Genomic DNA, 57,671 nt, shown 5'->3' on the forward strand with positions numbered 1-57,671 from the left:
CTTTAATGAGCAAATTTATTTTTGGGTTTATCTCCAAAATATAGGTATGACATTTAACTGGAATCTTTCCGGACCTAATCACTACTGGTCATTAGCTGTAGAAGAACATTTCTACATGATTTGGCCTTTATTGGTTTACTATTTAAGTAAAAAGGGTATTAAAATTGCCATTTTTGGCATTATTATCATGGCTCTAATTACCCGTATATTACTGATAAACAACGGATATGGCGTGTTTTATTTTACCTTTGCACGTGTAGATGAATTAGCGTTAGGTGCTCTTTTAGCCATTTGGGAAATAAATGAAAGGTTGAAGTCAGAAAACTCAAAAAAATTTCTTTTATTAGCATTAACAGCATTAGTACCAACTATATTACTCTGGACTGTAACGGGCGGTAAAGGCCTTGATATAATTCAGATAACCAAATTTATACTTCTCGCGTTGTGCTATTTAGGCCTTATTGGGTGGTTAATCACAGTGAACGAAACCAACATAATAAAGAAATCATTAAAACATAAATGGTTATCCTACACAGGAAAAATCAGCTATGGCTTATATGTTTACCATCCATTGTGTTTTATGTTAATAAAAAGGCATTTACAGCCTGACAATATTTTACTATATTTTGTTTTATGCTTTGTTAGTGCTTTTATTTTAGCATCAATGAGTTATTATCTATTTGAATCTAAATTTTTGCATTTTAAAAAGTATTTCGAGTACAACACGTCTAAACAAACTGTTTAGCCATTAACTAAAAACCTCCTTAAGTACATCGAGCGATTTTGGTTTTCTAAAACCATCAAGGTGTAAAGTGTAGTAGTTTAAAAGAATCTTTAAAAGAGCCTGCCTTTCAGAGATATGAAAAGCTTTGCCGCTATTATCAAGCTTTAAAAGCATAAGCCTGCGAAGCAATTGCGTCTCTTCGGCGGAGAGGCAACTAACCGACTGGTAGGCAACAAATGTGCCTCCGGTCATTTCGAAAAAAGAATATTCCTGCTCTGAACTATCGGGATAAAACCCTAAAAATTTAGAAATTTCTATTAACAGTATAAGATGAAAATTTGCTGCCTCATCATGGCTATCCAGCCAGAGTAATGCAGTTTCTAAAAAATCGTAAAGCGGCTGATTTTTTTCTTCTTCTTTTATGCAGTGATGCAATATTTCTGAAACAAAAAGGGCTATTGTGGTTTTTACAATATCGTTATTAATTGTGTAATAAGGATGCGCCATCCGCACCTCTTTAAAATACTCAAGCGTGCCTTTATTTTTGTGGATAGCCTCAATTTCAATTATATTAAGCGGCCGGAAATAACTGTTTTTCTGGCTGCTTTTTTTTGTAGAAAAGGCATCGCGTACATAATATGATTTTACACCATCGCTCTCGGTATAGCACTTTACTATCAGGCTTTTTTCCTGGTAACGCAGGGCACTTAATACTATGGCTTTTGTTTTTACCTGCACCTTTTTTTAATTATGAATAAAAATTACGAATTGATTAAACGTAATTTAGATGTTTATTAAAGGTAATTCGTAATTCGTAATTCGTAATTCGTAATTCGTAATTCTAGTTAATTCCCCCTTATTATCATCACTTTTTTTACCTTAGTTTCTACCGCATCTTCAGCTGCAATAAAAATCATGTATACGCCAGATGCCACCTTGTATTTACCAAAAGCACGGGTATCCCATAAAACAGTTCCACCTTCAGATGTTGTCTCGTAAACCAGGTTACCCTCAATATCCGTAATTTTTATATTGGCATTGTCAACCAGGCCGCTAATCTTTACGTCACCATCAAACCCGGGGCGCACAGGGTTAGGGTAAACATATACTTTGCTAAGATCATCTGCCGCAGCTGTAGATGTACCTTTGTAAGACACCATACCCCTATCGGTTGCAAAAAACACCTCTCCTGTAGCAGGATCAATCTCCATATCATTAATAGTATTGCTTGGCAACGGCGAATTTTCTTTTGTAAAATGAAAAAGCGTTTTTTGTCCATCTGGCGATACTAAAAAAGCTCCGGCACCCGTGGCAAACCATTTATTATTAGCTCCGTCAACCTCTATATCAAGTATCGTTTGCTCATACATAAGTTCGCTTGCATTTCCCTCTTCATCCACAAAAATTACAGGTGCAGGAGTAAGATCTTCATCAGACACAAACCTCTCAATGCTGGATATAACGCTAAGGCCACGTGCTGTACCTATCCACAGCCTGTTATTATTATCTATAGCAATACTCTTTACATAGTTAGATGCTAATCCAGCTTCTTCTCCAACCACTACGCGCTTATCAAGTTTTTCATTATAGGCTATCAATCCTATCTGGTAACCAGTTATCCATTTAGTGTCATTTTTATCTATAACTAACTGTCCATAGTTTTCCCGAATCAGCTTTGCAGTAGGTATAAAGTCTTCAAAGCTATACGATGTCCAACTTGTGCCGTTTGTTGATAATTTTTTTAAGGGTTTTTTAGTCATAGAGTTCATTACCCATAAATTGCCTTCACTATCATAAGCGGTACCATCTACACGTACACTTGTGGTATTATCAACTTGCTCATGCTCAAACGGGCTGTTACCTTCCCTGTATAAAATTTCGGGTACATCATCTACAACTTTAAGAAGTCCCGAACCATGAGAACTAAAATACGCCTGTTTTTCGTTGGTAGGGTTTACAATAACATCGGTAATAGCAAGCACATCAGCTCCTACCGCTGTTGTAATTTCAGGATAAGAAATAGACTCCCACCCTTCTGCTGTATATTTACTAATTCCGTGCTTTGAGAGATATTCGGGTGTATAATAATAATTATAATATCCAAATACGGCCCATAGGTTATTAGCCGATTTCGCTAACGAAAAAATAGCATTGCGCAATGGCCCGTTTGGTGTAATATTATTAGCGGTAAGTATAGACATATCCATTGCAAATACCCCTTTAGTAGTGGTACCAATATATAAAATACCCCCCACAATACTGGCGCAGGTAAAAGTTTCGGGGGTGTTTTCGGCATCCAGTATATCAGTAATTTGTAACACTTGGTTCAGTTCGCTATACACCACCACTTTTGTAGGGCATGTGGCAACCATATATCCGTTAGAAATTTTAAGGTCGGTAGCGCCCGACGGTAAAAAAGTGAACGGAAAAGGGCTGGTGTTAATCAGCCTAAAAAACCCTCCCTGCGCATCTATTCCAAAAAGATGATCTGCATAGGCTAATATCCCGGTCCAGGAACCGCCAAATTCTTGTGTCCATTGATTGTAGTCGTTAAGGTTTGGGTTGCCAAAGGCTGCTTTCCTTATCCCGAAACCGTCGGTACAGGCATAAATAAAGCCATTATAAACAGCCGTTTGTATAACCGGTATCTCGGCACCGTTAGGCCCTAAATAATAAGTATCTCCAAATTCAAGCGTTGCAAGGTTAAGTAGTGCTACACCAAAATCGCAGGATATATAAGCTATGCCATTATACTCATCAATATGGTTTATCTTCTTTTTGTTAGATGCCACAGTAGCTTCCTGAACGATATCTATCTTAGACACTATTTTGTTATCAGGGTTAATAACCAGTAATAATCCGTTACTGTTTCCTATAAGTGTACGGTTAAAATCTGTACTATGGTATATCGTAGTAATATTTTCAGCCTTAAGCCCATCTACAGATGTTATAGTTTTAAGCTCGCCGTTAATGGTATTTTGCGAAAAAATAGCATTCTCTGATGCGGCAAAAACCTTACTGCTGCTCTGCGCAATATCAACCGTATTATAATAGGAAAAATAACTCCCCCAGGTTTGATCTCCCTGGGCAAAGCATGTAATAGAAAGTAATAAAAAATATAAGGGAAGAAATTGTTTCATTAAGCCAGCTTGTTTGCGCAAATATAGCTAAAACGCAATTATTACTGTTTTTGTATAAAGCACACAAAAATAACTAAATCAGGGATGCAGTTACAATAATTTAGGGATGCAAAATCAAAAAATACGGTTACGATATCATAGAGCCATTTTCAGGAAAACTCTTTAATTTTTTATTCTGTAAGATTATTGTTATTTAGCCTCCCTAACTTAACATAGTTAACAACATTACAATTAAAAATTCATGTAACAAAAACAAAGCCTGACATTTATGCAATTTTAGCCCTCATATCCATACATATAAAAAAAAGCTATATTTGTAAAATATAACAACAAACTACGAAAAAGTTACAAAATGGCAACATTAACCGATACCTTCGGCATACAGGAGGCCCTTACTAAACTGGGCATACAAGATATAAACAACGGCACATCTACCGGTACAGTAAGCTTTGCAAATGGAGAACTTATCGAATCGTACTCTCCAGTAGACGGAACCCTTATAGGCAAAGTAAAAACATCTACCCCAGATGATTACCAGGCCGTAATGGCTAAAGCCGAAGAGGCTTTTAAAACATGGAGGCTGGTACCGGCGCCTAAACGTGGCGAAATCGTTCGCCAAATGGGTAACGAACTTAGAAAGTTTAAAGAGCCGCTTGGTCAGCTTGTATCTTACGAAATGGGCAAAAGCCTACAGGAAGGCCTTGGCGAGGTTCAGGAAATGATAGATATTTGCGACTTTGCCGTGGGTTTATCGCGCCAGCTGTATGGCCTTACCATGCACAGCGAGCGCCCGTTGCACCGCATGTACGAGCAATGGCATCCAATGGGTATTGTCGGCATCATATCGGCGTTTAACTTTCCGGTAGCCGTATGGAGCTGGAATGCTATGCTTGCCTTGGTTTGCGGCGATGTTTTTGTTTGGAAACCAAGCTCTAAAACACCGCTTTGCGCTGTGGCCTGCCAAAATATAATTAAAGACGTGTTAGAGCGCAACAAAATACCCGAGGGTGTTTGCACCCTTGTTACCGGCGAAGCCTGTAACGAACTTATTAATAACGACAAACGCATTCCGCTAATATCATTTACAGGTTCTACCCGCGTAGGCCGCCATGTATCTAAAACTGTGGCAGAGCGTTTTGGTAAAACCATATTAGAACTGGGTGGCAATAATGCCATTATAGTATCTGAGCATGCCGATTTAAGCATGGTGCTTGTAGGTGCCGTTTTTGGTGCCGTAGGTACTGCCGGACAGCGTTGTACAACAACACGCCGACTTATTATTCATGAAAGTATGTACGATAAAACGGTTGCCGTACTTAAAAGCGCTTATGCGCAGCTAAAAATCGGTAACCCGTTAGATAGTAATAACCACGTGGGCCCGCTTATAGATAAAACAGCCGTACAAAGCTTTTTAAACGCCATAGAGAAGGCTAAAGCCGAAGGCGGTACCGTTATTTATGGCGGTGGCGTTACAGAGGGCGAAGGCTACGAAAGTGGCTGCTATGTTAACCCTTGCATTATTGAGGCCAAAAATGATTTTGCAGTGGTGCAGGAAGAAACGTTTGCCCCTATACTTTACCTTATAAAATACAGCACCATAGAAGAGGCTATAGAATTGCAGAATAGTGTGCCGCAAGGCTTATCGTCTTCAATTTTTACAAACAGCATGAGGGAGATGGAACTGTTTTTATCGCAACAGGGATCAGACTGTGGTATTGCCAATGTTAACATTGGTACATCGGGTGCAGAGATTGGTGGGGCTTTTGGTGGCGAAAAAGAAACCGGCGGTGGCCGCGAAAGCGGATCGGATGCATGGAGGGCTTATATGCGCAGGCAAACCAACACTATTAACTACGGCAGCCAGTTACCTTTAGCACAGGGCATCCGTTTCGATTTGTAATTATATCTTACTTGTAAAGTGTTTTTATATAGAGCGGCTTCCAATTGGAAGCCGCTTTTTTTTGTCTTCGCATCAACAAAAAACCGCCAATGTTGCACTGATATACCCATTTTGCCATCTGACAAAAAATCTGCACCTTTATCAAAAATTTCATCTTAAAAATGAAAAAATCATTGCTAATAGCGTTTTCGCTGCTTTCTGCCTGTGCATTTTCGCAAAAGGCAAATCGTGCACAACAGGTAAACCCATTTATTGGTACCGGTGGGCACGGACACACATTTCCGGGCGCTACAGTACCCTTTGGCATGGTTCAGCTAAGCCCAGATACCCGTATAGACGGCAGTTGGGACGGGTGCAGTGGCTACCATTACAGCGACAGCGTTATTTATGGCTTTTCGCACACGCACCTTAACGGTACAGGCGTATCAGATTATGGCGATATTATGCTGATGCCTACAATGGGTGAGCCAAGTCTTAATAATCAGGAGTATTCATCGCCCTTTAAGCACAGTAACGAAAAAGCGTCGGCAGGGTATTACTCGGTACTGTTAGATGATGATGCCATTGCTGTAGATCTTACCGCATCGCCACGCGTGGGGCTGCATCAATACACTTTCTCTAAAAAAGGACAGGCCAATATAATACTCGACCTTAACCACCGCGACCAGCTTATAATGGGCGAGGTTAGAATTATTAATGACAAGGTTGTTGAGGTTATGAGGCGGTCATCTGCCTGGGCAACCGACCAATATGTGTATGCGCGTATTGAGTTTAGTGCCCCAATGAAGATCACTAAAATAAATAATAATGCCTTTGCTCCTGCTAAAGTTACCGATACCTTTTTTGCGGGCTCTATACTGGCACTAAGTTTTAGTAAAGACGTTGAAAAGGGAGAAAAGCTGTTGGTTAAGGTAGCCCTTAGCCCTACGGGAACTGCGGGCGCTGCTAAAAACATGGCCTCCGAAATGCCCAAGTGGAATTTTAAAAAGGCAGTAGCTTCTGCGGAAGCGCTATGGAATAAAGAACTTAGGAAAATAGAAATTACTGAAGCCGACCCAAACAAGAATACCATTTTTTACACCGCTCTGTACCACACCATGATGCAGCCCAACATTGCTATGGATGTAGATGGGCAATACCGCGGTAGGGATAACCAAATCCATAATGCAGAGGGTTTTGATTACTATTCGGTTTTCTCACTTTGGGATACTTTTAGGGCCGCGAACCCGCTTTACACGTTGATCGAAAAAAAGCGCACGGCCGACTTTATAAACACTTTTATTACTCAGTACGAACAGGGAGGCCGCCTGCCCGTGTGGGAACTGGCCAGCAACGAGACCGATTGTATGATTGGGTATCATTCGGTAAGTGTTATGGCCGATGCCATGGCTAAGGGCATTAAAGGCTTTGATTATAATAAGGCTTTTGAAGCCGCAAAGCACAGCGCCATGTTAGACCATTTAGGGTTGGATGCCTACAAACGCAATGGCTTTATAAGTATTGATGACGAACACGAAAGCGTGTCTAAAACCCTTGAATATGCTTATGACGACTGGTGCATTGCCCAAATGGCGAACATTTTACATAAGGATGCCGACTACCAGTATTTTATGAAGCGCAGCCAAAACTGGAAGAACCTGTTTGACCCGCAAACCAAACACATGCGCCCTAAAAAGAATGGCGGTTGGGATACCCCTTTTGATGCCCGCGAAGTTAATAACAATTATACCGAGGGCAACAGCTGGCAGTACAGCTTTTTTGTACTTCAGGATATACATGGTATGATTGAAGCGTATGGTGGCAAGGACAAGTTTGAGGCTAAGCTCGATGAAATGTTCAGCCTGCCAAGCGCCACCACAGGCCGTGAGCAGGCAGATATTACGGGGCTTATAGGCCAGTACGCACACGGTAACGAGCCAAGCCACCACATGGCTTATCTTTACAACTGGGTAGATAAGCCGGAAAAAGCTAATGAGAAAGTCCACTATATATTAGATAACTTTTATAAGAACTCGCCTGATGGGCTTATAGGTAATGAAGACTGCGGACAAATGAGCGCATGGTATGTTTTAAGCAGTATGGGTATTTATCAGGTAACACCCGGCGAAGCAGGATGGGATACCGTAATTCCGCATTTTAATACAATTAAACTTCATTTAGAAAACGGCACAAATCCTGTTATTACACGTAACACCCCACAACGCTGGCTGTTAGATGTAACTTCGGAAGAATATGATGAACCTCTTGTAGACGATATAGTGCCGGTACCGGTAATTGAGGCACCTTCACAGTCTTTTAAAGATTCTTTGCCTATAAGCTTTAAAGGGTTTAGCCCTACCGATAAAGTATACTTTACTATTACACAGGCAAGGAGCTCGCAATGGGACGGGTACAAGCCTTACAACAATCCGGTGGTTACTACATTAAGTAGACCGGTAGTGTCGTTTTATGCAGAACGTGATGGTGTAGCGAGTGACACCATAACAGCATTTTTCTACAAAAAGCCTAACAACTACACTATCAGCATCAAATCTAAATACAACCCACAATACCATGCGGGTGGCCCCGATGGTTTGCTGGATGGTATTATGGGTACTGAGAATTGGCGTAAAGGCGATTGGCAGGGTTACCAAGGGCAGGATTTTGAAGCGGTTATCGATTTGCAGAAGCAAATGAAGGTTAATAGTATTGCCGCCAACTTTTTACAGGACAGCCGCGCGTGGATCGTTTTTCCAACAAAAGTTGAATTCTACACCAGTGCAGATAATGTAAATTTTACGCTTGCTAAAACCATAAACAATACAGTTGCCGCACAAGATTATAAAGCCCAGGTTCAGAAGTTAAACGCATCTTTGCCGGGAACAACTGCACGTTATATTAAAATAAAGGCTTATAATTTTGGTAAACTCCCGGCATGGCATCAGGGTGCCGGTGGCGATGCCTTTATTTTTATTGATGAGGTTGAGGTGAAATAGTCTGGATATACAATACTAGTGACGCAAAGCATTGCGTCTCTACGTTAAACGAAAACCCCAAAACACAATGTATTTTGGGGTTTTGTAAAATCTGTGAAAATCCCCGCCTGTACCATTCGGGCAGGCGCGATTGCGCAGCATCCGCGTCATCCGCGTTCCATCTTATTTACCTAAAAACGCCTTTAATAAAAACGTAGTAGAGCTGTCATGCTGTTTAACATCACCGCTGTTAATTTCGCCAAGGATAGAGTTAGCCAATTGCTTGCCCAGCTCTACGCCCCACTGGTCGTAGCTAAAAATGTTCCAGATAACACCCTGAACAAATATTTTGTGTTCGTAAAGTGCTACAAGTGATCCTAAAGTTTCTGGTGTAAGCTTTTTGATAAGCAATGTATTGGTAGGCTTGTTACCTGTAAATATTTTGAATGGTGTAAGGTAATCGGCTTTTTCTCCGGTAACACCGGCTTTATCAAACTCAGCGCGAACTACCGCTTCGGCCTTACCGTTAAGCAGGGCTTCGGTTTGGGCGAAGAAGTTAGACATTAATTTATCATGGTGGTCTTTATTACCATAAAGCGGCTCAATGAAACCAATAAAGTCGGTTGGGATCAATTTAGTACCCTGGTGAATTAACTGGAAGAAAGCATGCTGGCTGTTAGTGCCCGGCTCTCCCCAAATAATGGTACCCGTTTGGTAGTTAACCGGTTTGCCATCGCGGCCCACGCTCTTACCGTTACTCTCCATAATACCCTGTTGCAGGTATGGGGCAAGTTTTTGAAGGTACTGCGTGTACGGGATAAGCGCTTCGCTTTCGGCACCAAAAAAGTTGTTGTACCAAACGCTAAGCAGTGCCAATACCACCGGGATGTTCTCCTCAAAAGCAGCGGTACGGAAATGCTCATCCATATCGTGCGCACCATTAAGCAACCCGTCAAAATTATCAAAGCCTACCGCAAGAGCAATAGACAAACCTACGGCGCTCCATAACGAGAAACGGCCGCCAACCCAGTCCCACATCGGGAAAACGTTGTTAGGGTCTATACCAAACTCGGTAACTTTTTGTATGTTGGTAGATACTGCCACAAAATGCTTGGCAACATCGGCCTGGGATGCGGTTTTAAGGAACCAGTCCCTGGCAGTTTCAGCATTGGTAAGGGTTTCCTGTGTTGTAAAGGTTTTAGATGCAATTACAAACAGGGTAGTTTCAGGGTTTAGGCCTTTAAGGCTTTCCATTACGTGGTCGCCATCTACGTTAGATATAAAACGCACGTTAAGCGGTGTCTTGTAATATTTAAGGGCCTCTACCACCATGTTAGGGCCAAGGTCAGACCCGCCGATACCCACGTTAACCACATCGGTAAACGGTTTGCCGGTATAACCCGTCTGGCTACCGCTGATGATAGCCTCTGTAAAGGCTTTTATCTTGTTTTTAACGGCATATACCTCCGGCAATACATTCTCGCCATCCACAAGCACGTTAGCGCTTTCAGGGGCACGTAACGCAGTGTGAAGCACCGCACGGCCTTCGGTACGGTTTATGGCATCGCCACCAAAATAGCTTTCTATCGCACCACTAAGGTCTACCTGCTTAGCAAGATCCTGTAGTAGCTCTAAAGTTTTTGGGTTGATGATGTTTTTAGAATAATCTACTAAAAAGTCGTTCCATTTAATGTGGAATTTTTCTGCTCTTTGTGTATCGGCAGCAAACATATCCTGCATAGAGGCATTTTGCATTTCGGCAAAATGATCTTTAAGCGATTGCCAGGCAGCGGTACTTGTTGGGTTAATGTTTTGTAGTGCCATTGTGCTTGTGTGTTTTTATTGAGTGTTGAATTTTTTATCTGCTATACTGTCCAGCTCTTTTTTAAGGGGCGTGCTGTAGGCCAAAAAGCGGGGCTTGTCTTTAGCGTTCATAGGTTCAGAGCTTGGCAGGCGTTGCTTAAGGGCATCTACCTGTACGCCATTCTTCCAGAAGCGGTAACAAACGTGAGGGCCCGTTGCAAGTCCGGTACTGCCCACGCGGCCTATGGTTTCGCCCTGCGATACATGCTGTCCTTTGCGCACCAGTATTTTGCTCATGTGCAGGTACTGGGTGGTATACTGGCCATTGTGCTTAACCTTTACATAATTACCGTTACCCGATGTATAGCCCGCCTGTATAACCACGCCATTGGCAGTACTCATAATGGGCGTGCCGGTTGGGGCTGCATAATCGGTGCCGTTGTGGGCTTTCCAGCGCATTTGCACGGGGTGGAAACGCTTTGGCGAAAACCTTGAGGTTATATGGCTGAATTTTAGCGGTGCTTTTAAGAACATACTCTTAAGTACCTTGCCTTCTTCGTCATAATAATCTGCCTTGCGCGAATTTTCGTCTTTTTTAAAGGGGAAAGCGTATATTTTTTTGCCTTTGTATTCAAAGAACGAAGCCTCTATACTTTCTACACCCGCATAAATGGTATCGCTTATGTAGCGCTCGTTTACAATAACGGCAAATTTATCGTTTTTCTGAATTTTAAAGAAGTCGATACTCCAGGCATAAATATCGGCCAGTTCCTGCACCATGGCGGGACTTGCGCCTGCTTTGCCCAGGGTTTCGGCCAGCGAGCCTTCTATTGCAGCCGCTATAACGCGCCTTTTAATGGTAATGGGCTTAATGGTCTTTTTTACGTGGGCTATGGTATCGCTCAGGTCAATCGTATAGTAGCTAAGATTGTCTGGCTCATAAATAAAGGCCTTAAGGGCATTAGGAGCTTTTTTGTCTTTTAGCATTGTAAAAGGCCTGCCCACGCGAATATCCCTCAAATCAAAGGTATCCTTAATTTGCTCTGTAATTTTATGAATTTGCCCTGCATCATAGCCTTCTTCGCCTAAAAGGGCTCCAAAAGTGTCGCCTTTTTGTATGGTATCATTAACCACCTTAAAATCGTTTAGCGTGTAGCCGAACTTTTTTACAATGGCTTCCTTTTTTACTGCGGCGGGCTTTGCTTGTGGGGTTTCTTTATCTTTATTACAGGCGGTTAGGGTTAAAAGTATAAATAATATGAATGCAGAATATTTCAAGTTTGTGTGTTTATTGTGTGTTATACATTTTCGCCCCAGGTGCGCAATTCTTCCTCGCTCCATAATTCAGGGAAGAATATCCTTCTTTGGTACTTGGGGTGCATGTACTTTTTCCAGTCGCTGCCGCCGGTAGCTTCCTGCGGGCCGCTGCTGCTCTCTATATATTTGCGCGCTGCGTTAAGGTGGCCCATAACCCAGGTTACATTTACGGTATAATCATAATGGCGCATGGCCTCAACCAGTTTTGCATCGCTTTGTGTATCAGCCGGCAACTCCTTAAACTTTCTCCAGATGTTTATGGTGTTATACTCCTCCATATGCCTTAAGAATTCGCCTTTGTATTTGCGTTCAAACTCCTTTAGCAGGTAGCTTTTTTCGCCGGTGCGGTAGTCTTTGCCCGCAGCCTGCCAGTACAAATGCTCCAGGGCATGCTCGTAAGGCGTATCACGGTCTATAGTGGCACGAAAACGGTAATCTATAAGGTTAATAAGATCGGTGCTTGCAAACTCTATAAGGCGGTATTGCGCACTCTGGAAACCGCTTGCAGGGGTAAGGGTGTTCCTAAACTTCATGTACTGGTCTATGCTCATGCCATCGCCCATAATATCGAACGATGTGGTAAGCATATCAAAGTAGCGGCTAATGCGCCTTAGCTTCTCGGTAAAAAAGTCGGTAGCGGGGGCATCGGTATGGCACAGCTGCTCTATCTCCCAAAGTATCATTTTAAATAACAGCTCGTTAACCTGATGGTACATAATAAACACCATCTCATCGGGTAATGTTGTACGCTGTATTTGCAGGTTAAGCAGTGCATCGGTATTTATGTAGTCCCAGTAAGTAATGGGCTTGGCCCAAAGCAGCCCTTCCAGGTGCGTTTCGGTCTTTTGGTTTATGGCACGAAATTTATCATCGAGCGCATCAAGTTTTTCAATTATCGGGGACGTAATCTCCATCTTATCTATTTAGATTTTACCGTAAACGTATGGGCAAGCCCGCTGTAACCTTCCAGGTCGGCCTTAAGAGAACCCACGGCCAGACTGGCTTTTATACGTAACGGTATTTTATTTGCATCGTCTGAAATCCAGACAGTTAAACTCTCTTCTTCCTTAAATACACGGCCCGCCTGTACATAGGGCCTGAATATCATTGTAGAAACCGTGCCAAATTTAGTTTTTATATCTTCCCTGCCAATGAATTTGAGCTTAAATTTTGTTACCTCTTCATCAAAAAACATATCAACGGTTATGGCCTCGCCCACTTTTAATTTATCTACCGAAGGGTGGTTTCTTAAGTAGTAAAAGGTAGACATAATGTCCTGCACATTCTCTGTAACCGATATGGTTTTCTGGCTTTTGTGCTTATAGTCCTTAACCAGCACGGTATTGTTGGCCTGGTTAAAGAACCCTTCCTGGTTTTTTGTATACCCGCCTTCGTCTATCTTTCTAACATACTGGTAGGGCTTGCCAGTATTTTTATCAAAATAGGTTTCGTAAACGTCGTTAACCTTAAAAAAGAATTTTGTCATGCCCGTGGTAACGCCATTGCCAACCACATGAAAAACCTTTTTATTATCGCGTGTAGCCTCTTTAACTTCAAGTGTGGCATTACCGGCATTTACTACGCCATAATGTATCCTGAATTTAAGGGTTTCGCCTACTTTAAATGCATCCTGCGAGAAAACATCGCCGGCCGTAAAAAACATAATAAGTGCTATTAATTTTTTCATAGTAACTTTTTCTTCTTGGGTGTTTACAGCCTAAAATACAATTTCTGTTCCAAATTTACTAAAACAAAAAAACCCAGTCAAAAAATGACCGGGTTTTTATGCTATTAACCAACCAAAAACTATAAATTATGAAAAATTTACCTGCAAAAAGGTTTATTTACCTACCTCCCTTTTTGCGAGTGCAAATGTACTCACATTATTGACAAATTATTTGCTAAAATTCAACTTTAACACATAATCATCAAAAAAGTTAACGCTGAATGGTCTTGTATTATATTATCTTTAAAAAATGATTAGTTTTATAATGTACCTCTTAATTCCTGTTCGCGTTCTATGCTCTGAAACAAGGCTTTAAAGTTACCGGCACCAAAGCCACGGGCACCCATTCTCTGGATTATTTCGTAAAACAGGGTTGGGCGGTCTTCAACCGGCTTGGTAAATATTTGTAGCAGGTATCCTTCTTCATCGGCATCTACCATGATACCCAGTTTTTGAATCTCTAATATATCTTCTTTAAAAGCATCGCGGTGCGCACCCAGCCTTGACGGTACATCATCATAATAGGCCTGTGGCGGCGCCGAAAGGAATTCTACACCACGTGATTTAAGGTCGGACACGGTTTTGATGATATCATCGGTAGCAATGGCAATGTGCTGTACGCCCGGGCCGCCGTAAAAATCAAGGTATTCCTCTATCTGTGATTTTTTAACACCTTCTGCCGGCTCGTTAATAGGGAACTTGATCCTGCCGTTACCGTTGCTCATTACTTTACTCATAAGCGCAGAGTATTCGGTATTAATTTGCTTGTCGTCAAACGAAAGGAAGTTAACAAAGCCCATGACCTCTTCATACCATTTAACCCAGATGTTCATCTCGTTCCAACCCACGTTGCCCACCATGTGGTCTACATATTTAAGGCCTGCCGGTGCAGGGTTGTAATCGCTTTTCCACTCCTTATAGCCGGGAAGGAATGCACCGTTGTAGTTTTTGCGCTCTACAAACATGTGTACGGTTTCGCCGTAGGTATAAATGCCGGCACGTACCACTTCGCCAAACTCATCAGTCTCTACCGTAGGCTCCATAAACGGCTTAGCGCCACGGGCTGTGGTTTCTTCAAACGATTTGCGCGCATCATCTACCCAAAGAGCTACGATTTTAACGGCATCGCCATGTTTTACAAGGTGGTCGTTTAAAGGCGAATCGGCTTTAAGCGGGGTAGTAAACACAAAACGTATCTTGTCCTGCTTTACTACATAGCTGGCGCGGTCCTTAAGGCCGGTTTCTAAACCTGCATAAGCTACGGACTGAAATCCGAACGCTGTTTTATAGTAATGGGCGGCCTGCTTGGCGTTACCCACGATAAATTCTACATAATCGGTCCCTAATAACGGAAGGAAATCCTGTGCGCCTTCAAATATTTTTTCAAGGCCGTATTCTACGCTTTTAATTTCGTTACTCATAATCTTATGCTTTTTAATCACGTGTGCGTGATCAGTTAGTTTTTGTTTATACTCTGTTCTTTTGTCTTGAAACAAAAGAACCAAAAATTCAAGGCTTGCACCCTTTTACGCTACAAAGTATTGCGTTCGGCTAAATCATTTGAACTCGCTGCGCTCAAACAGCAAATGATTTTAACGCCTTACTTCATACTTTGCTTAACGCTTAAAGGCTGATGCCTTAGCTTCACTCATAACCGACATACTTTATGGATTGAGTGAAGTTGCTCCCCTCTCCAAAGGAGAGGGGTTGGGGGTGAGGCCTCTTGAGCAATCTTATTTCTTTTGTTTCAAGATAAAAGAAAATCAAATAAACCACCCCACCCTACGGGCACCCCTCCAAAGGAGGGGAATCGACGATTGCTTTTATATCCAGGTCATCTAGCTACTCTACCCAGCTTTTGTAATACTGGCCGTCGTCTAATCCCATAGCTTCGGCAGTTACCATTAGCGGGCGGAACGTATCTACCATTACCGCAAGCTCCTCGGTTACTGTTTTGCCAATGCTGCGCTCCATAGCACCGGGCGCAGGGCCGTGTGGTATGCCTTTAGGGTGCAGCGTTATATGGCCCTGCTCTATATTGTTACGGCTCATAAAATCGCCATCAACATAGTACAGTACCTCATCGCTATCTATATTGCTGTGGTTGTAAGGTGCCGGGATGCTTTTAGGGTGGTAATCGTACAGCCTTGGGCAAAACGAGCACACTACAAAACCGGTGGTTTCAAACGTTTGGTGTACCGGTGGCGGCTGGTGCACGCGCCCGGTAATAGGCTCAAAGTTATGAATGCTAAAGGCGTACGGAAAGTTATACCCATCATACCCTACAACATCAAATGGGTGCGTGGCATACACCACCTCGTGCATCATGCCTTCTTTTTTTATCTTGATAAGAAAATCGCCCTTTTCGTCGTGCGTTTCCAACTCTACAGGCAGTTTAAAGTCGCGTTCGCAAAACGGCGAATGCTCCAGGTGCTGCCCGCTTTGGTTTTTGTAGCGTTTAGGCGTATAGATAGGCGCCGTGCTCTCTACGTAAAACAGGCGGTTATCTGTCGTATCGAAATCGATCTGGTAGATCATGCCGCGCGGAATAATAAGGTAATCGCCGTACTCAAACGGAATGTTACCCATAAACGTGCGCAGCGTACCCGTACCTTTATGGATGAAGATCATCTCATCGCTATCGGCATTCTTATAAAAATAACTGCGGAGTGACTGCTGCGGTGCGGCAAGGCCGATAATACAGTCGCGGTTAACCAGCATGGCTTTACGGCTGTCTAAAAAATCGGCTTCGGGCTTTAGCTCAAAACCTTTAAGTAGCAAAGATTTTATATTTTTATCGATGGCTATCTTGGGCTCAACCGAATAGGATTTGATGATTTCCTTAACCTGCGTAGGCCTGTGCACATGGTACAGCAGGGCCGAGTGGCCGTGGAACCCCTCGGTACCAAAAAGCTGCTCGTAGTAGAGTCCGCCGTTGGGCTTCTCAAACTGAGTGTGGCGCTTTTGCGGAATATTCCCTAATTTATGGTATATAGGCATGTTTTAATGTATTAGTTATGAAATAGTAACGGCACAAAAATCCCTGCTCATTCCGGATTTCGTTTAATGAGGAATTTTAGGTAAGACAACAAACCCTGCCATTGTGTATTCATAACAACAAATATCGTAAAAATTTAATTTTTGGCGATTTTTTTTGAGGAAAATTGAAAATTTAACTTGATAACCAAAACTGCATAACCTATTATTGGGTTCGTAAACTTTACTTTGGCAGCAAGGATAAAAAATTATGGTACTCATTTTTAAAAATCTTATTTTTATAAAAAATATCGCACAATGAAAATCTCTCTGATACAAACCTCCCTTGCCTGGGAAGACGCTGCTGCCAACAGGGCAAACTTTGCTACTCTGGCTAATGCAATTAAGGAAACCGACCTTATTGTGCTACCCGAAATGTTTGCCACCGGCTTTAGCATGAACCCTGAAAAGGTAGCTGAAAAAATGGATGGGCTTAGCGTACAATGGATGCAGGACCTCGCTACACAAAAAAACTGCGCCGTTGCGGGAAGCCTTGTAATTGAAGAAGATGGTAGTTATTACAACCGCATGTTCTTTGTTTTTCCTGATAAGCAGTATAAAACCTATGATAAGCGCCACCTTTTTACCCTTGCAGGAGAAGATAAAGTGTATACCCGTGGCAATCAGAAATTAATAGTTGATTACAAGGGCTGGAAAATTTGCCCGTTTGTTTGTTACGACCTTCGTTTCCCGGTTTTTTCACGAAATACGGAGGGGTATGACCTGCTAATTTATTCGGCGAACTGGCCGGAAGTTCGCACCCTGGCATGGGATACCTTACTAAGGGCGCGTGCTATAGAAAATCAGGCCTACACTGTAGGACTTAACCGCATTGGACAGGATGGCAATGGGCATAACTACATAGGGCATTCTCAGGTAGTAGATGCACTTGGAACTTATATATTAGAACCGCAGGAAGATGAAGTTATAGTTACTGTTGAGATAAACAAAGCCTCCCAGGACGAAATTAGGAGTAAGCTTGCCTTTTTAAACGATAAGGATATTTTTGCATTAATTCCCTAACGGAACGATCTCTTCCCAATCCCAGTTTTCGCGGATATCAATAGATTTATCCAGTTGTTTGGGGTGGTAAAGTATCTCTTCAGGCTGAATTTTTTGCATATAGTCGCCCGTGTCCCACTCCTTGTTCTTATTATCATCATAGATGATTCGCAATATGTACTTATTAGGCTCTATAGCATCAAAATTTATTTGGGTTTCCCCTTCAGAGTATGCTGTTGCATACGTTTTGCCTTTAACATCGGCCAACTCTACAATTAAAGGGAAACGTTTGGCATTTTGCAGTGTGAGCCGCAGGTTGCCATAATCAGCGTAGGTTCGGGTATTTAGCTTGTATACAAGGGTGTCATTTTCAGTATCATAAAAATCTACTAAGGCACCGGGCATTAATGTCATGGTATATTTTTGGTTTTCCTCCTTCTCAAAATCAAAAACGAGCTGTTGCTTAAACGCATCATACTTTTGCGTAAACGGCAGTGCCACAGAGTCTTTGTTAATTAGGGTGATCTTTGTAGAATCTATACTAATCAACGGAGTACTGGTTTTAAGCGTAAAGCGTTCCCTAAAATGCAGCCCTCCTTTTTGAACGGCATCAACAGTAAGGGAATCGGATGCTTTAAGTTCTTTAAGCTTCACCATAAACTTCCTTATAGTGTCGGTTTGATTAACCGTAACCTGCAATGAATCAGCCTTTACCTCCCTCGGTAGCCATATTTGTACCGAATCTTTATCGGCTACGTTTGTTATAACCGACCGTATGTCTTCGCCCGTATTGCCATTTTTAACACTGGCAGTTACCGCTTTATCATAAGTACCTTCGTACCCCAGGTAAAGCCTGTTAGATGTTGCCAATGTAGGCTTAACTGCCTTAAAAGCACCCTTTTGCTTAAACAAGTCCAGTTGATATACTGTATCGGTAGGCACCGTAATTGGTTCTTTTAAAAAGGCTATCTTATCGCTCTTAGGGTTAAATATGTAATTGTTAGAAACATCTTTCAACGCAAAAAGGTAATATTTACCCTCTTTAAGGTTTTGCAGGGAGTAGTTAACCATACTATCCAGTGTATTGGTAACATAGCGGGGCCTTTCTTTATAAACAGTGCTGTCATTAAAGGTTTCGTTAGCCTCATACAGCATTACGGTAACAAAATTATCGGTTTCCCGTGTGTAAGCATCTTTAATACCGCCGTTTAGCGTAAGCGAGTCGATATAAGCCCCGGTTGAAAACACAAACCGGTACTGCGAGTAGGGGTTGCCCTCGTTATTATCGGTAATACTTTGCCCAAAGTTAAAGCTGTAGGTAGTATTGGGTTGCAGCGTATCTTTAATTTTGATGTTGATAAACCTGCTCGCACTACCCGACGGCACCACTTCGGGCTGGTTTTTCATGGGAGGCGAAATGATAAGCTGCTTGTTAATATCCTTGATCTTAATATACTCATCAAAATCGATATGAATTTCCTTGCCACTGAAGTTAGTGCTCATATTATCAGGCGAACTCCTTAGTATACTGGGTGGTATGGTATCTTTTAATCCTCCGGTAATGGTGCCTCTTTTTGCGCAGCTTGTGTAAAGCAGCGAGGTTACAATGATACAAAGCAATACGAAAAATCTACTTTTCAGCATATTGAAATCTTTAACAGCACAAAATAACGATTATATTTAGTGTTTTCGAAATGTTTTTCAAAATTAAACGGCTTAGCTGTGCGCATAAGCCATCGTAACAATGCTAACCCGTGCATTAGGTATGGTTAACAGCAGTTTACCGCAGGCTTCCAGCGTGGCACCGGTAGTTATAACGTCATCTACCAGTAAAAAGTGCGCGCCATGATGGGCATCCGTATACTTTACATCGAAAGCCGAATTAATAATCCCGGCCCGTAACTCCCTGTTTTTCTTGGTTTGCGTTTTGTTATACGTGGTACGCAGCAATATCGTATCGTTATAACTGATATCCAATCCGTTAGCCAGCGCCTGCCCAAATGTAGCCACCTGGTTGTAACCTCGCTCGCGGAACTTTTTAGGGTGAAGCGGCACTGGTATTATATGCGTAACATCATGTAAATCAGCAACTTGTTTTAGGTTTTGGGCATACCATGTGCCTAACAGTTTCCCTACCTGCTGCTGTCGGCGGTACTTTAGGTTATGAATGAGGTCCTGCACAATACCTTCCTTATTAAAGTACAGCAATGCACTGCTATGTTCCAGTTTTAAGCGCCCGTAAAATTTTTTAGACACCTCATTATCAGCATTTAAATGGTGTTGGGTAAACGGCATATCATGGCGGCAGGCCGTGCAGATAACAGCAGCACTATCGGGTAGCGGATTTTCGCAGCCGGGGCACAGGGACGGAAAAATTAAATCAACAAGGCTTTTAAGCATATAAATAAGGTTATCCAAATATACATCTTCAACTTAAAATCACAACACAGTAAATTCTTACATTCATCTATCAAAAAGTGCTTAATATTTCACTTTCGGACATTGAGATTAGCGCCTTTTTGTTATTTAAAGATTGAAGGATTTAAAATTGAAAATTTTGGCAAAGCCAGTTCACAATTTTTAAGCTTCGATTTTAATTTTTTACCGGATGAGATGCTTGTGATTATTTCGTGTAATTTTTATAAATTTATAAAACGCAAAACAAACAATCATGGCACAATTAAATCCCTACATCCACTTTAACGGCAATGCCGAAGAAGCTTTTACATTTTACAAATCGGTATTTGGCGGTGAGTTCGCATCGCTTGTCCGATTCAAAGATTTTTCAACACCCGAATTTACCGCACCCGAAAGCGAGGCCAATAAAATTATGCATGTATCTCTACCAATTGGCAGCGGTGTACTTATGGGCAGCGATGTGCCGGAATTTATGGGCCGCGTAAATGAGAATGAAAACCGGAGCAAGATTTCGATCAGTACCGAGAGCAAGGAGGAAGCCGACAAACTATACAATGGCCTTTCGGCGGGTGGAAACGTAGAAATGCCTATTGCCGACAGCCCCTGGGGTTCTTATTTTGCAATGTTCAGGGATAAATTTGGTATTGAATGGATGGTGGAGTTTGACCCGAGATAATAATACTGTAAGAATAGAAACTTCCAACATCGTTACACTGCACAGGCAATACGCTTTAATCCCTACAATTAAATAGGTAGTAACTCCCAGCCTATCCTGAATTCTGCATATTGTAAATTTTCAAATAAACAAATCCTCAAATTCCCAAATAAACAATCTTTTCCTATTTTTGCAGCATGGCAAAACAAGAAGATCAATTTAAGAATGTTATTTCGCACGCAAAGGAGTATGGTTACATTTTTCAGAGCAGCGAAATTTACGATGGGTTAAGTGCAGTATACGACTACGGACAAAACGGCGCCGAGTTAAAAAAGAACATCCGCGAGTACTGGTGGAAAAGCATGGTGCAAATGCACGAAAACATTGTGGGCATAGATGCCGCAATTTTTATGCACCCTACCACCTGGAAAGCCAGTGGCCACGTAGATGCTTTTAACGACCCGTTAATAGATAATAAAGACAGCAAAAAACGCTTTAGGGCCGATGTGCTTATAGAGGATTATGCCGAAAAGCTAAACCAGAAAGCCCAAAAAGAGATAGAAAAAGCACGTGCCCGTTTTGGCGATGCCTTTAACGAGCAGGAGTTTATAACCACTAACGCGCGTACTAAAGAGTATCTTGAAAAGAAAGATGCCATTTTACAGCGTATGGCACGCTCTCTGGAAAGTGAGAACCTGGCCGATGTTAAAGCCCTTATTGAGGAGCTGGAGATAGCCGACCCGGATACGGGCTCTAAAAACTGGACCGAAGTGCGCCAGTTTAACCTTATGTTTGGCACAAAATTAGGTGCTGAGGCTGCCAATGCAATGGATTTATACCTGCGCCCGGAAACAGCTCAGGGTATCTTTGTAAACTTTTTAAACGTGCAAAAAACCGGCCGTATGAAGATACCATTTGGTATTGCGCAAACCGGTAAGGCGTTCCGTAATGAGATCGTTGCCCGCCAGTTTATCTTCCGTATGAGGGAGTTTGAACAAATGGAGATGCAATTTTTTGTAAAGCCGGGCGAAGAGATGAAATACTATGAGTACTGGAAGGAAACCCGACTTAAATGGCACCTGTCGTTAGGTTTGGGCAGGGAAAATTACCGCTTTCACGATCACGAAAAGCTGGCGCATTATGCTAATGCCGCTGCCGATATAGAGTTTAACTTCCCGTTTGGCTTTAAAGAATTAGAGGGTATCCACTCCCGTACTGATTTCGACCTTAAAGCGCACGAGCAACATTCAGGTAAAAAACTACAGTATTTTGATACCGAGGAAAATGCCAACTACACCCCGTATGTTGTAGAAACATCAGTAGGGTTAGACAGGATGTTCCTTTCGGTTTTCGCAACTTCATTAAAAGAAGAAACGTTAGAGGACGGTTCTACCCGTACCGTACTTAGCCTGCCAAGTGTGCTTGCCCCTACCAAGGCTGCCGTACTGCCGCTGGTTAAAAAAGACGGGCTGCCGGATGTTGCCCGCCAGATTATAGACGACCTTAAATGGGACTTTAACGTGGCGTATGACGAAAAGGATGCCGTAGGCCGCCGTTACCGCCGTCAGGATGCACTGGGTACGCCGTTCTGCATCACGGTAGACCACCAAACGCTGGAAGACCAAACGGTAACCATTCGCCACCGCGATACCATGAAACAGGACCGCGTTGCCATAGTCGACCTAAGAGGCATCATCAACGAAGAGGTTTCGGTTAGAAACTGGTTAATGAAGATGTAATATATATGAAACGCCCCTGTTGGGGCGTTTTTGTTTCTGCTTCGAAACAATAATTTAGTATCGTTAGTTTAACTATTGGCTATTATCATCCTAACATCGCTGCTCACATGAAAAATATATTTGTATTCCTGATTTTGAGTTTGTTAGGCTTAAAGTGTAATGCACAAGTTGTATTAAACACTGATGGGCTGAACAACATTAACAACGTGTATTTATATTCTTTAGAAAAATACTGTGAAACATTAGACTCTCTGGAAACTAAAATTGTTTATGTAAGAGATGAGGATTTTATAGGGAAGAGTTGGCCAACCATGATAAATGGTTATGAAATCAAATATCTTAAAAGTAAAAAAGATTATAAACAAGCCTATAAAAAGAATAAGAAGCATTTCACTATTGTTGGAATTAGTACACTTAACCTTCGTAAAGCGAAGTTTTATATTGACATTATTCCATTTTCAACCACTTATAGTAAAGGGATGTATAATCTGGGTAATGGTGGAGGCTTAACTATTTACTTTGACTATGATGATAAAAAAGGAGGGCTTATATATAAAGAAAAAAAAACATCGGGTATTTAGATTTAGCAACAAAGAGGTTTTGTTCGGGAACTGGTAATGAAGATGTAATAATATATAAGCCTCAATTGGGGGTGTTTTCGTTACCATTGGTTTTATTGAGAACGGATTTTAGGATCTCATTTTTCGCACACTGTCTTTGCGAACGGAGCTTGCGGAGTGTGGCACCCGAGGGCAACGCCCGAACTGACAAAGTAATCTTACGCACTATAAATAATAAGACTGCCGCGGTCGTGCCTCCCTCGCAGTGACAGTACGTTAAAGAGTATATCCATGTTGCTGGTAGAGACGCAATGCTTTGCGTCTCCCGTAAAGAACCATCGCTGGACGTGAGCATCTTGCTCGTGCCGATAAAGTAACTATACAGGCATTATTAGTCTAATACGGCAAAACATCAAATAGAGTTTCTCACGCACTATTAATGGTGAGACTGCCGCGGTCGTGCCTTCCTCGCAGTGACAGTACGCTAAAAAAGTATATCCATGTTACTGTAGAGGCGCAATGCTTTGCGTCTCCCGTAAAAACACCCGCTTGCCTAAGTATCTTGCTCGTGCCGACAAAGAAAAGCATCTCTATATTGCATTGTCATCCTGACGAAGGAAGGATACCAAATTTTTAAAACTTTATACTCATTGAGTCGAGTGAGATTGCTTCCGTGCCTCTTCGCAAAGACGGTGCGTGAAGAAAAGCCTCCTGTACACATACAGTAACCGTAACCGTCTTTGCGAACGCAGAGCAACGTAGCGCAGCAACCGAGGCCAATGCCCGAACTGACGTAATAATCTCATCTTTATAATTCAATACCTACCCCTGATTATACCCAGGGGTAATTTTTTGTACATTTGTGATAGGAAAATTTGTAAAAATCCGCGACTGCAAAGCATCCGTAAAATCTGCGTTCCATTATGAAACAAGCCTTCATCAAAACCCCGTTAGGACTTACCGCCATTACCGGCGATGAGCTGGGCGTGGCTAAAATTTCGGTGTTGGATGAAGGGGGCACGCCATCAGAAACGATACCTGAGGTGCTCTTGGAGGCTGTGACCCAATTGCAGGAATATTTTGAAGGCAACCGCAATGATTTCAGCTTTAAGATGAATCCTAAAGGGACCGACTTTCAAAAAAAGGTTTGGGATGCTTTAGTAAAGATTCCGTTTGGAAAAACAACCTCGTACCAGGAACTCTCCATACAATTGGGCGATGTTAAGGCCATACGTGCGGTTGCATCTGCTAATGGTAAAAACCCGCTGTGGATCGTGGTGCCCTGCCACCGTGTTATTGGCAGCGACGGATCGTTAACCGGTTATGCCGGCGGATTGTGGCGCAAAAAATGGCTGCTGGAACATGAAACCCCACCCATACAGCAAAGCCTGTTTTAAGCAGTAACTTTATTTCTCGCCATCCCATTCGGCATAAAATTGCGAAAGGAAGCTTTCCATAAATGTATGGCGGCCCTTTGCGATTTCTTTACCTGTGGCGGTGTTCATGGTATTTTTAAGCAATAACAGCTTTTCGTAAAAATGATTGAGTGTAGGCGCTGTACTGGCCTTGTACTCCTCTTTAGTCATGTGCAGGTTGGGCGCAATAGACGGGTCATACAGCGCACGGTTTTTAAACCCTCCGTAATTAAAGGTGCGCGCAATTCCAATAGCCCCAAGTGCATCAAGCCTGTCGGCATCCTGAACAATATCCAGTTCGATGGATTTGTACTGCTTCTCAAAATTCCCACCTTTAAACGATATATTCTCTATAATAGCAGTAACCGCTGCTATAGTTGCTTCGGGAACATCCTGGCTTTCTAAAAATTCGCGTGCCACTTTAGGGCCCACGGTTTCATCACCATCATGAAATTTACTGTCGGCTACGTCATGCAGCAGTGCACCAAGTTGCACCACAGTACTATCGCAATCCTCGCCTTTGGCAATAAGCAGGGCATTGTTGTACACGCGCAGGGTGTGGAACCAGTCGTGGCCGCCCTCGGCACCGTTAAGTTGCTGCTGTACAAAGTTTTTAGTGTTTTCTATAAGGGATGGTGTTTGCATGATGGTGGGATTTGCTGCAAAAATACGCTTTGGGAATGGATTTAACCACAAAGGGCACAAAGGTTTTCACAATGACCGCAAGGTTAAACGCTTTGCTTAAAGAACATAAAGCTGTACGCCAAAGCCGATGTGAGTAAGCACAGCCGAGTGAAGCTAAGGCCTTAAACTTTGTTGCGTTAAGCAAAATATAAGTTGAAGCGTTAAGAACGATTTGCTGTTTGAGCGAAGCGAGTTCAAATCGTTTAGCTGAAACTTATATTTTGTAGCATAAGAAGTTAGAGCCTTGATTTTTTGGTTCTTTTGCATCAAGGCAAAAGAACAAGCTAATAAATACTCCGGGCAACCCTGTACGTATTAGCATGCGCCTCTATAATAACCTTAATTTCCGGACTATAGCCACCACCCATACTGCATTGCACAGGTATCTCTAATTTACGGGCAAGCGACAATACTATTTCGTCTCGTTGCTTGCAGCCATTAACGGTGCAGCCCAGCTTGCCCAGTTTATCGGTAGATAAAATATCAACGCCGCTAAGGTAAAAGATGAAGTCGGGTTTATGGCTGTCAATTAGCTTGGGCAAGGTTTCCTGTAAAATAGCCAGGTACTCATCATCAGGGGTATTATCAGGCAGGGCAATATCAAGGTCAGATACCTCTTTCTTAAATGGATAATTGGTCTTGCCATGCATGCTAAAGGTAAACACGTTGGGGTTGTGTGTAAAGATCTCGGCAGTACCGTTACCCTGGTGCACATCAAGGTCTACAATTAAAATTTTAGATGCAAGCTTATTATCCAACAGGTACTGCGCCGCAATAGCCTGATCGTTAAGCAGGCAAAATGCCTCGCCGTGCGTGCTGTAGGCGTGGTGCGTACCACCGGCAATATTAAACGCAATACAGGTTTGCAGCGCCTTTTCGCAACCCATTATAGTTCCTTGGGCAATGCGCAGCTCGCGTTCTACCAATTCTGCCGAAAGCGGGAACCCTATCTTACGCACCGCACGCTGATCGAGCGTAAGGTTAAGCAAATCATCCACGTACTCCTTTTTATGGATTGCAAGCACCGCAGCCATATCGGGCAGGCCGGGCGAAAAGAAGTCGGTTTCTGTTGCCGTGCCTTCCAGCAATAGCTGTTGGGGCAGCAGCTCGTATTTGATCATGGGGAAACGGTGCCCTTCCGGTAACGGGTGCTTGTAAATAGGGTGGTAGGCTATGGGTAGCATGCAAAAGGTTTAACTACAAAGGTAGTTTTTAGCGGGGCAACGGTTAGTTTACCTTAACAAATTTTATGTAAATTCGTACCAGCACTTTAACCACCTGTTATGAAAAAATTCCTGCTTTGGTTTGTTGGCATCATTGCCGTTATTGTAGCCCTCCTATATATTTTTAATGTAGATTACCTGCTTAAGGCAGTGCGCGTGGTGTACCTGCACGGTAAAACTACGGCCTACCTGGATGACTATACCCATTTTGATAACCGCACCATTAAAAAGGGCACACCGCAGCCGTGGCCGCAGTCGGTAGACTACAACAAAGTACCGGGCACTAAGAGGCTTGAGGACGTTAATAAAGAGCTGGGCACTGTTGCCTACCTTATTATTAAGAACGACAGCATTTGGCACGAAAGCTATTATGATGGCTATGGTGCCAACTCAAAATCGAACTCTTTTTCTATGGCGAAAAGCGTGGTAAGCGCCGCAATGTTTAAGGCTATTGAAGAGGGTAAAATAAAAGGCCTGGACCAAAAGGTGGGTGATTATTTTCCTGAATTTAACAAGGGGCTTGCCGCCAAACTTACTGTGGGCGACCTATCGAGCATGGCTACAGGGATGGACTGGGATGAGGCCTACAGCAGTGCCTTTAGCATTACCACGCGGGCTTATTTTGGCGATGAACTGGAAAAAACGTTACTAAACATTGCCATTACCCACGAGCCGGGGCAGGCGTTTGAATATAAAAGCGGCGCTACCCAGTTGCTGGCTATGGTTATTGTTAAAGCTACGGGCCAACACCTATCAGATTATGTGTCGGATAAGTTCTGGAAGCCTATGGGTGCCGAAAATGATGCCCTATGGCAGCTTGACCATGATGGCGGGATTGAAAAAGCCTACTGCTGTATAGGCAGCAACGCCCGCGATTTTGCCCGTTTTGGCAAGTTGTTTGAACACAACGGCAAGTGGAACGGCACGCAGGTGTTAGACAGTACCGATGTTGCCAAAATGGTAAACCCCCGCTTTGCCCAATCGCCGCAATACGGCTATGGCTGGTGGCTTAACAACTACCTGGGCAAAAAAATATACTATATGCGCGGACACTTGGGCCAGTTTGTTATTGTGGTGCCCGAAGATAATGTTATAATTGTACGCCTGGGCCACACCAAAGGCCTGCAAACGGACACCGACCCGCACAGCAACGATTTTTATGTTTATGTGGATGAAGCCTATAAAATGATGGGCAAAATGAAACCGGAAGACGGTAAAGGGAATGGGTTGGCGATGACGAAGGGGGAGTAAGTCCTCATCCGAAGTACGCTAAAAGTCCTCTCCCCCAACCCCTCTCCGAAGGAGAGGGGAGCGAGCTGCACTCAGGTGAAGTATTGAGCGCAGTAGTGTTATTCTGAACGCAGTGTAGCGGATCCGAAGAATCTCGTTAGTTTGAAAACAGTATAAAACCTCACCCCCGGCCCCTCTCCGAAGGAGAGGGGAGCGATGAACGGGTATAGTTGAAAAGTTCGTTATGGTAAAACAGCTGAATATGCTACCTCGCTTCTTTGGAGAGAGGGAACGATGAACATATAAGAAGTGTTATAATAGAAATAAAAGAAGTCCTCCCCCCCCGGCCCCTCTCCGAAGGAGAGGGGAGCCCGGAACGGGTAGAGTACGGCAACTCAACATCATTATAGTGTGGTTGAGTATAGCTGCCCCTCTCCTTCGGAGAGGGGTTGGGGTGAGGTCAGGAAATGAAAAAGTTGAGTGGTTCATAACCACAGGAAATTATATAGAATGATCGAAAAAATAAGATTAGAGCACATACTCTTTTTAGATATAGAAACCGTGCCGGAGCAGGAAAACTTTAACCTGCTGGATGATGATACCCGCGAGCTGTATGCTCTTAAAACGCAATACCAGCGCAAAGACGATTACACGCCTGAGGAATTTTATGACCGTGCCGGCATTTGGGCGGAGTTTGGTAAGATAGTGTGTCTTTCTGCGGGGTACTTTACTTTTAAGGGTGATATACGCCACTTTAGGGTAACGTCTTTTTGTGGGGATGAACCCAAGATATTAAAAGACTTTAGCAACCTGCTTAACAACCACTTTAACCAGCCACAGCACATTATGTGCGGGCACAATGCCAAGGAATTCGATTTTCCGTTCATTGCCCGCCGTATGATCATCAACCAGCTACCTATACCCCAAAAGCTGAACCTTTTTGGCAAAAAGCCGTGGGAAGTGCCCCACCTTGATACCATGGAGCTTTGGAAGTTTGGCGATTTTAAGAGCTTTACCTCCCTAAAACTGCTCACCAAGATACTTGGCATACCATCGCCCAAAGGCGATATAGACGGTAGCCAGGTAGGGCACGTGTTTCACGTAGAAAAAGACATCGACCGTATTGTAACCTATTGTGAGAAAGATGTGGTTGCTGTGGCACAGGTACTCCTGCGCATGCGCCGCGAAGAATTATTGATAGATGATGAAGTGATACATGTTTAGATTTTTCAGTCGCAGTCACAGTTTCAGTGCTTAACCACGAAATATGAGGACCAGTCACAGTTAACACACTGCTTATTGCCCACCGCCTATTGCTAATTGCCCGTTGCCAATTGCTTATTATTTTCACTAAGCAACTCAAGCGTAACCTCATAGGTGTTTTTGCGCTTATCGACTTTAGCCAGCAACCATCCTAAAAAGCTTATTACAAAAATATCCTGTGGCTCGCCGGGTACCAGCATAGCGTGTATAGCCTGTGCAAACGCAGGCTGCGTGGCAATTTCAGGCTTAAGGATGTAGCGTTCTACCAGCAGGGCATACTCCATAACCCTGTCTTCCTTAACCTCAGTAAGGTACTTTTTGTAACGGCGCTTAAAGCTTTTAAGACGTGAGAGGGCGAGTTCAGTATGTTCAACATCGGTATACAACAAAATCTCCAGCAAACTCTTACGGATGGCCCACAGCATACCCAGCTTTTTTTCGTACCAGCTGTCGGTGTGTGCAAACTGCCCCATATATTTTAGGGCGGTACGGTCGTTTTGTTGCACCATAAACATGATAAGGCAAATGCGAAGGTCATTAACATCTACCGGGTCGGCTTTTGAAGGGGCACCCTTAAGCGCTTTCTCGGCAAGTTCGATCGCGATGCCCGGATTACCCGAAAAATTTTTGTTGAGTGCCGCCAGCAAAAAATACCTCAAACTAAAACGGGAATAATACCTGTTGTTTTGTTTTTGCATTTGCTCCAGCATTTTTTCCAGATACGTTTCACTAACATCGAATCTCAGAGTCCGAAAGTGAAAATTTGACATAAAATACAGGATATAGATGTGGTAATACAGCTGCCCCTCGCCCTGGTTATTTTTTGCCTTTATAAAGTCATAACTCTTAACAAAAAACGGCTCAATAAGGTTAAAATTAAAGTTGATGCTGGCATATTCGTTAGCAATGAAGAGCATCTGGTAAAGTGACTTGTAGGTAAGTGCTTCATCTAACGATACCCCAAGCGACTCCATTGTGCTGAAAATAAATGATTTAAGGTCTATCACTTTGCCCTTATATTGTATCTCTGCCAGCTCCCTGCGTAACAACGCATAGCCTATATTGAGTTGCTCTTCGCGTTGCATGCTCGCCCTATTAAGGTTAAACTTCTCTATAACAGCACTTAAGTTCACATCAGGGTTAAGGTGTGCGTACTGAATCTGGGTGTGGTAAATTTCATTAAGGAGGCTAAAGTACTCTAAGGCAGCAGCTTTACCTTCGGCTTTAGCCAAACACTTAAAGGCTGTTTTGGTAAGTTTATGCTCCAGGAAAAACCGGCTAACTACCAGTAAACGAAGCACTTCATGAGCCTCGCCGGTATTGGACTCAAAGGTACGGTTAGCCATAAACTCTACCAGGTTATCGTATAGCCTCTTGCGCAGGGCATGGTAAGCGTCGTTATTTTTAGCACCAGAATATAAATTTTTTAAGCTATTTATATCGTCAGTTTCTAATAATTTGAAAAGCTTGGTATTCTTGGTATCATTACGAGTGTTCTTATTCTTTAAAAATGATACAAATGCTTTATTATCATTGTAATTCATTAAGCTGATAATATCTGATACTGCGTTCATACGTTTCATTTATAATAGTAACTAAAACAAATTTAGCAATTTTATATCGTCAGTTTTATTTTAAAATTGAATTTTACGGGTTTATTTTTTGGCGGAGATTTGCCTTATAATTTAAAAACAAAAATTATGGAACCGCTAAAAACAAATGAAGTGAACAACACTTTTGAAACACGTAAAGAAAACAAGAACAACGGCCTAAGCCCGTTAAAACCAAGTAATGCCTTTGTGGGCGCCTCATGGATGGCATTACTCACCGGCACCGTGGCCTATTGTATCGGACTCTTTAATGCCGAGATGGGCCTTAACGAAAAAGGCTACTATTTTACCATCCTGCTTTTTGGGCTATTTGCCGTAATATCAGTACAAAAGAGTGTGAGGGACAGGCTGGAAGGTATCTCAGTAACCGACATTTACTATGGTATAAGCTGGTTCAGCACCGTGGCATCGGTAACCTTACTTATAGTAGGCCTCTGGAATGCCGAGCTGCTGCTTAGTGAGAAGGGATTCTTTGGTATGTCGTTCGCGCTGAGCCTGTTTGCCTCTATAGCTGTGCAAAAAAACACGCGTGACCTTAAACAATTTACAGATAACACTATATAAACGCTTAGCGGTAACCCCGTGGCGGCCTCCGGGTTGTTGCGGGGTTTTTATCTCTAAATCAACAGCTTACAAAATAAAAGCCGGCTAATAGTTTAGCCGGCTTTGTATGTTTAAAAGGGAACAAGTTACCTACCAGGAAACTCAGCTTTTCTTTTCTCTAAAAATGCCGTTGTACCCTCCTTAAAATCTTCGGTACCAAACGATTCGCCAAAGCCTGCTATCTCTACATCAAAGCCGCTTGTGGTATAGCTCGCGTTGATAGCTTTAATAGCTTTACTGATGGCTACGGGCGAATTCTTAATAATTTTAGCGGCTATAGCTTTACAAAAGTCTAACAATTCGGTTTGCGCTACTACATGGTTTACAAGCCCGTAGCTTAATGCCTCCTGTGCAGTTACCATGCCTGCCGTCATAATCATTTCCATGGCGCGGCCTTTGCCTACAAGCTGTGGTAAGCGCTGTGTACCTCCATAGCCGGGAATTACCCCAAGGGATACCTCCGGCAAGCCCATTTTAGCATTGTCACTCGCTACCCTAAAGTGCGCTGCCATAGCCAGTTCGAGACCACCGCCAAGTGCAAAACCGTTTACAGCCGCAATAACGGGGGTATCAAGGTTATGTACAAAGTCGAATAACAATTTCTGGCCTAAAGCCGCCAGCTGTTCACCTTCTTCAACGCTGAATTCAGAAAATTCGGCGATATCGGCGCCAGCCACAAAAGCCTTTTCGCCACTTCCCGTTACAATAATAACCCTGACAGACTTATCGTCATCAAAAGCGTTAAAAGCCTCGCTAAGCTCTACAATTGTAGCCTTGTTAAGCGCATTAAGTTTGGTAGGGCGGTTAATAGTTATAACGCCTATGCCGCCTTCGGCAGTTGTAATAATATTTTCGTAAGCCATAATAGTATATATTTAGTGGTTTGTTTGTTCTTTTTCAAAAGGTTCCTGCTGTATGATAGGCAGGGTTACAATAAACATTGTCCCTGCTCCGGGATCGCTGTTAAATGTTATGGTGCCGTGATAATTTTCTACAATATTTTTAATGATGCCCAACCCTAAGCCCATGCCGCTGTTCTTGGTAGTAAATTTAGGCTCAAAAATACGGTTTTTGTTCTCCATGCTAATACCCTTGCCGTTGTCGCGCACGGTTATCCTGGCATTGTTACCTTCTCGGAAAACGCGTACATCTACAGTAGGATGCGGTTCGCGCTCATCAATGGCCTGGGTAGCATTTTTTACCAGGTTAGTTATGATACGGATGAGTTGCGTACGGTCCATTCGCGTTACAATACGCGGCTCATCGGCATGAAAGGTTATGTAATTTTCGTTAAATATCTCCAGCGCCAGCTGCACGATCTTAACCACGTTCAGGGTTTCGTTTTGCTGTGCAGGCATAGAGGCAAAGCTTGAGAATGCCGATGCTACCGATGTCATGGTATCTATTTGCTGTATAAGCGTATCGCTGTATTCGTTAAGCTTTTGCTTAATGTTGGGGTCGGTTGGGTCAAACTTCCGCTGAAAGCTTTGTACCGTAAGGCGCATGGGCGTAAGCGGATTCTTAATTTCGTGGGCCACCTGCTTAGCCATTTCGCGCCAGGCTTCTTCCCGCTCCTTTTGGGCAAGTTTTGCGGCGCTTTCATCCAGATCTTCCACCATGTCATTATATGCGTGTACAAGCAGGCTTATTTCCTGTGGGGAGTCGCCCATGTCTATCTTTTCGTTAACCTCGTTAAGGCGGGTTTCCTTAATACGGTCGGATACTTCTTTGATCGACTTGGTAATGTAACTGGACAGGAAGTAGGCGATTATGACCGAAATAAGCAGCATGAACGAATACACCTGCATAAAACGGATTAGGAAGTTGTTGAGCTCTTTTTCGTAATAACCGTCGTCTTCTATATACGGCAGGTTTAGGATGCCCAACGGTTTAAATTTGGTATCTTTAATGTAACTGTAGGACGACCGGTACTTTACACCGCCTTCCGACTTTAAGTCGACATATCTTTTCTCGGCCGTGGACCGGATAACGCGCAGTATGCCCGAGGGTATGTTCTGGCTTACGGTATCTACACTAAACGCTGCTTTAGATGATTTTATGAGGTGCCCGTTAAGGTCGAATATATTAATCTCGGTACCATGAATGTTAGCCAGTTCATGGATGCGTTCGCGAAAAATGAGCGGAAGGTTCTCTGTATTTAGCGGATAAGTGGTATTGGCAAGAATGTAGTTAATGTGCTCTTTAATAGAGTTCTCCTTACGCTCTAAACGGTCCTGGTGGTATTGCTTGGCCTCATTTTTAAACTGGTATATAGAAACAATGGCTATAAGCAATGAGGCTATAAGGGTAATGAATATCATAGAGAGAAATATCCTTACCCGCAGCGACCAGCGTTTTATCTTAAACTTTTCTTTCATCCGCTCAGGAGTTGTTCCTCTCACGTATCTTCTTGTAAAATTTGTAGCCCAGCATAATCAGTATGCTAAAGGCCATGATGCCCACCACGCCATATATCCAGTTGATGGCATTTTTTAAAATTACCAAAAAAACCACGGCAAACAAAATAAGCGTGGCACCTTCGTTCCATAAACGCATAAAGCCTGTGGAGTGCTTAACCTCATCACGCTGTAATTGCTTAAATATCTGATGGCATTTTAGATGGTACAGATACAGCAAAAACACAAAGCCCAGCTTAACGTGCATCCACGGCATTTGCAGCCAGGCGTTGCCCGTAGGGGTAAAAAACAGCATCCAATAGGCGAAGATACTGGCTAAAACAGCGCTGGGCCAGGTAATAATATACCACAGCCTGTAGCTCATAAGCTTGTATTGTTTAATGAGGATCTCTTTTTCGGGCGAAGGCTTACTATTAGCCTCTATATGGTATACAAACAGCCGCACTATGTAAAACAACCCGGCAAACCAGGTAATTACAAATATTAAGTGCAGCGATTTTATGTAGTTATAATCCATTATTCATATTATTATCAAATTTTCCGCTATTCAAGTCTTTCAGAAATTGCTCGTCTTGATTAATCTGCTCTTTAATTTCATCCTCTGAAAGATCGGGCATTGATGCAAACCATTCGATTAAACCTTTAACCTCTAAATCATTTTGTTTCAAATTTTTAAAAAAGTATTTATATCTATCTGGAATAAGATTATTTATTGATTCAGATTGTACGTCTTCAAAGAAACCAGACATAGGACCATTAAAACCGAATTTTTCAAAAACTGGCAATGGAACTAATAAAACCGGATTGTATAAACAAAGTATCACAACAATTTCTTCTACACAAGTAATAAATGAATCACAAAATGCAGAAAGAGTAGTATAATTAATTCGTGGAGCAGAAGTTCCGCTCATAAAAAAATTTGTTTGGTTTAATTCCCGATATCCTTTAAGTTGACCTCTGTTGTGAGCAAAATCTGAAATATGCCAATAGAATTTTTTCAAATTATCTGACCATTGGTATTTATCGTTTAAATCTTTAAATCTTCCTGACCTAATCAATTTGATAAGCATAGTTGACACAAAAGGTGTGTCGGCCTGAGAATTCATCCATTGCCTTGCTTTAGTTTCATTGATATGTTCAGAAGTTAAGTACACTGCCGTTAAGGTTAATTCTAATGCTCTACGTAAATCTGCAAACGCAGCCTTATAAGAACCAATTAATGCGTGTTTAATGGCATGATCAAGTTCCATTTGAGTTTCAGTAGCAGGAAAATAACCTATTCTTACCAAATCTTGAAAATCTGCTTTTATACCATCTATGTAATTATATTCAATGAAATTGATAGCCAAATCCAATTTATCAAAATTAGAGTATTTAGTTCTAATAAACTCTAAGCTGTTATTAGCTCGAGTTTCAATACCTTTTACAAAAACCTGCCCCTTCCTGTTTAAAGGAGAAGAATCGTATTTGTCAAAATCTTCATTAGTAAAGGCTTCTTCCATCGTGTAAATTATTTAATCCTTAAGTGTGGTATTCATTTCTTTTTTAAGGAAGATGCCTGTTACAATGGTACTCAGCACATCGGCAATAGGGAAAGCCACCCACACACCAAAAATACCAAAAAACTGCGGCAAAATGAGCACCAGCGGTATCAGGAAAAAGCCCTGCTTGCTAAGCGTTAGCAAAAGTGCCTTAACGGGTTTGCCCGCCGCCTGAAAATAAGCCGCCCCAACCAACTGTACCGCTATAATGGGCGATGCCGCAAATACCCACCGCAGTGCGCCCGGTGTTGCTTTAATAACTTCGGGGTCGGTGGTAAATACGGCAACAATGGGCTTTGCCAGTACCATGATGATGATAAATATAAAAATGGCGAGCCCACCCGCATACAGTATAGAAAGGCGTACGCTTTCTTTTACGCGGCTGGTATTACCGGCCCCATAGTTGTAGCCTGCAATGGGTAAAAAGCCCTGCGTAACCCCTAATACGGGGAATAATGCGAACATGAGCATGCGGCTTACGATACCGTAAATAGTAATAGCTGTTTCACCGCCCTGTGCAAAGAGCGTATGGTTGAGTATCACATTCAGCACACTTATAACCCCCTGGCGGGCAAAGGTTACAAAACTCATGGAAATTATTTCCCATGATATTTTTTTATCCCACACAAAATGGTGCCATTTAATTCTTAGTTCGCTGCGGTAAATAAAGAACCAAAGAATGTATAAAAAGCTCAGCACAAATGATGAGCCTGTTGCTATGGCAGCACCCATAATGCCCATATTGAGCACTTTTATAAAAAGTACATCCAGCACCAGGTTGGCTACCGTGCTTATAATCATGGCTATCATTGCGTGTTTGCTCTTGTCTTCGGCACGTATAACGTTGTTGCCCATCATGCTCAGCGCCTGAAAAGGCACTGCAATTACAATAGGGAAAAAGAACTCCTTAGCAGGTACGGTTATCTTTCCGGCGGCACCAAAAGCATATAGAATTTCATCGCTAAATAAAAGCCCGGCTACTACAAATAATGATGAGATAAGCAATGTCATCATCAGCTGGTGCGCAAAGGCAGATACAGCTTTATCCTTATCTCCTTTGCCCAATGCGCGTGAGAGTACCGAACTGCCCCCCACACCAATAGCCATGCCCAGGCTGCTTATAAAAAACGTTATGGGCATTACCACCGATAGTGCCGCAATGGCAAGAGAGCCAATCCACTGACCTACAAAAATGGTATCTATAAGTATGTTTACACTCATAAAGAGTATACCTACAGATGAGGGGATGCTCTGCTTAATAAGCAGGCTCTTTATGTCTTTTTTTTCGAGGTCTGTGGATGATACCGCCATTTACACAGCAGGTATTTCAGCATGGGCCCATTCGTTAATCCAGTTGGCCAGTACGCCAATCCATTCGCCGTTATCGTTAAGGCAAGGTACGGCGTGAAACTCTTCTCCGCCGTTTGCTTCAAAATCTTCTTTGGCGCGCATGGCAATTTCTTCAAGCGTTTCCAAACAGTCAGATACAAATGCCGGGGTTACTACTGCCAGCTTTTTAATGCCTTTTGCCGGCATTGCATTTACCTCAACATCGGTATACGGGTCCAGCCACTTATCGCCCGAAAGGCGCGACTGAAACGTTTGTGAGTACTTTTCCTTAGGTATGCCCAGCTGCTCTACCACAAGGCGGGTAGTTTCGTAACACTGGTGGCGGTAGCAAAACGCATGTGCTGCCGAATCTGTTACGCAGCATGAACCATCTATTTTACAGTGTGATTTGGTAACATCGGTTTTACGGATGTGCCTCTCAGGAATACCGTGGTAGGAAAACAAAAGATGGTCGTAATCAAAGCCTTCTAATCCTGATTTTATAGAGTTGGCTAATGCCTGTATGTAATCAGGTTTATTGTAAAAGGCCGGTACATCGGTAAATTTCATCTGCGGAAATTTACTTTTGCGTACTTCTTCTGCCTTTACCAATATAGTTAGCGTAGATGCCATAGCATATTGCGGGTACAACGGAAAAAGCAATACCTCTGTAACACCTTTATCGGCAAGTTCCTGTAAGCCTGCTTCTATAGATGGCTCGCCATAGCGCATGGCAAGTGCAACAGGCATTTCTACTTTTTTTTGCACCTTATCATGCAGCCTTTTAGACAGTACGATTAATGGCGAACCTTCGTCCCACCAAATTTTTTCGTAGGCTTCCGCCGACGATTCCTGCCTTTTTCTAAAAGTAAGAATGATGCCGCGCACCAAAAGTGCACGCAGCAAAAAAGGGACATCTATTACATATTTGTCCATTAAAAATTCGTCTAAGTAAGGCTTAACGTCTTTAGGTGTTGGGCTCTTAGGCGACCCCAGGTTTACTAACAGTACTCCTTTCATCTGTGTGTTGTATGTATTTGTTTGTTTGCGCCAGCCGTTGGCTCTCAAAAACCATGCGAAAGGCGTTGTATTTGTTTTATTTAACTCTTTATAATTTTTGCACATGCTATGGTTCTCAACCTGCAAGGTCTTTGAGACCTTGTAGGTTTAAATATAACCTTACTTTTTACACCTACAAGGTTTTAAAAACCTTGCAGGAGTTGCAATGAATTCAGTTCGTATAACATGTTCCGATTCTTAACCTGTAAGGTCTTCGAGACTTGCAGGTTTAAATGTAATCTTATGCTTTTTTTACACCTACAAGGTTTTTAAAACCTTGCAGGAGTTGCAATGAATTCAGTTCGTATAATATGCTCCGGTTCTCAACCCCATCATTCCAGCATAAATTTTTCTTCCAATAAATCATTCTTTTGCTGGTGGACAAATTTAAAATTCTCTCTATCCCCAAAAAGCTCCAGCACCTCATCCCGGTTTAGCTTTGTTTCTTTATCAGACAAAACTGTATTATAAGAAGAGTATTTAAAACTTGTAAAATCCATATCAAAATGATGTTTCGGGTTTAAATGTATGTATACAATTAACTGTCTTAAATAAATCTCATCGTCAATCCTGATCCTTTTAAAATGTTTCTCGAATAAACTTCCCGTTCTGCCTGTTGCCTTATTAAAGGCTTTGGCATAAGCATTAAATAAATTAGATAACGCCTGGGTAACTATATCACCATCTGAATTAACAACTAACAAAAAATGAAAATGATTATCCATAAGGCAGTAAGCATAGAAAGTAGCTTTGTCACTTAGATATTTATCTATTAAACGTAAAAAGTATTGCTTGTTCTCTTCTGTTTTAAAGATAGTTTCTCCATTTATCCCACGATTATAGATGTGATAAGTATGCTCTTTAACTAATGGCTCTAATTTCAATTTTACCCAATTACGATATTAAATCTATTCTTTTTAAATACTCCTACAAGGTTTTAAAAACCTTGTAGGAGTTGCAGGTAAATCCAGTTCTTATAACATACCCCTATTCTCAACCTGCAAGGTCTTCGAGACCTTGTAGGTTTAATTAAACCTCATATTTTTTATACCCACAAGGTTTTAAAAACCTTGCAGGAGCCACGGTACCTACACCTTCTCTACCATACTCATTAAATACTTTTTAGGCGTGGTGCCAAATTTCTTTTTAAAGGCAGCAATAAAATGGCTGGCGGTACTGTAGCCTATGCGCAGGCCAACCTCGTTTACATTATACGAACCGCTATCGAGCAGCTTGCGGGCGTAATCCATTTTATAGTCGAACAAAAAGCTGTACACGCTATCACCATATATCTGGCGAAAGCCCATTTTAAGCTTCTTAAGGCTTATACCTACCTGATCGGCCAGTTCGTCGAGTCCGGGCGGTTCAGCCATGTTGGCAATAACAATATCCTTTGCCTTGCGTATCTTTATTACGTTCTCTTCGTCTATCAAAAACGGGCACTGCTCTGTATTGGCGTCTTCTGCACGGTTAAAGTACAGGCTCAGCAATTCGTACACCTTGCCCTTAAAATATAATTTTTTAATGGACGGGTGCAGGTTAAAATGGAACAACTGGCTCAGTCCGATTGCCATAGACGGGTTTATCTTTTCGTCTTTATAATACTTCTTATCGATGTTATCCGAACTTAAGAACGGAATATGGTCGGCCTGTTCAGAAAAGAATCCGTGGAATTTTTTTATCGAAATAAGTATTGATATTACCCAGCTGTGCGGGGCAATTTCCAAGTGCACGGGCAGCTCTTTTTGCGGGTTATATAAAAACAGAGAAAGTTCCTCCCGCAGGTCGAGCGCATAGCGGCCCTGGTTAAAAATAAACTTGGCCCGACCCTTAACACCAAAATGAAATTGTATCAAATCAGTATCTACTTCCCTTTCATAATGCGAGGTTTCGTCGCTGTTGTTCTCAAACCGCAGCACATAAAAACCTTCTTCTATCATTACCTCTTCGTGAGACCCCATAGCGGTATTTTTTTGAACGTCTTTTTGCTAATCCTGCTTATGTTTATTTAGAATAGTTCTAAACTAAGATTTCGCAAGGCGTTGATTTCATTGCAAATTTAGCGTATTTCGGCAAAAAACAACGCTTAAGGGTCAAAATATCCCACAGCGACACAAATAGGACTTACAGCGTTACTTTTTAAAAGCGTATAGTTATAATTTTGTGAAACTTTTAGGAAAAGTGTATATGGATCATAACAACATGTCGAAGCACCAGTATTTTTATGCAGTAGGATTAAGCTACAGGAAAGCTGATGCCGAGACCAGGGGGAAATTTAGCTTAGATGCAGAATCGAAAGAGGCGGTTTTGGAGCAGGCAAAACAAGAGGGTATCAGCAGCCTTATTGTTACCAGCACCTGTAACCGTACCGAAATTTACGGCTTTGCGCAACACCCTTTTCAGCTTATAAAATTACTTTGCGACAACAGCCGCGGCACTGTTGAAGAATTTCAGCGTGCTGCTTTTGTATATAAAAATAATGAGGCCATTAACCATGTGTTTCGTGTAGGTACCGGGCTTGACAGCCAGATATTAGGCGACTTTGAAATTATAAGCCAGCTTAAGCAAAGCTTTACCGAATCTAAAAACCACGGGCTGGCCAACAGCTTTACAGAGCGTTTTGTAAATAGCGTTATACAGGCAAGCAAGCGCGTAAAGAACGAAACCGAACTGAGCAGTGGCGCTACATCGGTATCTTTTGCATCGGTACAGTACATTATGAATAATGTACAAGATCTTCAAAACAAAAATATACTGCTTTTTGGTACCGGAAAAATAGGCCGCAATACCTGTGAGAACTTGGTTAAGCATACTAAGAACGACCACATTGTACTTATTAACCGTACCCGCGAAAAAGCCGAAAAAGTAGCCGGTAAATTTAACCTTGTAGTTAAAGATTACGATTTGCTTCCGCTGGAAGTACCAAAGGCTGATGTGCTTGTGGTAGCCACCGGTGCGCAATTGCCTACTATAGATAAAGACATGCTGGTGCTTAACAAGCCCCTGCTTATATTAGACCTTTCGGTACCTAAAAACGTTCACCCTAATGTGTTAGAATTGCCAAACGTTACGGTAATTCACCTGGACGACCTTAGCAAGATTACCGACAGCACTTTAGAGAACCGTAAAAAACATATTCCTGCAGCAGAGGCTATTATAGACGATGCGATGGAGGAATTTACAGAGTGGACCAACGCCCGCAAATTTGCCCCTACAATTAATGCTCTAAAGGAAAAACTTAACAGCATTGCCGATAACGAACTTAACTTTCAACGAAAAAAAATAAGTAATTTTGATGAAGAGCAGGCCGAGATCATCAGCCAGCGCATTATTCATAAAATTACTACCCATTTTGCCAATCACCTTAAAGACCGCGATACTGTGGTAGACGAGAGCATTGAGTGGATAGAGAAAGTATTTAGGATAGAAAATCCCGTAAAATGAGTAAAACCATAAGGATTGGTACCCGCGACAGCGAACTTGCCCTCTGGCAGGCCCACACCGTAGAGAAAAAGCTTAACGACCTGGGATATAGTACCGAGATTGTTGCTGTAAAATCTACAGGCGATCTTATATTAGATGTGCCGCTATATGAACTGGGCATTACCGGTATTTTTACCAAAACGCTGGATGTTGCCATGATTCGTGGCGAAGTAGACATTGCCGTGCATTCTATGAAAGATGTGCCCACTGCCCTGCCAAAAGGTATTGTGCAGGCTGCCGTTTTAGATCGTGCCGACTCTCGCGATATTCTGGTACACAAAGGCAACACCAACTTTTTTACAGATGTTGCCACTATTGCCACCGGAAGCCTTCGCAGGCAGGCGCAATGGCTTAACCGTTACCCCAACCACAATGTGGTAGACCTGCGCGGTAATGTAAATACCCGATTAAAAAAATTAGAAGAAAACAACTGGCAGGGCGCTGTTTTTGCCGCTGCCGGCCTGGAGCGCATTAACCTTACGCCCACCAACCACATAATGCTGGACTGGATGATTCCCGCCCCGGCACAAGGGGCAATGGTAGTGGTTGCCATGGAAAACGACGGTTTTTGCCGCGAAGCTTTAGCCAACCTCAACCATAAACCTACTGAGGTAGCTACATTTATAGAGCGCCAGTTTTTAAAACAACTGGAGGGTGGCTGTACGGCCCCTATTGGCGCATTGGCAACTTATATTGATGATGAGATTAGGTTTGAGGGTGTACTACTGTCTATAGATGGCAGCCAGAGGCTTCACATAGAAAAAGTGATTGCGCTTGATGGCGACATTGTTCATTTTGGGAAGAATTGTGCCAACGAGATTCTGCACAACGGCGGTGCCGAACTGATGGAACAGATAAAAAGCGAACTTAAAAAATAATGGCAAGGGTATTCTCTGCTAAAAAACTGCAGCCCAACCAAAAGCAATATTTGCTTAATGCTGGGCTATCGGTCTTAGAGGCAGATTTTATAACCACCCACGCCAAGCCTTTTGATATAAACAGCATAAACCACAACCTTATATTCACCAGCCAAAATGCCTTTAAAAGTTTTCTGAATAATAAATTAAGTGGGGTATTTGCAGGCAGCAACGTTTTTTGCGTGGGCAGCGTTACAAAAACTATAATAGAGCAGGCAGGTTTTATTGTACTGGCTTACGCCGATGATGCGCAAGGCCTGTCAGAAATAATAATAAACGAATTTGCAGGCGAGAGTTTTACGTTCTTTTCGGGGAGCATTCGTAAAGATACCCTGCCCGATGCGTTGGCAGCAGCCGGAGTAACCTTTAACGAGATCGAGGTATACCAAACCGTGCTAACCCCGCAACGCATAACCGCAACGTTAGATGGGATACTGTTTTTTAGTCCGTCAGCTATTGAGAGCTATTTGCAGCAAAATACTATTACAACAGAGACCTGCTTTTGCATTGGGGCAACCACCGCAGCAGCGCTTAACGGCATCACTACTAATATAGTTGTTGCCAATAAGCCAAGTGTAGAGAATGTTATAGTGCAGGTACGGAATTATTACAGAGATGCTAATTAACACGCACCTCTTTACGCGTCGTCATTGCGAGCGAAGTGCAACGGAGCGCGGCAATCTCACTCGTTGAATAATGAGATTGCCGCGGTCGTACCTCCCTCGCAATGACAGCCGAATGGATGGGAGCGTAATACTCTAAATAAACATAAAAATTTAAACCTGCAAGGTTTTAAAAACCTTGCAGGTTAGAAAAATAACCACCATGATAAAGAACGACCTTTTTTTAAAAGCATTACGTAATGAGCCTGTAGAACGCCCACCTGTGTGGATGATGCGCCAGGCAGGCCGCTATTTACCCGAATTTAGGGCATTGCGCGATAAATACGACTTTTTTACCCGTTGCCAGACCCCTGAGCTTGCTGCCGAAATTACGGTGCAGCCCATTCGTATCGTTGGTCCGGATGCTGCCATATTGTTTAGCGATATACTGGTAGTACCGCAGGCTATGGGCATAGAGGTGCTTATGAAAGAGAGTGTGGGTCCGTTTTTGCCTAACCCAATTCGTACACCGCAGGATGTGGAGAGGGTAATTGTTCCGGACATTCATGAAACATTAGGTTATGTAATGGATGCGATTAAGCTTACCAAAGAAATGCTGAATGACGAGGTTCCGCTTATAGGCTTTGCCGGTTCTCCGTGGACTATCTTTTGCTACGCTGTAGAAGGTAAAGGCTCAAAAAGCTTTGATACTGCTAAAGGCTTTTGCTTTTCGCAACCGGAAGCGGCGCATGTGCTGCTTCAAAAAATAACCGATACCACTATTGCCTATCTAAAAGAAAAGGTAAAAGCAGGTGTTAATGCCGTACAGGTTTTTGATAGCTGGGGCGGTATGCTTAGCCCGGTAGATTACCAGGAATTTTCGTGGAAATACATCAACCAAATCGTAGAGGCGCTGGCTCCTGAAACCCACGTTATTGTGTTTGGTAAAGGCTGCTGGTTTGCACTTGGCGATATGGCACAGAGCAAGGCATCGGCACTGGGTGTAGACTGGACGTGCAGTGCACGCAATGCGCGTTACCTTTCGGGAGGGCGCATAACCCTACAGGGTAATTTCGACCCAAGCAGGTTGTTATCTCCCATCCCGACCATTAAAAAAATGGTGCACCAAATGATAGACGAATTTGGTAAAGACAATTACATAGTAAATTTAGGCCACGGCATTTTACCAAACATTCCGGTAGACCACGCCAAGGCATTTATAGATGCGGTTAAGGAGTATAAATAAGCCTCTCCCCAACCCTCTCCAAAAGAGAGGGAGTAGCTTCACTCAGTCTACGAGATTGGGATTGAGTGAAGCTAATTCCCCCTTTGGGGGTTAGGGGCTGATAAAAATTAAAATATGCCTGTAAGTTTTGGGATGCGCAATGAAGAGAACGAACGCATAAATAATGTGCTTAAGCAGCTGGTAGCATTAACTTTTGTGCCTGAAAACTGGAACGAGGGCAATGCAGCAACGCAACTGCAAAAACTGGGACTGTCTTTAGAGGTTTTGAAAACGATAAGCATTCAGGAGCTAACAGATTATTTGCTCATGTACCACATGGACTGGGCTAATATGGAGCTGTTTGCCGATGTTGTGGCATCGCTTTCTACGAAAGCGGGGCTGGAGCTTCTTAAAGAGAAAGCCGTTGGCACATATAACTTTATACAGCAGGAAAGCAAAATGTTCTCGTTCGAGATCATGGGCAAGGTTAATGCGCTTAACAAGATTTAACTATAAAGTGGCGCAAAGCTAACGGTTTGGCTTTGTGCTGTTAAATAAAGTGGCTTTCTTTGTAAGACACAACAAAAATCATGTATCCATGACAGCTACCACCTGGAAAACCGATACCATTGCCGATATACTTTCGGAAGAGTTTTATGCCCTTATCGACAGGAACCGGGAGCACATCCGCAAAACGTTTCCGGTTACATTACGGGGCTGTACCGACCTGGAAAGCACCAAAAAATTTATAGGCGAGGCTATAGACAACCAGATATGGAGCGAAAATTTTTACTTCTACATTCGTCATATTGCAAGCAATAATCTTATTGGGTACATCGTGGTTAAAAACATCAATATGGATATTTCTAAGTGCGAGCTGGGTTATTTTGTAGATAAAGATTTTGAGGGGCAGGGTATTATATCGCAGTCGGTTACCAATGCGCTTAACTATTGCTTTGGCGAACTGCAAATGAACAAAATTATCATCTGTACATCGCGCACCAATACCGCCAGCCAGCGTGTAGCCACCAAACATGGCTTTATACAGGAGGGCATTTTACGCGAAGAATTTAAAAATATCGATGGGGTACTGGAAGACATTGTGTACTTCGGGCTCCTGAAATCAGCATATCAAAATGAAAGATAAATTTTACAGCTATATACAATCACTACAGGAAGCCATAACATTAGGCCTTGAGGCGGCAGATGGTACCGCTAAGTTTAAAGAAGACATATGGCAACGCCCCGAAGGTGGCGGTGGCCGTACCCGTGTTATAGAAAATGGTAGTGTGTTCGAGAAAGGCGGGGTAAACATATCGGCCGTTCACGGTCCGCTTCCTCCGGCTATGCAGGCGTATTTTAATGTGGGCGATGTCGATTTTTTTGCCTGTGGGCTAAGCCTTGTGCTGCACCCGGTAAATCCGTTTGTGCCAACGGTACATGCCAACTGGCGCTATTTTGAAATGTACGATAAACAGGGCAACGTGGTAAACAGCTGGTTTGGCGGTGGGCAGGACCTTACCCCATATTATTTGTTTGATGAAGATGCGGTGCACTTTCACCAAACCTGTAAAACAGCCTGCGACAGGCACAACCCTGAATTTTATCCGAAATTTAAAAAGCAGTGCGACGAGTATTTTTGGAATGTCCACCGCAACGAAGCCCGTGGCATTGGCGGCCTCTTTTTTGACCACTGTAAGGCAACCGACGATTTTAGCATGGAAGACTGGTACAACTTCGTGACCGAAGTTGGCAATAGTTTCCTTAAAGCCTATGTGCCTATTGTAGAGCGCCGCAAACATTTAGAATATACACCTGAAAACCGTACCTGGCAGGAAATTCGCCGTGGGCGCTATGTAGAATTTAACTTAGTGCATGATAAGGGAACGCTGTTTGGCTTAAAGACCAATGGCCGCATAGAGAGTATTTTAATGAGTCTTCCACCGCATGTGCAATGGGTGTACGACCATCACCCCGAGGTGGGTAGCGAGGAAGCGCGACTAATAAACATATTAGAAAATCCGTTAGCGGCATGGGTATAAAACGGTTTACAATAGCAGCGGTTTTAGCTTCGGGAGCCTGCATGGCCCAACCCGATAGCACAGCTGTTGCTTATTATAAAAAGTTTGACAACAACCTTGCAGTACAACTATTTACACTAAATACATCAAATACCTTTACGCTGAGTTATGATCAGGATCAAACTACGGTAAATGTTATCCCTAATGCAAAAACAACATTAGGCGTGGCGGTTCAGTACGATATTATCGCATTTAGCGTTGGTTTTGCGCCTAAATTTTTTAAGGAAAATAAGGCTAATACCGATAAAGATTCTAAAATGACCTCTTTTAGCTTTAACTTTTTCCCGGGGCAGTGGATGCAGCGTTTGGACATTTACTATCAAAAAGGAATTACATTAGAGGATGCAGATTCCGGTTACGGCCTTTACCTGCCTAACTTAAAAACGCTTAAAGTGGGCGGCTCTACCGCCTACTTTTTAAATAAAAACTTTTCTTTTAGCGCTACCGAATTTCAAAATGCCAAGCAGCTTAAGAGTGCGGGTAGCCTTGCGCCTACGCTTTTATATTATTATACTGAATTAAATGGCAAAAAACAGGAGGGTTTTGGCAGTACGGCAACTTATATAGATGTGGCCGTTGCACCGGCTTATTATTACAATTGGGTAATTGCAAAAAATTTTATGCTCTCAGGCGGCGGGTTAATTGGTGCCGGATTTTCGAGTGTGAAAGATGATACCACCAATAGTTCATTTTTACTCACTGGCTCAATAAATTTGGCTGCCGGTTATACCGGTGAACGCTTTTTTTGCGGAATCAACAGCCGTGCGTTGTTCTTTAACCATAATGCAGGCGATAATGTCACTATGAATGATGTTATTGGCTACGGTACGTTGTTTGCAGGATACCGTTTTGATCCTCCGGGATTTTTAGAACGGGGAAGAAAGAAGATTGAAGAAAAGTTATGAAGAATGGTTTTAAGTTGACGGTAACAGTTGACAGAAGAACGACAAAAATGAATCTAAAGATAAAACTTATATTGTAAAATAATTAAATGATGTTAACGAATCACCAAAGTTAACTGTCAACTTAAAACTAAACTTATGTACCCAATACACAGAAACAGACGCCTTCGTACCAACGAATCGATACGCTCATTAGTTCGCGAAACTACCATAAGCCCAAATGACTTTATGTTCCCAATGTTTGTTGCCGAAGGCACAGGCGTTGAGGTTCCGCTTGGCTCTATGCCGGGTTTGTTCCGCCGTTCGTTAGACCTTACGGTTAAAGAGGTTAAAGAGCTTTGGAGCCTTGGTATTAAAGCCGTGAACATTTATGTAAAGGTAAACGACAAACTTAAAGACAACGCTGGTAAAGAAGCATGGAATAAAGACGGGCTTATGCAGCAAACCATCCGCGCTATTAAGGATGCCGTACCAGGAATGATCGTAATGCCCGATGTTGCTCTGGATCCCTACTCTATTCACGGGCACGATGGTATTGTGGAGAATGGCCTTATTATTAACGATGCTACGGTTGATGCCCTTACCCGCATGAGCGTGAGCCATGCCGAAGCCGGCGCGGACTTTGTAGCGCCCAGCGATATGATGGATGGCCGTGTTTATGCCATTCGTAAAGCGTTGGAAGAAAGCGGATATCACGATGTGGGCATTATGAGTTACAGTGCCAAATATGCATCGGCGTTTTATGGCCCGTTTCGCGATGCACTGGATAGCGCCCCAGGTTTTGGCGACAAAAAAACCTACCAGATGGACTATGCCAATCGCATAGAAGCTATTAAAGAAGCCTTACATGATGTTGAGGAAGGCGCTGATATTGTTATGGTGAAACCCGGAATGGCTTACCTTGATATTGTTCGCGAGGTTAAAAATGCGGTTAATGTACCCGTTGCCGTGTACCAGGTTAGTGGCGAATACGCCATGGTTAAGGCCGCTGCAGAAAGGGGCTGGTTAGACCACGATAAAATTATGATGGAGCAGCTATACTGCATTAAGCGTGCAGGTGCCGATATTATCTCTACCTACTTTGCCAAAGAAGCAGCTATAATTTTGAATAAATAAATGGCTGATATTGCTGATGCTAAGCCTGTATAATAGTCTGAATTTATATAATAACAGGCTTATAGCATTATAAACATAGCTACTCGCCGGGTATCGCGGCAATAAGTTTTTTAGTATATTCTTTTTGCGGATGCTCATAAAGGGCATCTGCTTCGTTCATTTCTTCAATTTTGCCTTTGTTCATAACCAGCACCTGGTCGCTCATGTATTTAACCACGGCGAGGTCGTGCGAAATGAATATGTAAGTAAACCCAAAATTCTCTTTTAGCTCATTAAGCAAATTAAGCACCTGTGCCTGCACCGAAATGTCAAGGGCTGATACACTCTCATCGCACACAATTAGCTTCGGCTGAAGTGCTATAGTGCGCGCTATGCCTATACGCTGGCGCTGCCCACCAGAGAATTCGTGGGGGTAACGATTGTAGTGCTCTTCGCCCAGGCCTACGCGGTTAAGTATCTCAATTACTTTTTCGCGACGTTCATTATCATTTTTGTACAGTTTATGTACCTGCATAGGTTCCATAATGGCTTTGCCCACGGTTATGCGCGGGTTAAGCGACGAATACGGGTCCTGAAAGATGATCTGTATCTCTTTCCTGAGCGTGCGGATGTCTTTCGGCGAAAGCTTTGTAAGGTCGGTACCGCGGTATAATATCTTACCTGCCGTTGCTTTATCCAACTGTAATATAGCATTGCCAAGGGTACTCTTACCACAGCCTGATTCGCCTACAAGGCCCAAGGTTTCGCCTTCGTATATTTTAAAGCTAACATCGTCAACCGCTTTAAAGGTGGTATTCCTGCCAAACAAACCAGCTGATGACACGTACTCTTTTTCTACATTGATCACTTCCAATAAGGGTTGCTGGCTGTAAAGTGCCTTATGTTTTTGTTCACGCTGTTGCGGAGTAACCTCTGTACTATTTACGGTATTTCGTAAAAAATCCTGAATGGTAGGCAGGCGTTCCAGCCTAACATTTAAAGATGGCCTCGAATTAATGAGCGCTTTAGTATATGTGTGTTGCGGATTGTGAAATATTACCTGTGCTTCGCCTTGTTCTACTATCTCGCCACGGTACATTACGAGTACCCTGTTGGCAATTTCGGAAACTAACGACAGGTCGTGCGAAATAAAAATGATGCTCATTTTGGTTTCCTGCTGCAATTCTTTCAAAAGCAGGATAATCTCTTTTTGAACGGTAACATCCAGTGCTGTAGTGGGCTCGTCGGCAATAAGTATTTTGGGTTTGCAGGCAATAGCCATTGCTATCATAACCCGCTGCTTTTGTCCGCCCGATATCTCGTGCGGATAGCGGTTGTATATCTTGTCAGGGTTAGGCAGCTTAACTCTGGCAAACAGCTCTAACACCTTAGTTTTTATTTTTTTGGATGAAAGGGAAGTGTGTTCTTTGAGGATTTCCTCAACCTGAAAGCCACATTGCAACGAGGGGTTAAGCGAACTCATTGGTTCCTGAAAGATCATGGCCACATCGTTACCACGCAAACTGCGTAGGTCTTTTTGGGGTAACGCCGAAATATCGCGGCCTTCAAAAGTAATTTTGCCCTCTGTAACAGCAAGGATGCCTTTAGGCAGCAATCCCATGATAGCAAGCGAAGTAACCGATTTACCCGACCCTGATTCGCCCACAATGCCCAGTATCTCATTTTGATTCAGTACAAAGTCGCTGTTTTTTACAATAGACAGCCACTGGCCGTCTTTTCTGGCTGAAATAGTAACGTGGTCTATGTGCAGCAATGGGTTGTTGTTCATAGGTATAAGAACAAATTTATTATTGCGCTATCCAGCTGGATGGGTTTAGGTTGGTGGTGTTTTGCAGCACGTAAAATTTAAGTACGGTTTCGTTAGTAACCGGGTTGGTGGCTACAGTACCAATACTCTGCTTAAGGCCTACTTTATCGCCGGAGCCTACATTAACCGATTCCATATTGTAATATACTGTAATAAAGTCACCATGCTGTATGTACACAATTTTGTTACCAGTGCCTTTTATAAGCTGAACGCTAAGTACCTCGCCGCCAAACACAGCCCTTACCGGTTCGTTAGGGTTCGTGGTAATATCTACACCACTATTGTGTACGGCAACATCTTTTAAAACCGGGTGAGGCTGGTTACCATACCCCATAGAAATATAGCCGTGTGCCACAGGGTAAGGCAGCCTGCCCTTATTAGCCTTAAAGTTATCTGATACTACTTTGCCCTCTTTAGTAAGTACAATTTTATTAGATGAGGTATTAGAAGCCGTTGCAGCAGCGGCTGTGGTTGTTTTAGACTCCACGTTGCTTTTAGCGGTTTTTTTATTGGCGGCAGCAATTGCATCGCGTATGGCGCGGTCTATTTGCCTGTCAATATCTTTGGCCTCTTTTTGTTTTTTGTTGATTTCGGCAGTATACTTTTTCTTGTCTTTTTGAATGGTCTTTACCAGTTTTTGCTGCTCTTCACGGTCTTTTTCAAGAGTTTCCTTTTGCTTTTCGCTTTCGGTAAGCAGTTTTACCTTATCCTTTTTCTGAACCTCAAGTTTTACCACGCGCTGGTTAAGTTCGGTCATTTTAGTACGCAGTTCATCGCCCTGTATTTTCCTGAAACTTGCATACTGTTTCATGTATTGCAGTCTCTTATAGGCCTGTAAAAAATCTTCAGATGATAACAGGAACATAATACGGCTTTGCTCAGAACGGTTCTTGTAAGCGTTAAGCAGCATGTTGGCATAGTCTTCCTTAAGTACCTTAAGTTCCCTGTTAAGCTTGTTTATTTTAAGCTGGCCCAAGTAAATATCATCGGTAATAAGGCGGGTTTGCCTGTGCGTGGTAGAGATAAGCTTTTCGCTTAGCTTTATCTTGGTTTCGTTATCTGAAATTTTAGTGAGTACCGATTTTTCCTTAGAGCTCTCTGTTTTAACAAGGCTGCTAAGCGCCTTGATCTCTTTCAGGATCTCTGCTTTTCGCTGTTCCAGTTTCTTTTGCTCGGCACCTCCCTGTGCACGGCCCAAGGTACTGATGCCAATAAGGAAAATAGTAAGGAATAATCGTTTCATGGTTGGTTATAGTGGTTTACTCAATAAAGATCTGCTCAAAGCCCTCAGGCACATCATACGGAAAAGTAAGCTTTTCATCAAACTTAACCGATGTATATTCTATGTTTATGTTAACCTTGTCTTTTTGTTGGGCTTCAATTTTAATCTGAGCCGGTAACGTTGCCTGTGGGAAACTGCTGTGTGCAGGATACTCTATATGCAGGCTGCGCGGCTCTTGCCCACCCTGAGATACAATTTGGTCTTTAAGCAGGTAGTTGGCGCCTTCAAATAAAAATTCTTTTAAAATGCCGCCACCAGCTTTGCCCGTAAGCTTGTATTTATCGGCATCTATAGACGATTTATAGCTGCCTTTGGTAAGGTCATCCAGGGCTTCGCCTATCAGCATGTTTTGTACTTTACTGTAATCCAGTTCTGTACCCAGCCATTTACTAAGTGCAGCATAATTGCCATCAAAATAGGTATTGTTTATCTTTTCATAATAGCTAACGCGTGTAGGGGTAATAATAGCTTTTGCCATAGTAATACCCAAAAACTTAATGCTTACCAATATGGTTTCATCCTTTTTTATCCGGATCTCGGCACTAACACTTTGCGATTGTTTTTTATCCTTGTACTTAGCGCTTGCATTAATATGCAGGGTTTCAAAATTTTTAGGGTTTTTGTAATGCCCTTCAATAATTTCTATGGCTGTTTTATCGCTGCCTGCGGCAGCTTCTGTAGCTACTGCCGCCCGTTGGGTTTTACAGCCAACAAGCATAGTCAGGGTAAATGCAAATAGTAATAACTTCTTCATTTTAGCTTATTTGTTTTTTCCGGCAATACCGCTCTTAGCTTCGTCTAATTGCTTTTTAAACCCGGATTGTAGTTTGGCGTCATCCACTACAAAATCCATTCCGTTTTCCAGCCATTCCTTAGCTTTTGCATATTGCTGCAGCCTGTTAGCCCCCAGCCCTGCATAATAATACAGGCGCGCCTGGGTAGGGTACAGGTCTATAAATTCAGTTGCTTTTTTAAGCAACTTATCGTTTTGGGCGCTTTCGGCATAGGTTTTAAGTAATAACTCAATCCCTTCAATATCATCACTTTTAGCTTCCAGGCCTTTCTCAAAATACTGTGCAGCCTCTGCATACTTGGCTTTGTTGAAAAAGAACTTACCCACCTCTTTAGGTACATTTACATTCTTATCGCCCTCAAAATAGGTTACAGCTTTCGCCAGATTGCTGCTGTACTTAGGGTTATTATTGGCAAAAATAAGAAACTCGTTTAACACACGGTGCTTTATTTTGCTGTCTATCTTTTTGCTTTCCAGTATCCTAAACATGGATGTTGAAGCCTTATCACCGTCATTGTTATTAAGGTGGAATTTAAACAGGCTTACCTGCGCCCAGTCACTTTCCGGGATCGCTTTTTCAAGCCTTCGGGCAACTTCCTCGGCCTTGGCCTCTTCATTACTATCCGAATACAAATATATAAGGTCAAGGTAATTAGACTCTACCTTCGGATTTTTTTTGATGGCTTCTTCCAGCGTTTCCTTTTGCGGCTTTTTAAATTTGTTGTCGCTCATGATCTGGAGCTTGTACATTTCGCGTTTTTCGCTCATGCCCACGCTCTGCTCCATCTCGTTTATAAGTGCCAGTGCCTTATCATACTGTTGCGTATACATATACAATGAAACCAGGTCTTCCTGGTAAAAATCCTTACGCCACTCTATAAGCTTTTGCACAATAGGTATCGACTTATTAAAGTCTTTCGTTTCATAATACACATCATACAAGCCCTGCCAGTACCAGCGGTTTTTAGGGTCAAGATCTTTAGCCTTCATAAATGCCTTTTCCGCTTCTGGATAGTTTTTAAGAGACAGGTAGTTTTTACCTAATTCATTGTATACCGCAGCGTTGTTAGGGTCTTTAACCTGGGCTTTTTGCAGCGACTGTATGGCCTTATCGTAATTTTCAATTCCTTTTTGCTTTAGCGCTTCGTAAAAATTATTTACGAATTCATTATTAGCCAGTGCAATAGAGTCGGGCTCCTGCTGCTGGGCATACGATGTTACAGGGCCTGTAACCGACCCTGAAAACGCTATCGCATAAAAAAGAATTTTAAACTTCATGTTATGTTATTCTAAAACCGAATAATCGCCGATGCTTATGGCGGTAAAATTACCGTTAAACACCGCATGGTTGCCTATCATGGCATTATCCAGGTTTGCATTTTTAATTACCGCGTGCGTTTGCACAAGGCTGTTTTTTATGGTAGTGTTTTCTACCACGGTGTTTTCACCAAGCGAAACATTAGGCCCAACCGTACTGTTTTTGAGTACTACGCCCTCGCCTATAAAGCAAGGCTCGATAATAGTACTGTTCTCATTTACAACCGATTTGGCAACCAATTCTGCGCCATCGGCATGTAAAAATGCCAGCATACGCGAGTTGGTCTCTACTGTAACGTTCTTATTACCACAGTCCATCCAGTGGTCTACCTTACCGGGCACAAATTTCATACCCTTTTGCTTCATGTTCTCAAGGCCATCGGTAAGCTGGTACTCGCCACCCTTAACAATGTTATTGTCTAACAGGTATTGCAGCTCTGCCCTAAGACTCTCACCGCTTTTAAAATAATAGATACCAATAATGGCAAGGTCGCTTACAAAGTCCTTAGGTTTTTCAACAAAATCAGTGATCTCATTATTGTCGTTAAGCTTTATAACCCCAAAAGCACTTGGGTCGTCTACCTGCTGTACCCATATAACGCTGTCGGCTGTAGTATCTAACGTAAAATCGGCCCTAAAAAGTGTATCGGCATAAGCCACCACTAAAGGCCCACTCATGCTTTCTTTGGCACTCATAATGGCGTGGGCAGTACCCAACGGCTGCTCTTGGTAGTAAATGGTACCTTTGGCACCGAGCTTTTCGGCAATGGCCACAAGGTCTTTTTCTACCTGGGTGCCAAAATCTTTATGTATAATAAAAGCAATTTCTTCGATTTTCTGGTTAATAACCCCTGCAATGTCTTCTACCAGGCGGTGCACAATTGGCTTGCCTGCAATAGGGATCAACGGTTTAGGTACAGTAAGTGTGTGTGGGCGCAGGCGTGAACCCCTGCCTGCCATAGGAACTATAATCTTCATTTAAAATCTGTATATGATGGTATGCTTAATATTATTTTACACCAGTACTGCCAAAGCCACCTTCGCCACGAACTGTTTCGGTTAGCACATCGGCTTCCAGCCACTCGGCACGTTCATGTTTAGCTATAACAAGCTGTGCTACGCGCTCGCCGTTTTCAACCGTAAAAGGCTCATTGGATAAATTTACTAAAATTACCCCAATTTCGCCACGGTAATCGGCATCAATCGTTCCGGGACTGTTAAGCACCGTAACACCTTTTTTGGCAGCCAGGCCACTACGTGGGCGCACCTGGGCCTCATAACCCAGAGGAAGCTCTATAAACAAGCCGGTTTTAACGATAGCCCTTTCTAACGGACCCAATACTATCGGTGCATCAAGGTTGGCTCTGAGGTCCATCCCTGCGGATGCGATGGTTTCGTAATTAGGTAATGCATGGCCTGATTTATTGATGATCTTAACTGTCATGGTAAATGTATTTTATTTTCTTCGTAGTATTCTTTGTAATGTTTCTTTTTCTGCCCTGTATACTATTGCCATAAAAACAATTAGCGATACAATACCAAATATGTAGGTTTCCCTTAAAATATCAACATAAAAGGATAGGCATGAAAGCCCTATAGATAAGCCAAGGTAAAGGCATATCTTTTTCATATCATACGGAATAGGGTAGTATTTATTGCCAAGGTAATAGGATATAACCATCATGGTGCCGTAGGCCGCAATAGTAGCAATTGCCGAACCCATGTAGCTGATGTAAGGTATCAGGATAAAGTTTAATGCTATGGTTATAACTGCGCCCACTATAGATATATTTGCCCCTATTTTTGTTTTGTCTGATAACTTGTACCATACCGAAAGGTTGCTGTAAATGCCAAGGAAAAAGTTAGCGAGGATTATAAGCGGCACTACCTTCATGCCCTGCCAGTATACCTCGTTTCGCAGCATTAAGAGTTTAAGCACATCGGCAAAAACAACAACTCCCAGCAGGATGACCGACCCAAATATTACAAAGTATTTGGTAATGGTAGCATAGGTTTGCGGGGCATTATCATTTTTAGCGTGGCTAAAGAAAAACGGTTCTATACCCAGCCTAAAGGCAGTTGCAAAAAGCGTCATAAACACCGCAAGCTTGTAACAGGCAGAATAAATACCAATTTCTGATTTTGCAATACTTTCAGGCAACAGGTGTTCCAGGAAAAAACGATCGAACGTTTCATTAATAATAAAGGCAATACCCGCCACTAAAACAGGCATGCTGTACTTCATCATCCTTTTCCAAAGCTCTTTGTCAAAATGCCAGTCGGTTTTAAAGTAATGCGGCAGTAACGCTATAAAAGTGGAAAGGCTTGCTATTAGCCCGGATATAAAGATATAGCCCACCTGAAAATCATGAATGTATATTGCCTCCCAAAAGCCTCCGGATTTTGCCAGATCTTTAAGCCAAAGCAGGAAAAATAAATTTAAGAACAGGTAAACCCCCACATTGCCAATTTTTAAAGCGGCGTACATCATGGGCCTGCCCTGTACGCGAAGTTTAGAAAAAGGTATGATAACAAGGGCATCCAGTACCAATGTCCAGATAGTATAAGTGACGTATTCAGCATCAATACCGCCTGCATCTGCTAAAAACCTGCGCCCAAGTAATGCTACAACCAAAAAGGCTATAGACGACCAAAATAATGATATAGTAGAAGTGCTTAATACGCTTTTTTTATCTTCAGAATTATAGAACCTAAAAAAGGCGGTTTCCATACCATAGGCAAGGATAACATTAAAAAATGCCAGCCCGGCAAATACCAGCGATGTGGTACCGTAAGCATTTTCAGCAAGAACCGCAGTATACAAAGGGGTAAGCACAAAACTGAATATTCTGGGCACCACAGTGGCTATGCCATAAACGGCCGTTTGCTTAAACAGGTTTTTATAAACACTCAATGGTTGGGACTAATTTAATAAACAAAAGTAGGGATATTTTACAGCATTAAAAAGGGCTTGTAAAATTATACTTGAAAGTAGATTTAATTTCCAAACGATGTCTATAATATGCTATCGGGGCTTTCGTCGAAAAGGATATTTACATACCCTACCAATTATCTTTTGGATAATAATGGTGGTATTAGAAAGAATATAAGTATTTAAAATTTGATCAGGTTTTATGGGAAGAGAGGTTGTTATTGATTACCGTATTGCTTGCAGAATAGCAATCCCTTCTCTTCCATAGATTAATTTGCCTAATTCGATGGCAAAATTATCTATTGCATTGAGTTCAGCAATCAATTGCAAACTAACGGTATTGTTTGGTTTGTCCTCATCATTGAACAGTGTGTTTTCTTCTAAAATTACTTCGACGCCTACAAGTCCTGCATTATCCGGGGCGCGAAATTTCATAGTGCATTTTGATTTCTGATTATATGGTTCAGACCTGTAATATGTGTTACTGCCTATACAGTATCCAGTTAATGATTTTTCAAAATTGATTAGTGATTCATATGTATCATAAATTTCTACTGTGCCCATATACCTGCCATTACTTGCTTTGATTTGTAACTCTAAAATATCCGCATCTTTCCAAATTACCTCAAAAGCCAGAAAGCAAATACCTGTTTGTATGTTCATAATAGTTATACTGTGACATAAATATACAAAAAAAGGCTGCTCAAAATATGAACAGCCCTTCTCACTATGTTTGTTTGCAATCTTAGTTGTTAAGTGCTTCGGCACCACCAACAATCTCGAGGATCTCGCCTGTAATGGCGGCCTGACGGGCTTTGTTGTAGGTAAGCTTAAGCTGGTTTCTAAGGTCGGTAGCATTATCTGTTGCTTTGTGCATGGCCGTCATACGGGCACCGTGCTCAGAGGCAAAAGAATCGCGTATAGCTTTGTATAATTGCGTTTTTAAAGACAATGGTATAAGGCTAAGAACGATCTCCTCCTTAGAAGGTTCAAAAATATAATCAACAGCGGTGTTACTCTCTTTTGTAGTTGCAGCAGGAGCAAGCGGTAAAAACTGCTCTGTAAGTATAATTTGCGTAGCTGCATTTTTAAAGTGGTTGTACACAAGTTCTATCTTATCGTACTCACCGGCTACAAACCTGTCCATTAACGATTGTGCTGCTTGGGCAACATTCTCAAAAGTAAGGGCATCAAAAATACCGCTCTGGTTCTCTACAATAGTACAGCTCTTTTTAAGTACGTCGTTACCTTTTTTACCAATGGCTAAAACATCTACCTGTTTGCCGGCGTAAGCTTCCTGCAGGTTTTTAATTTGTTTTATAACATTTGCGTTAAAAGCACCGCACAAACCCCTGTTAGACGTTATGGCTACAACAAGGATTTTATTTACAGGGCGTTGCTCTGCAAATACTCCTCCTGTATCACCCTCCAGCGTAGCGCTAAGGTTTTGTAATAGCTCGGTTAGCTTTTCGCTATAAGGCCTCATAGCTGTAATAGCGTCCTGTGCCTTTTTAAGTTTAGCTGCCGAAACCATTTTCATCGCACTTGTAATTTGCATGGTCGATGAAACGGAAGCAATCCTGTTACGTATTTCCTTTAAGTTTGCCATTTTATAATAGTATTAAGTAGTGAGTATTAAGTATTAAGACAGAGCCTTTCTAAATACTCACTACTAAAATCTAAAAATCTAATTAATATTTTGAAGAAACTTCTACAGCTGCTTTTTCAAGAACATCAGTAATTTCATCTGTAAATTTACCGGCTTTAAGAGCGTTAAGCGTTTCACGGTGAGTAGCGTTAAGGTACTCAATGTAATTTTTCTCAAACTCTTTTACTTTATTTACAGGTACATTCCTTAAAAGGTTT

At 42.4% G+C, this 57,671-nt stretch carries 51 protein-coding genes (2 of these 51 running past the window's edge); 20 read left to right on the top strand and 31 right to left on the bottom strand.

The features are described from left to right. Positions 1-745, top strand: partial view of an acyltransferase family protein gene (locus tag FMM05_RS17070; RefSeq protein ID WP_143374632.1) — the 3' portion only. The gene continues 338 nt to the left of window position 1, outside the view; 745 of the gene's 1,083 nt are visible here — the last part of the coding sequence; its start codon lies beyond the left edge, outside the window; the stop codon is at positions 743-745. Positions 746-748: 3 nt separating this feature from the next. Here the strand turns inward: FMM05_RS17070 and recO are convergent, their stop codons facing one another. Beyond that, positions 749-1,462, bottom strand: a complete 714-nt coding sequence (recO, locus tag FMM05_RS17075) for a DNA repair protein RecO (protein ID WP_143374633.1) — start codon at positions 1,460-1,462, stop codon at positions 749-751. Positions 1,463-1,569: 107 nt separating this feature from the next. Continuing rightward, positions 1,570-3,864: a type IX secretion system anionic LPS delivery protein PorZ gene (gene porZ, locus FMM05_RS17080; protein WP_143374634.1), complete on the bottom strand. Its 2,295-nt coding sequence runs from the start codon at positions 3,862-3,864 to the stop codon at positions 1,570-1,572. 352 nt (positions 3,865-4,216) lie between these two features. Between porZ and amaB the strand changes: the two genes are divergently transcribed. Together amaB and FMM05_RS17090 are read left to right on the top strand one after the other, a co-directional pair. Next, positions 4,217-5,764, top strand: a complete 1,548-nt coding sequence (gene amaB, locus FMM05_RS17085) for an L-piperidine-6-carboxylate dehydrogenase (RefSeq protein WP_143374635.1) — start codon at positions 4,217-4,219, stop codon at positions 5,762-5,764. A 161-nt stretch (positions 5,765-5,925) separates the two neighbouring features. Continuing rightward, the gene (locus tag FMM05_RS17090) at positions 5,926-8,739 is read left to right on the top strand and encodes a GH92 family glycosyl hydrolase (protein ID WP_143374636.1); all 2,814 of its coding nucleotides are present in this window, start codon (positions 5,926-5,928) and stop codon (positions 8,737-8,739) included. A gap of 162 nt (positions 8,740-8,901) precedes the next feature. On the opposite strand, the gene pgi is transcribed toward FMM05_RS17090, so the two are convergent. The 6 genes from pgi to FMM05_RS17120 all read right to left on the bottom strand — a co-directional run bounded on the left by pgi (position 8,902) and on the right by FMM05_RS17120 (position 16,564). Continuing rightward, entirely contained in the window at positions 8,902-10,542 is a 1,641-nt protein-coding gene (gene pgi, locus FMM05_RS17095; RefSeq protein WP_143374637.1) for a glucose-6-phosphate isomerase, read from the bottom strand. A 15-nt stretch (positions 10,543-10,557) separates the two neighbouring features. Then, positions 10,558-11,799 carry a peptidoglycan DD-metalloendopeptidase family protein gene (locus FMM05_RS17100; RefSeq protein ID WP_235894424.1) on the bottom strand — a complete coding sequence of 414 codons (1,242 nt, stop codon included), beginning with the start codon at positions 11,797-11,799 and terminating at the stop codon, positions 10,558-10,560. Between the two features lie 20 nt (positions 11,800-11,819). Beyond that, positions 11,820-12,752 carry a tryptophan 2,3-dioxygenase family protein gene (locus FMM05_RS17105; protein ID WP_143374639.1) on the bottom strand — a complete coding sequence of 311 codons (933 nt, stop codon included), beginning with the start codon at positions 12,750-12,752 and terminating at the stop codon, positions 11,820-11,822. Between the two features lie 5 nt (positions 12,753-12,757). Next, positions 12,758-13,525, bottom strand: a complete 768-nt coding sequence (locus FMM05_RS17110) for a DUF3108 domain-containing protein (RefSeq protein WP_143374640.1) — start codon at positions 13,523-13,525, stop codon at positions 12,758-12,760. 299 nt (positions 13,526-13,824) lie between these two features. Further along, positions 13,825-14,985 (bottom strand): 4-hydroxyphenylpyruvate dioxygenase, encoded by a 1,161-nt coding sequence (gene hppD, locus FMM05_RS17115; protein WP_143374641.1) that lies wholly within the window; start codon positions 14,983-14,985, stop codon positions 13,825-13,827. Between the two features lie 421 nt (positions 14,986-15,406). Continuing rightward, on the bottom strand, positions 15,407-16,564 hold the full coding sequence (locus FMM05_RS17120; protein WP_143374642.1) for a homogentisate 1,2-dioxygenase: 1,158 nt from the start codon (positions 16,562-16,564) through the stop codon (positions 15,407-15,409). Positions 16,565-16,858: 294 nt separating this feature from the next. Between FMM05_RS17120 and FMM05_RS17125 the strand changes: the two genes are divergently transcribed. After that, positions 16,859-17,623: an amidohydrolase gene (locus tag FMM05_RS17125; protein ID WP_143374643.1), complete on the top strand. Its 765-nt coding sequence runs from the start codon at positions 16,859-16,861 to the stop codon at positions 17,621-17,623. Here FMM05_RS17125 and FMM05_RS17130 read toward each other — a convergent pair. Then, complete coding sequence (locus FMM05_RS17130; protein ID WP_143374644.1) at positions 17,612-19,246, bottom strand: Ig-like domain-containing protein; 1,635 nt, start codon at positions 19,244-19,246, stop codon at positions 17,612-17,614. The genes FMM05_RS17125 and FMM05_RS17130 overlap by 12 nt on opposite strands. Positions 19,247-19,318: 72 nt before the next feature. Further along, a complete protein-coding gene (locus FMM05_RS17135; RefSeq protein WP_143374645.1) occupies positions 19,319-20,002 on the bottom strand; it encodes a ComF family protein in 684 nt (227 codons plus the stop codon). Between the two features lie 271 nt (positions 20,003-20,273). Here FMM05_RS17135 and FMM05_RS17140 point away from each other — a divergent pair, with 271 nt between their 5' ends. From FMM05_RS17140 to FMM05_RS17155, 4 genes are all read left to right on the top strand, one after another. Beyond that, positions 20,274-20,696, top strand: coding sequence for a VOC family protein (locus FMM05_RS17140; RefSeq protein WP_143374646.1), 423 nt, complete (start codon positions 20,274-20,276; stop codon positions 20,694-20,696). Between the two features lie 176 nt (positions 20,697-20,872). Further along, positions 20,873-22,414, top strand: coding sequence for a glycine--tRNA ligase (locus FMM05_RS17145; RefSeq protein WP_143374647.1), 1,542 nt, complete (start codon positions 20,873-20,875; stop codon positions 22,412-22,414). A gap of 107 nt (positions 22,415-22,521) precedes the next feature. Then, the gene (locus FMM05_RS17150) at positions 22,522-22,995 is read left to right on the top strand and encodes a hypothetical protein (RefSeq protein ID WP_143374648.1); all 474 of its coding nucleotides are present in this window, start codon (positions 22,522-22,524) and stop codon (positions 22,993-22,995) included. A 902-nt stretch (positions 22,996-23,897) separates the two neighbouring features. After that, the gene (locus tag FMM05_RS17155; protein WP_143374649.1) at positions 23,898-24,371 is read left to right on the top strand and encodes a methylated-DNA--[protein]-cysteine S-methyltransferase; all 474 of its coding nucleotides are present in this window, start codon (positions 23,898-23,900) and stop codon (positions 24,369-24,371) included. A 9-nt stretch (positions 24,372-24,380) separates the two neighbouring features. On the opposite strand, the gene FMM05_RS17160 is transcribed toward FMM05_RS17155, so the two are convergent. Beyond that, on the bottom strand, positions 24,381-25,034 hold the full coding sequence (locus FMM05_RS17160) for an HD domain-containing protein (protein WP_143374650.1): 654 nt from the start codon (positions 25,032-25,034) through the stop codon (positions 24,381-24,383). A gap of 323 nt (positions 25,035-25,357) precedes the next feature. Next, positions 25,358-26,257 carry a histone deacetylase family protein gene (locus FMM05_RS17165; RefSeq protein WP_143374651.1) on the bottom strand — a complete coding sequence of 300 codons (900 nt, stop codon included), beginning with the start codon at positions 26,255-26,257 and terminating at the stop codon, positions 25,358-25,360. Between the two features lie 99 nt (positions 26,258-26,356). On the opposite strand from FMM05_RS17165, the gene FMM05_RS17170 reads away from it, so the two are divergent. Both FMM05_RS17170 and FMM05_RS17175 read left to right on the top strand, forming a co-directional pair. Further along, positions 26,357-27,547, top strand: coding sequence for a serine hydrolase domain-containing protein (locus FMM05_RS17170; protein WP_143374652.1), 1,191 nt, complete (start codon positions 26,357-26,359; stop codon positions 27,545-27,547). A 489-nt stretch (positions 27,548-28,036) separates the two neighbouring features. Beyond that, positions 28,037-28,750, top strand: a complete 714-nt coding sequence (locus FMM05_RS17175) for a 3'-5' exonuclease (protein ID WP_143374653.1) — start codon at positions 28,037-28,039, stop codon at positions 28,748-28,750. A gap of 92 nt (positions 28,751-28,842) precedes the next feature. On the opposite strand, the gene FMM05_RS17180 is transcribed toward FMM05_RS17175, so the two are convergent. Then, positions 28,843-30,363 carry a hypothetical protein gene (locus FMM05_RS17180; protein WP_143374654.1) on the bottom strand — a complete coding sequence of 507 codons (1,521 nt, stop codon included), beginning with the start codon at positions 30,361-30,363 and terminating at the stop codon, positions 28,843-28,845. 126 nt (positions 30,364-30,489) lie between these two features. Here FMM05_RS17180 and yiaA point away from each other — a divergent pair, with 126 nt between their 5' ends. Continuing rightward, positions 30,490-30,963: an inner membrane protein YiaA gene (gene yiaA / locus FMM05_RS17185; protein WP_143374655.1), complete on the top strand. Its 474-nt coding sequence runs from the start codon at positions 30,490-30,492 to the stop codon at positions 30,961-30,963. A 125-nt stretch (positions 30,964-31,088) separates the two neighbouring features. Here the strand turns inward: yiaA and FMM05_RS17190 are convergent, their stop codons facing one another. From FMM05_RS17190 to FMM05_RS17225, 8 genes are all read right to left on the bottom strand, one after another. Continuing rightward, positions 31,089-31,865: an enoyl-CoA hydratase/isomerase family protein gene (locus FMM05_RS17190; RefSeq protein WP_143374656.1), complete on the bottom strand. Its 777-nt coding sequence runs from the start codon at positions 31,863-31,865 to the stop codon at positions 31,089-31,091. Positions 31,866-31,877: 12 nt separating this feature from the next. Next, on the bottom strand, positions 31,878-33,380 hold the full coding sequence (locus FMM05_RS17195) for an ATP-binding protein (RefSeq protein WP_235894425.1): 1,503 nt from the start codon (positions 33,378-33,380) through the stop codon (positions 31,878-31,880). 4 nt (positions 33,381-33,384) lie between these two features. Further along, the gene (locus FMM05_RS17200; protein ID WP_185965619.1) at positions 33,385-33,936 is read right to left on the bottom strand and encodes a CopD family protein; all 552 of its coding nucleotides are present in this window, start codon (positions 33,934-33,936) and stop codon (positions 33,385-33,387) included. Next, positions 33,926-34,921 (bottom strand): hypothetical protein, encoded by a 996-nt coding sequence (locus FMM05_RS17205; RefSeq protein WP_143374658.1) that lies wholly within the window; start codon positions 34,919-34,921, stop codon positions 33,926-33,928. The genes FMM05_RS17200 and FMM05_RS17205 overlap by 11 nt, the downstream gene beginning before the upstream one ends. A gap of 12 nt (positions 34,922-34,933) precedes the next feature. Continuing rightward, on the bottom strand, positions 34,934-36,271 hold the full coding sequence (locus FMM05_RS17210) for an MATE family efflux transporter (RefSeq protein ID WP_143374659.1): 1,338 nt from the start codon (positions 36,269-36,271) through the stop codon (positions 34,934-34,936). After that, on the bottom strand, positions 36,272-37,309 hold the full coding sequence (hemH, locus tag FMM05_RS17215; RefSeq protein WP_143374660.1) for a ferrochelatase: 1,038 nt from the start codon (positions 37,307-37,309) through the stop codon (positions 36,272-36,274). A 371-nt stretch (positions 37,310-37,680) separates the two neighbouring features. Further along, positions 37,681-38,232 (bottom strand): transposase, encoded by a 552-nt coding sequence (locus FMM05_RS17220; RefSeq protein ID WP_143374661.1) that lies wholly within the window; start codon positions 38,230-38,232, stop codon positions 37,681-37,683. Between the two features lie 204 nt (positions 38,233-38,436). Next, entirely contained in the window at positions 38,437-39,309 is an 873-nt protein-coding gene (locus FMM05_RS17225) for a helix-turn-helix transcriptional regulator (RefSeq protein WP_143374662.1), read from the bottom strand. Between the two features lie 226 nt (positions 39,310-39,535). Here FMM05_RS17225 and hemA point away from each other — a divergent pair, with 226 nt between their 5' ends. The 9 genes from hemA (at position 39,536) to hemB (ending at position 47,674) form a co-directional block, all read left to right on the top strand. Continuing rightward, positions 39,536-40,792, top strand: a complete 1,257-nt coding sequence (gene hemA / locus FMM05_RS17230) for a glutamyl-tRNA reductase (RefSeq protein WP_143374663.1) — start codon at positions 39,536-39,538, stop codon at positions 40,790-40,792. Beyond that, the gene (gene hemC / locus FMM05_RS17235; RefSeq protein ID WP_143374664.1) at positions 40,789-41,709 is read left to right on the top strand and encodes a hydroxymethylbilane synthase; all 921 of its coding nucleotides are present in this window, start codon (positions 40,789-40,791) and stop codon (positions 41,707-41,709) included. Before hemA ends, hemC begins: the two co-directional genes overlap by 4 nt. Then, entirely contained in the window at positions 41,709-42,374 is a 666-nt protein-coding gene (locus tag FMM05_RS17240; RefSeq protein ID WP_143374665.1) for a uroporphyrinogen-III synthase, read from the top strand. The genes hemC and FMM05_RS17240 overlap by 1 nt, the downstream gene beginning before the upstream one ends. A 199-nt stretch (positions 42,375-42,573) precedes the next feature. Then, a complete protein-coding gene (gene hemE / locus FMM05_RS17245; RefSeq protein ID WP_143374666.1) occupies positions 42,574-43,596 on the top strand; it encodes a uroporphyrinogen decarboxylase in 1,023 nt (340 codons plus the stop codon). Between the two features lie 114 nt (positions 43,597-43,710). Next, on the top strand, positions 43,711-44,085 hold the full coding sequence (locus FMM05_RS17250) for a hypothetical protein (RefSeq protein ID WP_143374667.1): 375 nt from the start codon (positions 43,711-43,713) through the stop codon (positions 44,083-44,085). A gap of 88 nt (positions 44,086-44,173) precedes the next feature. Next, complete coding sequence (locus tag FMM05_RS17255; protein ID WP_143374668.1) at positions 44,174-44,722, top strand: GNAT family N-acetyltransferase; 549 nt, start codon at positions 44,174-44,176, stop codon at positions 44,720-44,722. Further along, positions 44,712-45,617, top strand: a complete 906-nt coding sequence (gene hemF / locus FMM05_RS17260) for an oxygen-dependent coproporphyrinogen oxidase (protein ID WP_143374669.1) — start codon at positions 44,712-44,714, stop codon at positions 45,615-45,617. Before FMM05_RS17255 ends, hemF begins: the two co-directional genes overlap by 11 nt. Continuing rightward, on the top strand, positions 45,608-46,561 hold the full coding sequence (locus tag FMM05_RS17265; RefSeq protein ID WP_143374670.1) for a DUF4421 family protein: 954 nt from the start codon (positions 45,608-45,610) through the stop codon (positions 46,559-46,561). Before hemF ends, FMM05_RS17265 begins: the two co-directional genes overlap by 10 nt. A 135-nt stretch (positions 46,562-46,696) precedes the next feature. Next, a complete protein-coding gene (gene hemB, locus FMM05_RS17270; RefSeq protein WP_143374671.1) occupies positions 46,697-47,674 on the top strand; it encodes a porphobilinogen synthase in 978 nt (325 codons plus the stop codon). Between the two features lie 79 nt (positions 47,675-47,753). Here hemB and FMM05_RS17275 read toward each other — a convergent pair whose 3' ends face one another. The 10 genes from FMM05_RS17275 to atpA form a co-directional block, all read right to left on the bottom strand. After that, entirely contained in the window at positions 47,754-49,442 is a 1,689-nt protein-coding gene (locus tag FMM05_RS17275; protein ID WP_143374672.1) for an ABC transporter ATP-binding protein, read from the bottom strand. A gap of 19 nt (positions 49,443-49,461) precedes the next feature. Further along, a complete protein-coding gene (locus FMM05_RS17280; protein WP_143374673.1) occupies positions 49,462-50,724 on the bottom strand; it encodes a murein hydrolase activator EnvC family protein in 1,263 nt (420 codons plus the stop codon). Between the two features lie 16 nt (positions 50,725-50,740). Continuing rightward, positions 50,741-51,517 carry a DUF4292 domain-containing protein gene (locus FMM05_RS17285; RefSeq protein ID WP_143374674.1) on the bottom strand — a complete coding sequence of 259 codons (777 nt, stop codon included), beginning with the start codon at positions 51,515-51,517 and terminating at the stop codon, positions 50,741-50,743. A 6-nt stretch (positions 51,518-51,523) separates the two neighbouring features. Further along, entirely contained in the window at positions 51,524-52,834 is a 1,311-nt protein-coding gene (locus FMM05_RS17290; protein ID WP_143374675.1) for a tetratricopeptide repeat protein, read from the bottom strand. Positions 52,835-52,840: 6 nt separating this feature from the next. Then, positions 52,841-53,851 (bottom strand): sugar phosphate nucleotidyltransferase, encoded by a 1,011-nt coding sequence (locus tag FMM05_RS17295; protein WP_143374676.1) that lies wholly within the window; start codon positions 53,849-53,851, stop codon positions 52,841-52,843. Positions 53,852-53,882: 31 nt separating this feature from the next. After that, complete coding sequence (gene dut, locus FMM05_RS17300; RefSeq protein WP_143374677.1) at positions 53,883-54,317, bottom strand: dUTP diphosphatase; 435 nt, start codon at positions 54,315-54,317, stop codon at positions 53,883-53,885. Positions 54,318-54,329: 12 nt separating this feature from the next. Then, positions 54,330-55,787: an oligosaccharide flippase family protein gene (locus tag FMM05_RS17305; RefSeq protein WP_143374678.1), complete on the bottom strand. Its 1,458-nt coding sequence runs from the start codon at positions 55,785-55,787 to the stop codon at positions 54,330-54,332. Between the two features lie 243 nt (positions 55,788-56,030). Next, a complete protein-coding gene (locus tag FMM05_RS17310; RefSeq protein ID WP_143374679.1) occupies positions 56,031-56,468 on the bottom strand; it encodes a hypothetical protein in 438 nt (145 codons plus the stop codon). Positions 56,469-56,550: 82 nt separating this feature from the next. Further along, on the bottom strand, positions 56,551-57,414 hold the full coding sequence (gene atpG / locus FMM05_RS17315; RefSeq protein ID WP_143374680.1) for an ATP synthase F1 subunit gamma: 864 nt from the start codon (positions 57,412-57,414) through the stop codon (positions 56,551-56,553). 82 nt (positions 57,415-57,496) lie between these two features. Then, positions 57,497-57,671 carry the 3' end of a F0F1 ATP synthase subunit alpha gene (gene atpA, locus FMM05_RS17320; protein ID WP_143374681.1) on the bottom strand. It continues 1,400 nt past the right edge of the window, so 175 of the gene's 1,575 nt are visible here — the last part of the coding sequence; its start codon lies off the right edge, out of view; the stop codon is at positions 57,497-57,499.

This window comes from Flavobacterium zepuense, assembly GCF_007097145.1.
GTDB classification, from domain to species: domain Bacteria; phylum Bacteroidota; class Bacteroidia; order Flavobacteriales; family Flavobacteriaceae; genus Flavobacterium; species Flavobacterium zepuense.

What these genes read in the sequence shown, in the direction of transcription:
- porZ (WP_143374634.1), bottom strand. Translation starts at nt 3,864, where the DNA reads ATGAAACAATTTCTTCCCTTATATTTTTTATTACTTTCTATTACATGC.
- amaB (WP_143374635.1), top strand. Translation starts at nt 4,217, where the DNA reads ATGGCAACATTAACCGATACCTTCGGCATACAGGAGGCCCTTACTAAA.
- FMM05_RS17090 (WP_143374636.1), top strand. Translation starts at nt 5,926, where the DNA reads ATGAAAAAATCATTGCTAATAGCGTTTTCGCTGCTTTCTGCCTGTGCA.
- pgi (WP_143374637.1), bottom strand. Translation starts at nt 10,542, where the DNA reads ATGGCACTACAAAACATTAACCCAACAAGTACCGCTGCCTGGCAATCG.
- FMM05_RS17105 (WP_143374639.1), bottom strand. Translation starts at nt 12,752, where the DNA reads ATGGAGATTACGTCCCCGATAATTGAAAAACTTGATGCGCTCGATGAT.
- FMM05_RS17110 (WP_143374640.1), bottom strand. Translation starts at nt 13,525, where the DNA reads ATGAAAAAATTAATAGCACTTATTATGTTTTTTACGGCCGGCGATGTT.
- hppD (WP_143374641.1), bottom strand. Translation starts at nt 14,985, where the DNA reads ATGAGTAACGAAATTAAAAGCGTAGAATACGGCCTTGAAAAAATATTT.
- FMM05_RS17120 (WP_143374642.1), bottom strand. Translation starts at nt 16,564, where the DNA reads ATGCCTATATACCATAAATTAGGGAATATTCCGCAAAAGCGCCACACT.
- FMM05_RS17125 (WP_143374643.1), top strand. Translation starts at nt 16,859, where the DNA reads ATGAAAATCTCTCTGATACAAACCTCCCTTGCCTGGGAAGACGCTGCT.
- FMM05_RS17130 (WP_143374644.1), bottom strand. Translation starts at nt 19,246, where the DNA reads ATGCTGAAAAGTAGATTTTTCGTATTGCTTTGTATCATTGTAACCTCG.
- FMM05_RS17135 (WP_143374645.1), bottom strand. Translation starts at nt 20,002, where the DNA reads ATGCTTAAAAGCCTTGTTGATTTAATTTTTCCGTCCCTGTGCCCCGGC.
- FMM05_RS17140 (WP_143374646.1), top strand. Translation starts at nt 20,274, where the DNA reads ATGGCACAATTAAATCCCTACATCCACTTTAACGGCAATGCCGAAGAA.
- FMM05_RS17145 (WP_143374647.1), top strand. Translation starts at nt 20,873, where the DNA reads ATGGCAAAACAAGAAGATCAATTTAAGAATGTTATTTCGCACGCAAAG.
- FMM05_RS17150 (WP_143374648.1), top strand. Translation starts at nt 22,522, where the DNA reads ATGAAAAATATATTTGTATTCCTGATTTTGAGTTTGTTAGGCTTAAAG.
- FMM05_RS17155 (WP_143374649.1), top strand. Translation starts at nt 23,898, where the DNA reads ATGAAACAAGCCTTCATCAAAACCCCGTTAGGACTTACCGCCATTACC.
- FMM05_RS17160 (WP_143374650.1), bottom strand. Translation starts at nt 25,034, where the DNA reads ATGCAAACACCATCCCTTATAGAAAACACTAAAAACTTTGTACAGCAG.
- FMM05_RS17165 (WP_143374651.1), bottom strand. Translation starts at nt 26,257, where the DNA reads ATGCTACCCATAGCCTACCACCCTATTTACAAGCACCCGTTACCGGAA.
- FMM05_RS17170 (WP_143374652.1), top strand. Translation starts at nt 26,357, where the DNA reads ATGAAAAAATTCCTGCTTTGGTTTGTTGGCATCATTGCCGTTATTGTA.
- FMM05_RS17175 (WP_143374653.1), top strand. Translation starts at nt 28,037, where the DNA reads ATGATCGAAAAAATAAGATTAGAGCACATACTCTTTTTAGATATAGAA.
- FMM05_RS17180 (WP_143374654.1), bottom strand. Translation starts at nt 30,363, where the DNA reads ATGAACGCAGTATCAGATATTATCAGCTTAATGAATTACAATGATAAT.
- yiaA (WP_143374655.1), top strand. Translation starts at nt 30,490, where the DNA reads ATGGAACCGCTAAAAACAAATGAAGTGAACAACACTTTTGAAACACGT.
- FMM05_RS17190 (WP_143374656.1), bottom strand. Translation starts at nt 31,865, where the DNA reads ATGGCTTACGAAAATATTATTACAACTGCCGAAGGCGGCATAGGCGTT.
- FMM05_RS17195 (WP_235894425.1), bottom strand. Translation starts at nt 33,380, where the DNA reads ATGAAAGAAAAGTTTAAGATAAAACGCTGGTCGCTGCGGGTAAGGATA.
- FMM05_RS17200 (WP_185965619.1), bottom strand. Translation starts at nt 33,936, where the DNA reads ATGGATTATAACTACATAAAATCGCTGCACTTAATATTTGTAATTACC.
- FMM05_RS17205 (WP_143374658.1), bottom strand. Translation starts at nt 34,921, where the DNA reads ATGGAAGAAGCCTTTACTAATGAAGATTTTGACAAATACGATTCTTCT.
- FMM05_RS17210 (WP_143374659.1), bottom strand. Translation starts at nt 36,271, where the DNA reads ATGGCGGTATCATCCACAGACCTCGAAAAAAAAGACATAAAGAGCCTG.
- hemH (WP_143374660.1), bottom strand. Translation starts at nt 37,309, where the DNA reads ATGAAAGGAGTACTGTTAGTAAACCTGGGGTCGCCTAAGAGCCCAACA.
- FMM05_RS17225 (WP_143374662.1), bottom strand. Translation starts at nt 39,309, where the DNA reads ATGGGGTCTCACGAAGAGGTAATGATAGAAGAAGGTTTTTATGTGCTG.
- hemA (WP_143374663.1), top strand. Translation starts at nt 39,536, where the DNA reads ATGGATCATAACAACATGTCGAAGCACCAGTATTTTTATGCAGTAGGA.
- hemC (WP_143374664.1), top strand. Translation starts at nt 40,789, where the DNA reads ATGAGTAAAACCATAAGGATTGGTACCCGCGACAGCGAACTTGCCCTC.
- FMM05_RS17240 (WP_143374665.1), top strand. Translation starts at nt 41,709, where the DNA reads ATGGCAAGGGTATTCTCTGCTAAAAAACTGCAGCCCAACCAAAAGCAA.
- hemE (WP_143374666.1), top strand. Translation starts at nt 42,574, where the DNA reads ATGATAAAGAACGACCTTTTTTTAAAAGCATTACGTAATGAGCCTGTA.
- FMM05_RS17250 (WP_143374667.1), top strand. Translation starts at nt 43,711, where the DNA reads ATGCCTGTAAGTTTTGGGATGCGCAATGAAGAGAACGAACGCATAAAT.
- FMM05_RS17255 (WP_143374668.1), top strand. Translation starts at nt 44,174, where the DNA reads ATGACAGCTACCACCTGGAAAACCGATACCATTGCCGATATACTTTCG.
- hemF (WP_143374669.1), top strand. Translation starts at nt 44,712, where the DNA reads ATGAAAGATAAATTTTACAGCTATATACAATCACTACAGGAAGCCATA.
- FMM05_RS17265 (WP_143374670.1), top strand. Translation starts at nt 45,608, where the DNA reads ATGGGTATAAAACGGTTTACAATAGCAGCGGTTTTAGCTTCGGGAGCC.
- hemB (WP_143374671.1), top strand. Translation starts at nt 46,697, where the DNA reads ATGTACCCAATACACAGAAACAGACGCCTTCGTACCAACGAATCGATA.
- FMM05_RS17275 (WP_143374672.1), bottom strand. Translation starts at nt 49,442, where the DNA reads ATGAACAACAACCCATTGCTGCACATAGACCACGTTACTATTTCAGCC.
- FMM05_RS17280 (WP_143374673.1), bottom strand. Translation starts at nt 50,724, where the DNA reads ATGAAACGATTATTCCTTACTATTTTCCTTATTGGCATCAGTACCTTG.
- FMM05_RS17285 (WP_143374674.1), bottom strand. Translation starts at nt 51,517, where the DNA reads ATGAAGAAGTTATTACTATTTGCATTTACCCTGACTATGCTTGTTGGC.
- FMM05_RS17290 (WP_143374675.1), bottom strand. Translation starts at nt 52,834, where the DNA reads ATGAAGTTTAAAATTCTTTTTTATGCGATAGCGTTTTCAGGGTCGGTT.
- FMM05_RS17295 (WP_143374676.1), bottom strand. Translation starts at nt 53,851, where the DNA reads ATGAAGATTATAGTTCCTATGGCAGGCAGGGGTTCACGCCTGCGCCCA.
- dut (WP_143374677.1), bottom strand. Translation starts at nt 54,317, where the DNA reads ATGACAGTTAAGATCATCAATAAATCAGGCCATGCATTACCTAATTAC.
- FMM05_RS17310 (WP_143374679.1), bottom strand. Translation starts at nt 56,468, where the DNA reads ATGAACATACAAACAGGTATTTGCTTTCTGGCTTTTGAGGTAATTTGG.
- atpG (WP_143374680.1), bottom strand. Translation starts at nt 57,414, where the DNA reads ATGGCAAACTTAAAGGAAATACGTAACAGGATTGCTTCCGTTTCATCG.